Origin of the sequence: Algicella marina, from assembly GCF_009931615.1 — a bacterium.
Lineage (GTDB): Bacteria > Pseudomonadota > Alphaproteobacteria > Rhodobacterales > Rhodobacteraceae > Algicella > Algicella marina.
Window position 1 is genome coordinate 2,562,576 of the sequence record NZ_CP046620.1, and the last position, 56,795, is coordinate 2,619,370.

The 56,795-nt window shown below is 62.0% G+C and carries 53 protein-coding genes (2 of these 53 cut by a window edge); 39 read left to right on the forward strand and 14 right to left on the reverse strand.

All coding sequences use genetic code 11. The features are described from left to right. From GO499_RS12730 to GO499_RS12740, 3 genes are all read right to left on the reverse strand, one after another. Positions 1-158: the 5' portion of a multidrug effflux MFS transporter gene (locus tag GO499_RS12730; protein WP_161862531.1), read on the reverse strand. It extends 1,042 nt beyond the left edge of the window; the window shows 158 of its 1,200 coding nt (coding positions 1-158); its start codon is at positions 156-158; the stop codon falls past the left edge of the window. Positions 159-247: 89 nt separating this feature from the next. Continuing rightward, positions 248-892 (reverse strand): outer membrane protein, encoded by a 645-nt coding sequence (locus GO499_RS12735; protein ID WP_161862532.1) that lies wholly within the window; start codon positions 890-892, stop codon positions 248-250. Between the two features lie 257 nt (positions 893-1,149). After that, positions 1,150-1,938: a DUF547 domain-containing protein gene (locus GO499_RS12740; protein WP_161862533.1), complete on the reverse strand. Its 789-nt coding sequence runs from the start codon at positions 1,936-1,938 to the stop codon at positions 1,150-1,152. Between the two features lie 210 nt (positions 1,939-2,148). Between GO499_RS12740 and GO499_RS12745 the strand changes: the two genes are divergently transcribed. The 3 genes from GO499_RS12745 (at position 2,149) to GO499_RS12755 (ending at position 3,660) form a co-directional block, all read left to right on the forward strand. Next, entirely contained in the window at positions 2,149-2,667 is a 519-nt protein-coding gene (locus GO499_RS12745; protein WP_161862534.1) for a tellurite resistance TerB family protein, read from the forward strand. Positions 2,668-2,769: 102 nt separating this feature from the next. Beyond that, a complete protein-coding gene (locus tag GO499_RS12750) occupies positions 2,770-3,300 on the forward strand; it encodes a hypothetical protein (RefSeq protein WP_161862535.1) in 531 nt (176 codons plus the stop codon). 9 nt (positions 3,301-3,309) lie between these two features. Next, complete coding sequence (locus GO499_RS12755) at positions 3,310-3,660, forward strand: RidA family protein (RefSeq protein WP_161862536.1); 351 nt, start codon at positions 3,310-3,312, stop codon at positions 3,658-3,660. Positions 3,661-3,757: 97 nt separating this feature from the next. Here GO499_RS12755 and GO499_RS12760 read toward each other — a convergent pair whose 3' ends face one another. Both GO499_RS12760 and GO499_RS12765 read right to left on the reverse strand, forming a co-directional pair. Further along, a complete protein-coding gene (locus tag GO499_RS12760; RefSeq protein ID WP_161862537.1) occupies positions 3,758-5,401 on the reverse strand; it encodes a TadE/TadG family type IV pilus assembly protein in 1,644 nt (547 codons plus the stop codon). A 174-nt stretch (positions 5,402-5,575) separates the two neighbouring features. Continuing rightward, positions 5,576-6,043 (reverse strand): tRNA (cytidine(34)-2'-O)-methyltransferase, encoded by a 468-nt coding sequence (locus GO499_RS12765; RefSeq protein ID WP_161862538.1) that lies wholly within the window; start codon positions 6,041-6,043, stop codon positions 5,576-5,578. A 174-nt stretch (positions 6,044-6,217) separates the two neighbouring features. Here GO499_RS12765 and petA point away from each other — a divergent pair, with 174 nt between their 5' ends. The 4 genes from petA (at position 6,218) to GO499_RS12785 (ending at position 9,863) form a co-directional block, all read left to right on the forward strand. After that, positions 6,218-6,778 carry a ubiquinol-cytochrome c reductase iron-sulfur subunit gene (gene petA / locus GO499_RS12770; protein WP_161862539.1) on the forward strand — a complete coding sequence of 187 codons (561 nt, stop codon included), beginning with the start codon at positions 6,218-6,220 and terminating at the stop codon, positions 6,776-6,778. Positions 6,779-6,793: 15 nt separating this feature from the next. Next, positions 6,794-8,134 (forward strand): cytochrome b, encoded by a 1,341-nt coding sequence (locus tag GO499_RS12775; protein ID WP_161862540.1) that lies wholly within the window; start codon positions 6,794-6,796, stop codon positions 8,132-8,134. A gap of 20 nt (positions 8,135-8,154) precedes the next feature. Beyond that, positions 8,155-8,949: a cytochrome c1 gene (locus tag GO499_RS12780; protein ID WP_431309902.1), complete on the forward strand. Its 795-nt coding sequence runs from the start codon at positions 8,155-8,157 to the stop codon at positions 8,947-8,949. Positions 8,950-9,110: 161 nt separating this feature from the next. Continuing rightward, the gene (locus GO499_RS12785; RefSeq protein ID WP_161862542.1) at positions 9,111-9,863 is read left to right on the forward strand and encodes an SDR family oxidoreductase; all 753 of its coding nucleotides are present in this window, start codon (positions 9,111-9,113) and stop codon (positions 9,861-9,863) included. Positions 9,864-9,887: 24 nt separating this feature from the next. Here the strand turns inward: GO499_RS12785 and GO499_RS12790 are convergent, their stop codons facing one another. Next, positions 9,888-10,514 carry an SCO family protein gene (locus GO499_RS12790; protein ID WP_161862543.1) on the reverse strand — a complete coding sequence of 209 codons (627 nt, stop codon included), beginning with the start codon at positions 10,512-10,514 and terminating at the stop codon, positions 9,888-9,890. 116 nt (positions 10,515-10,630) lie between these two features. Here GO499_RS12790 and regB point away from each other — a divergent pair, with 116 nt between their 5' ends. From regB to GO499_RS12850, 12 genes are all read left to right on the forward strand, one after another. Beyond that, positions 10,631-12,055: a sensor histidine kinase RegB gene (regB, locus tag GO499_RS12795; RefSeq protein WP_161862544.1), complete on the forward strand. Its 1,425-nt coding sequence runs from the start codon at positions 10,631-10,633 to the stop codon at positions 12,053-12,055. Positions 12,056-12,117: 62 nt separating this feature from the next. After that, positions 12,118-14,316, forward strand: a complete 2,199-nt coding sequence (locus GO499_RS12800) for a PAS-domain containing protein (RefSeq protein WP_161862545.1) — start codon at positions 12,118-12,120, stop codon at positions 14,314-14,316. Between the two features lie 78 nt (positions 14,317-14,394). Continuing rightward, positions 14,395-15,864: a tRNA (adenosine(37)-N6)-threonylcarbamoyltransferase complex ATPase subunit type 1 TsaE gene (gene tsaE, locus GO499_RS12805; RefSeq protein ID WP_161862546.1), complete on the forward strand. Its 1,470-nt coding sequence runs from the start codon at positions 14,395-14,397 to the stop codon at positions 15,862-15,864. Continuing rightward, positions 15,861-16,547 (forward strand): nucleotidyltransferase family protein, encoded by a 687-nt coding sequence (locus tag GO499_RS12810; RefSeq protein ID WP_161862547.1) that lies wholly within the window; start codon positions 15,861-15,863, stop codon positions 16,545-16,547. The genes tsaE and GO499_RS12810 overlap by 4 nt, the downstream gene beginning before the upstream one ends. Further along, positions 16,544-19,492: a double-strand break repair protein AddB gene (gene addB / locus GO499_RS12815; protein ID WP_161862548.1), complete on the forward strand. Its 2,949-nt coding sequence runs from the start codon at positions 16,544-16,546 to the stop codon at positions 19,490-19,492. Before GO499_RS12810 ends, addB begins: the two co-directional genes overlap by 4 nt. Continuing rightward, positions 19,489-22,845 (forward strand): double-strand break repair helicase AddA, encoded by a 3,357-nt coding sequence (gene addA / locus GO499_RS12820; protein WP_161862549.1) that lies wholly within the window; start codon positions 19,489-19,491, stop codon positions 22,843-22,845. Before addB ends, addA begins: the two co-directional genes overlap by 4 nt. Before the next feature lie 65 nt (positions 22,846-22,910). Further along, entirely contained in the window at positions 22,911-23,231 is a 321-nt protein-coding gene (gene trxA / locus GO499_RS12825) for a thioredoxin (RefSeq protein WP_161862550.1), read from the forward strand. Positions 23,232-23,314: 83 nt separating this feature from the next. Then, on the forward strand, positions 23,315-23,737 hold the full coding sequence (locus GO499_RS12830; RefSeq protein ID WP_161862551.1) for a hypothetical protein: 423 nt from the start codon (positions 23,315-23,317) through the stop codon (positions 23,735-23,737). A gap of 152 nt (positions 23,738-23,889) precedes the next feature. After that, the gene (locus GO499_RS12835; RefSeq protein WP_161862552.1) at positions 23,890-24,159 is read left to right on the forward strand and encodes a DksA/TraR family C4-type zinc finger protein; all 270 of its coding nucleotides are present in this window, start codon (positions 23,890-23,892) and stop codon (positions 24,157-24,159) included. Between the two features lie 371 nt (positions 24,160-24,530). Then, on the forward strand, positions 24,531-25,424 hold the full coding sequence (locus tag GO499_RS12840; protein ID WP_161863972.1) for a cation diffusion facilitator family transporter: 894 nt from the start codon (positions 24,531-24,533) through the stop codon (positions 25,422-25,424). A 165-nt stretch (positions 25,425-25,589) separates the two neighbouring features. Further along, the gene (locus tag GO499_RS12845) at positions 25,590-26,048 is read left to right on the forward strand and encodes a universal stress protein (protein ID WP_161862553.1); all 459 of its coding nucleotides are present in this window, start codon (positions 25,590-25,592) and stop codon (positions 26,046-26,048) included. A gap of 3 nt (positions 26,049-26,051) precedes the next feature. Then, positions 26,052-26,924, forward strand: coding sequence for an alpha/beta fold hydrolase (locus GO499_RS12850; RefSeq protein ID WP_161862554.1), 873 nt, complete (start codon positions 26,052-26,054; stop codon positions 26,922-26,924). A 7-nt stretch (positions 26,925-26,931) separates the two neighbouring features. Here GO499_RS12850 and GO499_RS12855 read toward each other — a convergent pair whose 3' ends face one another. Next, positions 26,932-27,900 (reverse strand): lytic transglycosylase domain-containing protein, encoded by a 969-nt coding sequence (locus tag GO499_RS12855; protein ID WP_161862555.1) that lies wholly within the window; start codon positions 27,898-27,900, stop codon positions 26,932-26,934. Between the two features lie 138 nt (positions 27,901-28,038). Between GO499_RS12855 and GO499_RS12860 the strand changes: the two genes are divergently transcribed. Genes GO499_RS12860 through GO499_RS12885 form a run of 6 tightly spaced genes read left to right on the forward strand, consistent with a single transcriptional unit; the run spans position 28,039 to position 32,763 of the window. Beyond that, positions 28,039-28,599, forward strand: a complete 561-nt coding sequence (locus tag GO499_RS12860) for a NifU family protein (RefSeq protein ID WP_161862556.1) — start codon at positions 28,039-28,041, stop codon at positions 28,597-28,599. After that, positions 28,589-29,230, forward strand: coding sequence for a tRNA (adenosine(37)-N6)-threonylcarbamoyltransferase complex dimerization subunit type 1 TsaB (gene tsaB / locus GO499_RS12865; protein WP_161862557.1), 642 nt, complete (start codon positions 28,589-28,591; stop codon positions 29,228-29,230). The genes GO499_RS12860 and tsaB overlap by 11 nt, the downstream gene beginning before the upstream one ends. Next, entirely contained in the window at positions 29,220-29,636 is a 417-nt protein-coding gene (locus GO499_RS12870) for a GNAT family N-acetyltransferase (RefSeq protein WP_161862558.1), read from the forward strand. Before tsaB ends, GO499_RS12870 begins: the two co-directional genes overlap by 11 nt. 60 nt (positions 29,637-29,696) lie before the next feature. Next, positions 29,697-31,043: an MFS transporter gene (locus GO499_RS12875; protein ID WP_161862559.1), complete on the forward strand. Its 1,347-nt coding sequence runs from the start codon at positions 29,697-29,699 to the stop codon at positions 31,041-31,043. A gap of 32 nt (positions 31,044-31,075) precedes the next feature. Next, positions 31,076-31,900, forward strand: coding sequence for a penicillin-insensitive murein endopeptidase (gene mepA / locus GO499_RS12880; protein WP_284154996.1), 825 nt, complete (start codon positions 31,076-31,078; stop codon positions 31,898-31,900). Continuing rightward, positions 31,879-32,763, forward strand: coding sequence for an esterase-like activity of phytase family protein (locus GO499_RS12885; RefSeq protein WP_161862561.1), 885 nt, complete (start codon positions 31,879-31,881; stop codon positions 32,761-32,763). The genes mepA and GO499_RS12885 overlap by 22 nt, the downstream gene beginning before the upstream one ends. 7 nt (positions 32,764-32,770) lie before the next feature. On the opposite strand, the gene GO499_RS12890 is transcribed toward GO499_RS12885, so the two are convergent. Beyond that, positions 32,771-33,820, reverse strand: coding sequence for a helix-turn-helix domain-containing protein (locus GO499_RS12890; protein ID WP_161862562.1), 1,050 nt, complete (start codon positions 33,818-33,820; stop codon positions 32,771-32,773). A gap of 302 nt (positions 33,821-34,122) precedes the next feature. Then, on the reverse strand, positions 34,123-34,938 hold the full coding sequence (locus GO499_RS12895; RefSeq protein ID WP_161862563.1) for an LOG family protein: 816 nt from the start codon (positions 34,936-34,938) through the stop codon (positions 34,123-34,125). 128 nt (positions 34,939-35,066) lie between these two features. On the opposite strand from GO499_RS12895, the gene dapD reads away from it, so the two are divergent. From dapD to pncB, 7 genes are all read left to right on the forward strand, one after another. Continuing rightward, complete coding sequence (dapD, locus tag GO499_RS12900) at positions 35,067-35,894, forward strand: 2,3,4,5-tetrahydropyridine-2,6-dicarboxylate N-succinyltransferase (RefSeq protein WP_161862564.1); 828 nt, start codon at positions 35,067-35,069, stop codon at positions 35,892-35,894. Positions 35,895-36,094: 200 nt separating this feature from the next. Then, positions 36,095-37,123 carry a Hint domain-containing protein gene (locus GO499_RS12905; protein ID WP_161862565.1) on the forward strand — a complete coding sequence of 343 codons (1,029 nt, stop codon included), beginning with the start codon at positions 36,095-36,097 and terminating at the stop codon, positions 37,121-37,123. A gap of 192 nt (positions 37,124-37,315) precedes the next feature. Beyond that, entirely contained in the window at positions 37,316-37,963 is a 648-nt protein-coding gene (locus GO499_RS12910) for a DUF805 domain-containing protein (protein ID WP_161862566.1), read from the forward strand. 11 nt (positions 37,964-37,974) lie between these two features. Further along, positions 37,975-38,298, forward strand: a complete 324-nt coding sequence (locus GO499_RS12915; RefSeq protein ID WP_284154725.1) for a DUF8846 family protein — start codon at positions 37,975-37,977, stop codon at positions 38,296-38,298. 63 nt (positions 38,299-38,361) lie between these two features. After that, positions 38,362-38,955 (forward strand): bifunctional nicotinamidase/pyrazinamidase, encoded by a 594-nt coding sequence (pncA, locus tag GO499_RS12920; RefSeq protein WP_161862567.1) that lies wholly within the window; start codon positions 38,362-38,364, stop codon positions 38,953-38,955. After that, entirely contained in the window at positions 38,952-39,332 is a 381-nt protein-coding gene (locus GO499_RS12925; RefSeq protein ID WP_161862568.1) for a VOC family protein, read from the forward strand. The genes pncA and GO499_RS12925 overlap by 4 nt, the downstream gene beginning before the upstream one ends. Continuing rightward, positions 39,329-40,621 (forward strand): nicotinate phosphoribosyltransferase, encoded by a 1,293-nt coding sequence (gene pncB, locus GO499_RS12930; RefSeq protein ID WP_161862569.1) that lies wholly within the window; start codon positions 39,329-39,331, stop codon positions 40,619-40,621. Before GO499_RS12925 ends, pncB begins: the two co-directional genes overlap by 4 nt. A 19-nt stretch (positions 40,622-40,640) precedes the next feature. Here pncB and GO499_RS12935 read toward each other — a convergent pair whose 3' ends face one another. Beyond that, positions 40,641-43,394 (reverse strand): phosphoenolpyruvate carboxylase, encoded by a 2,754-nt coding sequence (locus GO499_RS12935; protein ID WP_161862570.1) that lies wholly within the window; start codon positions 43,392-43,394, stop codon positions 40,641-40,643. A gap of 240 nt (positions 43,395-43,634) precedes the next feature. On the opposite strand from GO499_RS12935, the gene GO499_RS12940 reads away from it, so the two are divergent. Continuing rightward, the gene (locus GO499_RS12940) at positions 43,635-44,786 is read left to right on the forward strand and encodes a lytic murein transglycosylase (RefSeq protein WP_161862571.1); all 1,152 of its coding nucleotides are present in this window, start codon (positions 43,635-43,637) and stop codon (positions 44,784-44,786) included. On the opposite strand, the gene GO499_RS12945 is transcribed toward GO499_RS12940, so the two are convergent. The 4 genes from GO499_RS12945 to GO499_RS12960 form a co-directional block, all read right to left on the reverse strand. Beyond that, positions 44,766-47,921: an efflux RND transporter permease subunit gene (locus GO499_RS12945; protein ID WP_161862572.1), complete on the reverse strand. Its 3,156-nt coding sequence runs from the start codon at positions 47,919-47,921 to the stop codon at positions 44,766-44,768. The genes GO499_RS12940 and GO499_RS12945 overlap by 21 nt on opposite strands. A 62-nt stretch (positions 47,922-47,983) precedes the next feature. Then, positions 47,984-49,087, reverse strand: coding sequence for an efflux RND transporter periplasmic adaptor subunit (locus tag GO499_RS12950; protein ID WP_348520777.1), 1,104 nt, complete (start codon positions 49,085-49,087; stop codon positions 47,984-47,986). A gap of 211 nt (positions 49,088-49,298) precedes the next feature. Further along, a complete protein-coding gene (locus GO499_RS12955) occupies positions 49,299-50,588 on the reverse strand; it encodes a multidrug effflux MFS transporter (protein ID WP_284154726.1) in 1,290 nt (429 codons plus the stop codon). Beyond that, positions 50,585-51,064 carry a MarR family winged helix-turn-helix transcriptional regulator gene (locus tag GO499_RS12960; RefSeq protein WP_161862574.1) on the reverse strand — a complete coding sequence of 160 codons (480 nt, stop codon included), beginning with the start codon at positions 51,062-51,064 and terminating at the stop codon, positions 50,585-50,587. The genes GO499_RS12955 and GO499_RS12960 overlap by 4 nt, the downstream gene beginning before the upstream one ends. 547 nt (positions 51,065-51,611) lie before the next feature. On the opposite strand from GO499_RS12960, the gene thiC reads away from it, so the two are divergent. The 6 genes in view from thiC to GO499_RS12990 are tightly spaced (at most 1 nt apart) and all read left to right on the forward strand, a layout consistent with a single transcriptional unit that may run on beyond the window. Beyond that, positions 51,612-53,423 (forward strand): phosphomethylpyrimidine synthase ThiC, encoded by a 1,812-nt coding sequence (thiC, locus tag GO499_RS12965; protein WP_161862575.1) that lies wholly within the window; start codon positions 51,612-51,614, stop codon positions 53,421-53,423. Next, positions 53,420-54,397 (forward strand): FAD-dependent oxidoreductase, encoded by a 978-nt coding sequence (locus GO499_RS12970; RefSeq protein WP_161862576.1) that lies wholly within the window; start codon positions 53,420-53,422, stop codon positions 54,395-54,397. The genes thiC and GO499_RS12970 overlap by 4 nt, the downstream gene beginning before the upstream one ends. Continuing rightward, the gene (thiS, locus tag GO499_RS12975) at positions 54,366-54,563 is read left to right on the forward strand and encodes a sulfur carrier protein ThiS (RefSeq protein ID WP_161862577.1); all 198 of its coding nucleotides are present in this window, start codon (positions 54,366-54,368) and stop codon (positions 54,561-54,563) included. Before GO499_RS12970 ends, thiS begins: the two co-directional genes overlap by 32 nt. Position 54,564: 1 nt before the next feature. Further along, complete coding sequence (locus tag GO499_RS12980) at positions 54,565-55,332, forward strand: thiazole synthase (protein ID WP_161862578.1); 768 nt, start codon at positions 54,565-54,567, stop codon at positions 55,330-55,332. Continuing rightward, positions 55,332-55,925: a thiamine phosphate synthase gene (locus GO499_RS12985; protein WP_161863975.1), complete on the forward strand. Its 594-nt coding sequence runs from the start codon at positions 55,332-55,334 to the stop codon at positions 55,923-55,925. Before GO499_RS12980 ends, GO499_RS12985 begins: the two co-directional genes overlap by 1 nt. Further along, positions 55,922-56,795, forward strand: the 5' portion of a protein-coding gene (locus GO499_RS12990) for a HesA/MoeB/ThiF family protein (protein ID WP_161862579.1). It continues 95 nt past the right edge of the window; the window shows 874 of its 969 coding nt (coding positions 1-874); the start codon lies at positions 55,922-55,924; the stop codon falls past the right edge of the window. The genes GO499_RS12985 and GO499_RS12990 overlap by 4 nt, the downstream gene beginning before the upstream one ends.

The following is a 56,795-nucleotide window of genomic DNA, read 5'->3' on the forward strand; positions in this document are numbered from 1 at the left end:
ACGAAATAGAAGGTGAGCGTCATCATCACCGTTGCTTCTTCCGCCCCGAGGCCCGCGCCAATGGCGGGTAGTGCCGGCAGGTACATGTCGATGGCGAAGGGGCCTACGGATGCGAGCAAGCCGATGATGAATGCTATGCGCAGCGATGAACGTGCCATGGAGGTATCCCGGAATCGAATGAAGTGACGCGAAGGATCCCCGCGTCACGCAGGTTGAAAGTGTTCAGAATGCCGGGAACGGCCAGGCTTCAGAAGGAGAAGCCGACACCGACGTTGACGGCGTTCGTCAGGATGTTCGTGTCGAGAGAGCCACCGCCCTCCAGATCGGCGTTGTTCACCGAGTAGGTGCCGCCGTATTCGCCGTAGACCGACCATCGCTCCGTCAGCGAGTAGCTCGCGCCGGCAAACCAGCGAACTGCGGGGCCGGTGAGCTGGTACTCATAGGTCTCGGCTCCGCCCGGCGTGGTGACCTCAACGTGCGGAACCGAAACGCCAAGACCGAGACCGGCGTGCGCGGACCAACGCTCTGACAGTTCAAACCGGCGGGAGGCGTTCACGGTGACGATGTTGATGCCGTCGGTAAACTCAAGCACCGAGAAGCCGCTGTCAGCCAACGTCTCATCATCGGCGTAGACCTTGGCATGAGTGAATTCCAGGCCGAAACCCCAGTTGTTGTCCTGCCAGCGGGTGACGCGAGCACCATAGTAGGGCGGTGCCTCGAAGGAATTGCCGTTCCAGCCGGCGGTGAAATCGAAGGGCGTGCCGGTTTCGTCAGTGCCTGAAACCTCGGAATGCGGCGATTCCTGCAGACCGGTGTAGAGATTGATCTCATACTCCGCCGCCGTCGCGGGCATTGCTGCCAACATCAGGATCGCGCCCAGCGCGTACCGCATCTTATCGTCCTCGACTCTTCTCGCGTCCGCTCCTCGGACGCCCGCTACAAAATGAACCGTTTACGTGGTTGTTTACAAGCGCCTGTTGCAGTGCAGCAGCGGCAACTTACCTTTTACAAACAGCAATCTGGGACTTTTTCAAGCCGAATCCAGAGCACGAAGCTGTTACTTCCGGCACATCGTGCCCAAACCGGCGCACTTCGGCGATTTCCTCGCCGACCGATGCAGAATTGGCACATCCGGCGGCGGCGAAAGCATCAGGCGTCGTTCAGGCTCCAATCATAACGGTAGGCGGCAATTTTATCCACCTTCTCTACGGCCGACAGGCGACCCGGCTCCAGGTATTTGCGGAAATGGGCGAGAACGCCGGCATCCGTGCCGCCGAAATCCTGTTTGTACCAATCGTAGAGCGAGGAGACGACCAGACGCCCATCCTGCAGTGTCATGCCGCGTGGATGGTTGATGTATGCCCAGGCGCCGGCCTGCAGCATCGAGCCAAGTCGGTCGGCGCTCCATGGTCGATCCGCGAGGTTGGGGCAGCCGAGCGAGGCGCAGTTGACGGCATAGTGAACACGGGCGTCACCCCAAACGGGGCGGAGGATGCCATGTTCGATATCGTCGAGCGAGAGGTCCTGCCCCGCCACGCGCAACCGCTTCTCCTGCCACGGCCCGGAAGTAAAGAGACCGCCGCCGATGTCGCGAATCGATTTGACCGGATAGGCCGCGAGTACCGTCTCAATTGTGGCAGCATTGTAGAGATTCACCCAAAAGGCGAATGCTGAGGCCGATGTCAGGCGGCTCGGATCAATTGAAGATAGCGCAACAATGTACGAAGCAACCTGAGATTGTTTTGCATCTCGGTATGCGAATCGGGCAATTCCGTCTTTTGATAATCGAACGTGGTCGCGCAGGACAGCTGCCCAGGCAGAATGATCCGGATCGGGTTCCGAACCGAATTTACGCCATCTTTCGTCGATAAGTCTTGCTGCAGGTGCGGAAAATGCGCGGGAATTGGCCGAAAACAGCAACAATCCCGTGATGCCCATACCTAAGTAGCGTCGAGTTATGGTTGAAATCTTGTAGCTCCGATTAAGTCGTTCATAGTATCTGTTTACCGAATATATCATCGAAGGCTTGTGAAATCCTTGTGATCGGAAGAGGATGATCGGCCGAAAGGTATTGAGGATTCACGTCCTATGGACTTGTTACTACCGCTGATACTACTTTTGGGCGCTGCATTTGTCTGGGCATACAGAATGCACACGCGCCCCGAAGAAGAAGGGCAGCTTGAAGCGCCGGATGATGTACGCTCCGCCGCCTGTTCTTTCGGTTACTGGAAAACCCGCAGCAAACATCCTCTGGATTGCATTGAAAGCCCGAGTATCGCCATGGCCACCGTTCTCTGCCGGGCGGTCGAGGGGCAGAACGGCCTGACTTCGCGGGAAATCGCCAAACTCAAAACTGCCCTCGCACGGGAGTTCGGGCTGGATGCGGAGAGCGTCGCCCGGCTTCTTACCCTTTCCCACTGGCTGGCCGCGCAGGGGTCCAGCCGCGCCGGCGCAATGTCACGCATGGCCCGCAATTTTGCAGCCCTGCCGATGACGGGCTTCCGCGCCCCGCTGATCCGGCTGTTCCACGAAGTGGCCACCGTGATCCCGGACGAAGACCAGGAACTGGCGGTTCAATCCATCAATCTGTTCCTGGCGGAGTTTGCCAAGGAACGCGGCGGCAAGAAAAAAATGTTCGTGTCCAATCTGGCATCCTGCACAGCCTGACAGCGACAAGCTCTGTTTACACACCTGCGCCAGAGGGTAAGTTCCTGATATATCCAGTCGGCACCGGCCCAGCCCGCCGTCGTTCAGGGAAGGAGTTGCCCAGTGCCTGTACTTGTCGCCTTGCTCGGTTTTCTTGCCGCCGCAGGATACTGGTATTTCCGCATCCGCGATGCCGGCGGCACCGCCCGCGATCTTGCCGATGCGGCCAATGACGTCCGGCTAGCCGCCCGCCGCTTCGGGTTCCGGAGCCGCGCCAACATCCATCCGATCGACTGTATCGAGGATGCTCGCATGGCCGCAGCCGGTATCACCGTCGCGGTGGCGGAGATGGACGGCGCACTGACACAAGCCGAGAAGGATACCGCCATCGTCCAGTTCCAGTCCGTCTTCGATGTCTCGAAATCGGACGCGGAGGAGTTGTTCACCTTCGGCCGCTGGATCGCCTCGCAGTCCGGCACGCGAGCCGAAGCCGTGCGAAGGCTGACGAAAAAACTGGTGTCGCTGGCCGGGGCCGAGGCCGGGCCGGATCTGATCAGGCTTGTCAAGGCCGTGGGAATGGCAGAAGGAAATATCTTGCACGACGACGCGGAGGATGCGCTGCAGACCATCCGCCGCTACTTTCCCAACGCCTGAGGAGATATCATGGCCGAGATCAAGCGCTTCCAGAGTTCTGCCCGCATGAGCCAGATCGTGCGTCACGGTGATACCGTCTACCTCGCCGGTCAGGTGGGTGACGGCACGTCCGTCGCCGAGCAGACCGCCTCGTGCCTCGACAAGGTCGACGCCCTGCTGGAGCAGGCCGGCTCCAGCCGCAAGCACATCCTGCAAGCCATCATCTGGCTGACCGACATGTCCGATTTCGCCGAGATGAACCAGGTGTGGGATGCGTGGGTGCCCGAGGGCCACCCCCCTGCCCGTGCCTGTGGTGAAGCGAGACTCGCGGCCGACAGCCTGAAGGTGGAAGTGATCGTGACGGCCGCCGTGGCGGAATAGCTGGCGCCCGTTCGACGGAAACGAAAAAGGGGCGGCGGACACAGTGTCCGCCGCCCCTTTTTTATATTCTCCGGCGCTGGAGAGCGGGGAGCCGCCCTTACCGGTCGTCGTCGTTCAGCGAGAGCTTCAGCAACGTCAGCCGGGTCTGGATGGCGTCAAACGCGTCCTTGGGGTCGTCGCCCGCGCCGATGTCGAAGAAATCGGTGGATGCATCCGTGGCGCAGTGGCGCATCACATCGCGCGCGGCGTTGCCGGCGGTATCGTTCGACAGTGCATAGGTGATGGTGAAGATGGTGAGGTTGCCACCGCCCGCGGATTCCTTCGCGGCATCGCAGATCATTTCGGTCAGGTTGTCGCCCTCGACATTGTTGACCACCGCCTCCGAGTCCTTCAGTCCATCGTTGTTGTCACCGAACCATGCGTTGTTCCAGCGCTCCAGCCGCTCGCGCTGTTCGCGGCGAAGGCGCCAGTCGCTGTAGCCGGGTGTGGGCGAGTAGTAGTCCGAATCGTTGATGATGCGGCGCTGCTGGGTGTTCCGACCATCGGTCATGATGATCAGGTACTTGTGCGCTGTGTTGTCCGTGTAGTCATGGGGCCAGCCGTCGTATTCAGACGGAAGCGCCACCGACGCGCGCGGATCGGTCGGGCCGTGAGAGTGATCGATCATATCGGTCACGAGGCCGCGGGACGACGTATCCAGAAGCGCCGCCGCCCATTTCACTCCGGAATAGGTGGCCGTGTAGTTCTCGGCCTTCATGCCATTGACCATGCTCACGACGTCACTGGCATTGGTGGCGTAGGGCATGATCCGGTTTTCGGCAACGGGGCAGCCATAGCGATGCTCGTTGTTGAAATAGTACTGACCCTGCCCGCGGGTGACTTCCGGGAAATGCTGCTGCTGCCGGTGCGAAACATCGCCCAGGCTTCCGCGGATCTCCACGCGGGAGAAATCCGGGTTGTTGCGGACAGTCGAGTTGCCGCCGGTGCCTTCGGTGTTGAACTGGAAGCAGTAGGAATAGTCGTGGACGAACAGGAAATCCTTTACCGGCTGCAGATTGAAGTGTTCCGCCATGAACGCATTGGCCGAGGAGTTGGATGTATACGGCACAACGGAAACGAGGGTCTGGCCGAGTTCCTGATCCTCGAACAGATCGGTCGTGAAACCTGTCACCGCATCCTGCATTGCCTGCATGCGGATCTTCTTGGCACCGCGGGGGTTGTTCGGATCCACCGGCACGTTTGAGGAAGACAGCATCGAGCCCGAAACGTCGAGGACCAGCGCGATTTCGATATCGAGACGGCGCTGCTCGGCGTAGCTGGCGGCCGGAATCTTCATCTCTCCGAAACCGGCGATTTTCAGAAAGAAGGTGTCCAGATCATAGGAGGCGGAGGCCTCGACCGCGGATTCGTAATCGGCGAGGCCATCCGGAATGCGGACATTTACGGCGGGAACGGCACGGTCGAACGTGCGTGCCTTCATGTAGCTGAGGATAAGTTCCTTCTTCTCCTGCTCAAGCTGCTCCTGGGACTTGCCCTCTTCCCGCTGTGCCAGCGTCTGAGACAGGGAGGTTGCCGCCAGAACGCCACGATCCAGTGCATTCTGAAGGTCCGCGCGCGCGGCTTCGTGGCGCATGAAGTCAACGCCCATGCCAGTCATCACGACCATCGTCAGGAACAGCAGGACAATCATCGGCATGATCGCCCCGTCTTCGTCGCGCAGAGTCTGTTTCAGTTTATCCATGTTTCACCACCTACCCGGGCTTACTTGTCAAAACGGCTCATGCAGCCGGACACCGCCCGTCGAGGTTGTTTAATCAGAACGATTGACCAAACTTCGACCGGAAGGTGTCGGAATCGTTCTAAATCAGGGCAGGTTAATGGCAGTCAAAACCCAGTAAGTCATTATTCAGTAAGCTTAATATTTGGTTTCGTGCTCGCCGGACACAAGCTGCCGCATGGCTTCCGCTACGGCAATTCCAGCGGTCACAGCGACGTTGAGAGAGCGGCCGCCACCGGGCATCGGCACCCGCACACGCGCATCCGCAGCGGCGTGCACCTCCGGCGGCACGCCCGCGCTTTCGCGCCCCATCATCAGGGTATCACCCGCCTGAAAGGAGAAATCCCAAAGGTCGCTATCTGCCGCCGTCGTCATCAGCACCAATCGTCCCGGCGTCCTGCCTGCGCGGAACGCATCCCACGAATCGTGATGAACCACCTCTGCGATATCGGCATAGTCCATCGCGCTGCGGCGAAGGGCCTTGACCGAGAACGGAAAGCCGCAGGGGCTGATCACGTCCACCGGCACACCGAAACAGGCACCGATGCGGATCATGGAGCCGAGGTTCTGGGCGATATCGGGCTGAAAGGCGCAGAGGCGTAACATTCTCTCAACTCTCTCCAAATACCCCGCGTGCCGGGCCACCTGCGGCGCAAAGTCCGCTGGACCAGAGGCGACTTGTCCTCTAGGAAACCGCTGAAAGCGGTGTAACATCACCGCGAGGTGCGGTCTGCGCCGAAGTCACCACGCCCGAAGCGGCAGAACAAGGAGAAACGCCCAATGGCAAATATGGAAGAAGACCACGGCACCCGCCGCGACTTTCTCTATGTCGCCACCGGTGCCGCCGGGGCAATTACGGCAGGAGCGGCTGTCTGGCCACTCGTAACCCAGATGGCTCCGAGTGCCGACGTTCAGGCGCTGTCTTCCATACAGGTTGATGTCGGCGGGCTGGAGCCGGGAAGCCAGATTACCGAACTGTGGCTCGGCAAGCCGGTTTTCATCCGCCGCCGTACGCCGGAGGAGATCGAGGAGGCCCGTTCGGTCGACGTGTCCTCGCTGCCCGACGGACTCGCCCGCAATGCCAACGACCCGTCCACCGCCGATGCCGCGGACGAGAACCGCACGCTTGACGAAGCCGGTGAATGGCTGGTGATGATCGGTGTCTGCACCCATCTCGGCTGCGTGCCGCTGGGCGATGCCGGTGATTTCGGCGGCTGGTTCTGCCCCTGCCACGGCTCCCACTACGACACTGCCGGACGCATTCGCCGCGGCCCCGCACCCGAAAACCTGCCAGTGCCGGTCGCGGAGTTCATCTCCGACACCGTAATCAAGCTCGGCTAAGGGAGGAAAAGACAGATGAGTGGCATTCCCCACGATCATTACGAGCCCAAGTCCGACGCCGAGAAGTGGCTGGACCGGCGCTTGCCAATCGTCGGCATCCTGCATTCGACGCTGACGATCCCGACACCGAAAAACCTGAACTGGATGTGGATCTGGGGCATTGTCCTGACGTTCTGCCTCGCGCTCCAGATCATCACCGGCATCACCCTTGTGATGCACTACACGCCGGACACCACGCTGGCCTTCGCCTCCATCGAGCACATCATGCGCGATGTGAACGGCGGCTGGGCACTGCGTTATGTCCACATGAACGGCGCCTCGCTGTTCTTTGTCGCCGTTTACATGCACATCTTCCGCGGCCTCTTCTACGGCTCCTACAAGGAACCGCGCGAGGTCACGTGGATCATCGGTATGCTCATCTACCTGCTGATGATGGCCACTGCCTTCATGGGCTATGTGCTGCCCTGGGGGCAGATGTCATTCTGGGGCGCCACCGTGATCACCGGCCTGTTCGGCGCAATTCCGGGCGTTGGCCCGACCCTTCAGGAATGGCTGCTCGGCGGACCGGCCGTGGGGAACTACACGCTGACGCGCTTCTTCTCGCTGCATTACCTGCTGCCGTTCGTGATCGCCGGCCTTGTCGTCGTGCATATCTGGGCCTTCCACACCACGGGCAACAACAACCCGACGGGTGTGGAGGTGCGGCGCACATCGAAGAAGGACGCGGAGGCGGACACGCTGCCGTTCTGGCCATACTTCGTCATCAAGGACCTGTTCGCGCTGGTGCTGATCCTCGCGGTATTCGCCGCGATCGTCGCCTTCATGCCAAACTACCTTGGCCACCCGGACAACTACATCGAGGCCAATGCACTGGCGACGCCGGCGCACATCGTGCCCGAATGGTACTTCCTGCCGTTCTACGCGATCCTGCGCGCCTTCACGGCCGATGTCTGGATCGTGCAGTTCGCCAGCTTCATCACCGGCGGGATCGTCGATGCGAAGTTCTTCGGTGTGCTGGCCATGTTCGGCGCCATTGCCGTCATGGCGCTGGCACCGTGGCTCGACACATCCAGCGTCCGCTCCGGGCGGTACCGGCCGCAGTTCAAGATCTGGTTCTGGATCCTGTGCTTCGACTTCATCCTGCTGATGTGGTGCGGCGCGATGCCGGCCGAGGAGCCCTACGCCTCGATTTCCCTCCTCGCCTCCGCCTACTGGTTTGGCTATTTCCTCGTGATCCTGCCGATCCTCGGCGTGATCGAGAAGCCGCTGGCACGGCCGGAAACGATCGAAGAGGACTTCAAGGCCCACTACGGCGGCACGGACGGCAGCGACGCCACTGCCACCCCGGCCGAGTAAGACAGGAACGGAACAGAATGATGAAACGCACAACGCTCTTGTCCGCCCTCCTCGGTATCGGCCTTCTGGCCGGTGCCCCGGCTGCTCTCGCCGCCGGCGGCGAGGAACAGCACATCACCGATTATTCCTTCAGCTTCGAAGGGCCGTTCGGCTCCTACGACCAGGATCAGCTTCAGCGCGGCCTTCAGGTCTACACCGAGATCTGCTCCGGCTGCCACGGGCTGCGCTATGTACCGTTCCGCGCGCTCGAGGATCTGGGCTATACCGATGCCGAGGTTCGTGCCTACGCCGCGAACTTCTTCGTGCCCGATACCGGGCCGGATGCGCAGCCGGGTGACGAACGTGAAGCCGGGCCCACGGACTATTTTCCGAAATCCGGGGTGGCCAACGCACCGGACCTCAGCCTGATGGCCAAGGCCCGCGCCGGTTTCCACGGCCCGCTCGGCACCGGCCTGTCGCAGCTGTTCAATGGCATGGGTGGCGCGGAATACATCGCCTCGCTCAACACCGGTTTCACCGGTGAGGAAAAGGAAGAAGCGGGCACCCTGCTCTACGAGAACACTGCCTATGGCGGTTACCTCGGCATGGGACAGCAGCTTTACGGTGACGACGTGGAATATGCCGACGGCACACCTGCAACGATCGAACAGGAAGCGATGGACGTCGCCGCATTCCTGATGTGGGCCGCGGAGCCGAAGCTGGAAGCACGCAAGTCGACCGGCATCTGGGTGGTGCTCTGGCTGGCGCTGGTCACGGTCGGCCTGTACCTCACCAACAAGAAGCTGTGGGCGCCGCACAAGGGCAAGCACAAGTAAGCCTGTTTGCCGCACGGCATCGGCAACGAACGGAAGGCGGCCCACGGGCCGCCTTTTTCATTTGCGGTACCGGGGCGCGAATCCGCACCACCGCCACATATTGCCGCCTTGAAAGCTCCGCCGGAAACACCCATCCTTGCACCTGACGAGGAGGAGCCCCCATGCCAACAGCCCAGACCGTTATCATCACCGGAGCAAGCCGGGGCATTGGCGAGGCCACGGCCCGCGCCTTTGCCGCAGAGGGCGCCAATGTCGTGCTCGCCGCCCGATCCGGGCAGGCGATCGCGACCATCGCCGAGGAAATCAACGCCACCGGCGGCCACGCCGTTGCGCAGACGGTCGACGTGGCGGACTGGGCATCGGTCGAGGGTCTTGTGAAGCTGGCGAAATCCCGTTTCGGCCGTCTCGATGTCATGGTCAACAACGCTGGCGTCATCGACCCGATCGGCCCGCTGGCGAAATCGGATCCGGAAGCCTGGGCGGCGGCGGCGGATGTGAACTACAAGGGCACCTTCTACGGAATACGGGCGGCGATGCCGCTGATGGAACGGCAGGGCAAGGGCGTGATCGTCAACATCTCGTCCGGTGCCGCCACCAGCCCGCTGGAGGGCTGGAGCCAGTATTGCAGCGCCAAGGCGGCCGCGGCGATGCTGACCCGCTGCGCCGACCGCGAGGCGAAGGGCGACGTACGCGTCGTCGGGCTTTCGCCCGGTACGGTGGCGACCGACATGCAGGTGAAGATCCGCGCCTCCGGCATCAACCCGGTCAGCCAGCTGGACCCTTCCGCCCACATTCCGCCCGACTGGCCCGCGCGCGCAATCATGTGGCTGGCCAGCGAAGATGCCACAGAATTCGCTGGCAGCGATGTCAGCCTGCGTGACGAGGCCATCAGGGCGCGTATCGGTCTGGCCTGACGCGTGCCGGTCTGTTCGCGGCGGCTAAACGCCGCCAGTCAGATCCGCATAACAGGCGACAGTTTCGGCGATTTCCTCCGCTGTGGCATCACGTTCGAAGAAATCGAGAAACCCTTCGTCGGGTGCCATCAGGTAGGTGAAGGTCAGGTGGTCCATCAGGTAATCCTCACCGGCCCCACGTTTGGCGTAATACACCTTGTAGGCTTTCGCTGCCGCGTCGACCTCCGCTTCGCTGCCGGTCAGGCCGATCATGCGGGGGTGCATCCAGCCGGTGTAGTCCGCCAGCACCTCCGGCGTATCCCGCTGCGGATCAACGGTAATCATCACTGGCACGGCGTCGATGCCCTGCTCCTCCAACAGCGAGACCGCCTCGGCATTGCGCACCGTGTCCACCGGACAGACATCGGGGCAGTAGGTATAGCCGAAATAGATCAGCGTCGGTCCGGTGATGACTTCCTTTTCCGTCACCCGCACGCCGTCCTGCCGGGTGAGTTCGAACGGCCCGCCGATCGTCTCCGCACCGGCAACGACGGTACCGCCGCCGCAACCGGCCAGCCTGTCCCCGCCGCGCCCGATCAGCACATAGGCAGCCGTCGCCGCCAGCATCAGGGTGGTGATGGCCAGGGCCAGCAGTGCGTAGATCCGGGTCATGTGCATCTCCTTCGCCGTCTTCGATGCCGCGCTTTGCTGCAAAGTGCAACAGCAGGTGCCTCACGCTTGCGTGCGCCGGCGCTGGCACGGCGCCGGGCGCTCTGCTAGAGGAAGGCATGACAGCGGTTCAGCCAGCATTGATGCCGATCCGTGCCCGGCGGGACTGGGTGCGCCTGCGCACGTTAATCTACCTGCGCTGGCTGGCAGTGCTGGGCCAGACCATCGCCATCGTTGTTGCCACCCAGTTCCTCGCCATCGACCTGCGGCTCGACTTCGTCTTCCTGCTGATCGCCGGTTCCGCGCTGTTCAACATCGGTTCCACCGTCATCCACCCGGAAAACAAGCGCCTCAATCATCGCGACGCAACGCTGGTGCTGCTCGTCGATCTCGCGCAGCTGGGGGCGCTGCTCTACCTTTCCGGCGGGCTGGCCAACCCGTTTGCCGTCATGGTGCTGGTGCAGACGATCATCAGTGCCACGGTGCTGACGCTGAGTTCGACGCTGCTGCTCGGCGCAGTAACTTTGGCCATGATCACGCTGCTCGGGCTGTTCAACATTCCACTGCACACCGCCGATGGCGTGCTGCTGGCCATTCCGCCGATCATCATTCTCGGCAATGCCGTCGCCTTGTCGATCTCGGTTGTCTTTCTCTCCGTCTATGCCCGGCGGGTGACGATGGAGAGCAACTCGATGTCCGAGGCTCTGACTGCCACGCAGCTGGCGCTGGAGCGTGAACAGAAACTGACAGCGCTGGGTGGCGTGGTGGCGGCGGCGGCACATGAACTGGGCACGCCACTGGCGACCATCAAGCTGGCCTCCGCCGAACTGGCGGAGGAACTGGAGGATTTTCCGGAACTGCGCGACGATGCGATCCTGATCCGAACCCAGGCCGACCGCTGCCGTGACATTCTTGCCTCCATGGGCAAGGTCGGCAAGGAAGACACCCTGGTGCGCTTCGCTCCGCTGAGCGCTGTGGTCGGCGAGGCTGCGGCCCCCCACATGAACCGGGGCATTACCGTCTATCTGCGGGTACAGGGTATCTGGCAGGACGGGCCGGAGGCGGAGGCGACCCCCGACGAACCCGACATTTCCCGCAGCCCGGAAGTAATTCACGGCCTGCGCAACCTCGTGCAGAACGCCGTCGACTTTGCCTACAGTTCCGTCTGGATCGACATGGGCTGGACAGAGGAGAAATTGCAGGTGCGCGTCGGAGACGACGGTCGTGGTTACCCCGCGGACCTTATCGGACGCATCGGCGACCCATTCGTCCGCCGGCGCAGCGCCGCCAAGCGTCAGCAGCGCCGACCAGGCTATCAGGGAATGGGTCTCGGCCTGTTCATCGCCAAGACATTGCTGGAACGCACTGGCGCCACCCTGACCTTTGTCAACGGGCTGCCCGATGACGGGGGACAGGTCGAACCCCAGAGCGCCGAACCCTCGGGTGCGATCGTCGAGGCAGTGTGGCAACGCGGCGTCCTCGACGTGCCGCGCGATGTCTCCCGCGGGCCGCTGGAAGCCAACACCGCGCTGACGAATTCCTGAAAAAGTTTAACCTTTGGTTAACAAAGAAGGGCGATAACCCGGGTAAATAAGGGGTTAACGTCATGTTGGCGCTGTCGCCACTCTTCGTGTCCGGCCAGTGGGTTTCAACGGCCCTTTTAACTCTGGGCGAAACCCTGCCCCGTGGTATGTGGCTGCTGGCATGTCTCGCGCTGCTTTGCCTCAATCTTCTCTGGCTCCTGTCCCTTTTGCGCGTCCGCCGGAAAGCTTCCCAACTGGAGGAAATGCTGAAGGACGCCAATCCCGGGAGCACCGTATTCCGGCTTTGCGACACGCATGCGGAGGTGCTGAACAACATCGGTTCCGACAACGCCGACGTCTGGCCACATTCCCTGCTGCCGGTGCTTTCCCGCAAGGATTTCGAGGCGCTTTTCGAAAACGGGTCGGAGGTGATCGGCGGCGCACTGTCCGCCCTGATCGACAATGGTACAAGCTTCAAGCGCCTTGCCTGCCTTTCTGATGGAACGCCGGTGCAGATTTCGGGCCAGCCTGTCGGCCTGACCGTGGAAATCGAAGTCGTTCGTCCAACGCCGCAAACCGAAGAGGTGTTCGCCGCTGCGTCGCGTGCGTCGCGACTTCAGCTGGAGTTGGACGAACTGCAGCGGCACGCGGAGGCGATGCCGCTGGCACTGGCGGAATTCGATTCGGAGGGCGAGCGGATCTGGCACAACGAGGCGTTCACGGCCTACGCCGACAGCCGGCCGCTGACCCACGATATCCCCGAAATTCTGGCGCATCCGCCGGCCCGGCCCATCGCATGGCCGGGGCAGACCAAGGATTTCGACTGGTTCCGCACCTGTGCCCTTCCCGGCAAGAGCGGGACAACGCATCTCGCCCTGATCCCGGCAGAGGAGGAGATACGGGCCCGCGAGGCGCTGCAGAACCTGATGAACACGCTGGCCGATACATTCGCCCATCTCAACATCGGCCTTGCCGTGTTCGGCCAGAAGCAATCGCTGACGATGTTCAACCCGGCATTGGCCATCCTGTTCGATCTCGACCCGGTCGCCCTTGCCAAGCAACCTAGTCTCCGCGCCTTTCTCGACGGCTTGCGCCATCACCGCCGCCTGCCGGAAATGCGAAGTTTCACCGAATGGCGCGATGCGCTGCTGAACCTCGGGCAGAAGGGCAATCCGTCCAGTTATCAGGAAGACTGGACGCTTCCCTCCGGCAAGGTCATCAGTGTCATCGTGCGCCACCATCCGGGTGGCGCTCTCGTTTTCATGTTCGAGGACATTTCCGTCCAGATCATGCTGGAGCGGCGCTACCGGCAGGAGATCGAGATCAGTCAGACCACACTGGATTGCCTGCAGGACGGTGTCGTCGTCTTCAACACGGCCGGCGCGCTGATTTTTTCCAACACCGCTTTCGACCAGATGTGGAACATGCGCAGCATGGGCTCGCTCAACGCGCCGATACTCAAGGACCTTGTCGGCCACATGTCAGCGCTCAGTGATTGTACGCCGATCTGGAACCGCTTGCGAAACTTCGTGCAGAGCGCCCACAGCCGCAGCAGTTGGACGGCGGATATCCCGATGAAGAACGGCATGTTGCTGGAAGCGCGATTCACCACCCTGCCTGACGGTTCCGCCATGGGAATCTTCCACAAGCTGCGCGACCGGGAGGAGTCGTACTCGGCCCGCTCCGGCGGACATGCCACCGCCAACAGCGTCGCCGCCTATCTGGAGGATCGTTTCGGCAACAGCGCCGTGTCGCTGAAACCGACGACAGTGCTGCCCGAGGGCCTGCCGGACGATCTGGCACTGGTAGCGATGCTCTCGCGGATCGAAATGGCGGAGGGACTGCCTGGACTGGATCGCAATGCCTCGACCATCGACAAGATCGAAGCGCTGTTGACCGGCATGGGCTACGAGGTAGACCGCACCGCGTGGCCTCATCTCAGCATTTACGAACACTGGAACGTCACGCTGCGCCAGATCGTCTGGAGTCTCGCCCTCACCGCCGCGGGCAGTGCCGTTCCCGGCAGTGTCGTCAAATTGAGTGGCACGCTGGAGGAAAACCAGATCAAGCTCCACTTCGCCATCACCGCGGCGGAGCCGATCGTCGCCGAACACGCCCGGTTCTCGGGCCGCACTCTTCTGCAGAAGCTGGTTGCCGATCTCGGCGGCAATCTGATCATCGATACTGCCGGGGCGGTCGATGACGTGCAGTTCTCGTTCACGCTGCCCATCTTCACTCCACGCGCCGATCGAAGACCCAACAGCCTGAAAGTGGTTTCCTGAACGGCGGTATCTTCGCCCCTTGCGGAGCGCCGCGGGGGGTTGCACTCTCCGGGCACCTGCAATTGCCAAAGGCCCGCCGTGCTTACCGCGCCCATCTTCACGCTTTCATCCGACAGTGAAACCTCCGCCCTTGGCGCCCGTCTGGCCGGTGTGCTGCAACCGGGCGATACCCTGCTGCTCGAAGGCCCCGTGGGTGCCGGCAAGAGTGTGCTGGCCCGCGCTGTCATCCAGACGCGGCAGGCGCTGCATGGCGAGGCGGAGGAAGTGCCGTCGCCCAGTTTTACCCTTGTTCAGACTTATGAGGCCGGGCCGGATAGCCTGATCCATGCCGATCTCTACCGCCTCACCGGCCCTGATGACGTGATCGAACTGGGGCTGGAGGAGGCCGCCGACGACACGATCCTGCTGATCGAATGGCCTGACCGGTGGGGCGAGGATACGCCGCCGCGACATCTGCGCCTGCGGCTGGAGCCGGACGCCGCAGATGCCAATGTGCGCCACATGTCCGCCACCGCCAGCGGCACTGGGTGGGAGCCGGTTCTGGCCGCGCTGCCCCCGCGTGAGGCGCAGCGTGAAACCTTCATTTCCACGACTGACTGGCGCGGTGCCACCCTCGCCGACCTTGCGGGCGATGCCTCCAATCGCCGGTATTTTCGCCTGCCTGGGGCACCGCCCGCCGTGCTGATGGATGCGCCGCCCGAAAAGGGCGAGGATACCCGGCCGTTCATCGCCGTCACCGCACTGCTGCGCAGCGCTGGCCTGTCCGCCCCGGCCATTCACGCCCTGGCGCCGGAACAAGGCTTTCTGTTGCTGGAAGACCTTGGCGACGCGCTGTTCGCCCGCGTGCTGGAGCGTGAGCCGGCACTGGAGATGGATCTCTACAAGGCGGCGACCGACCTTTTGCAAACCGTTCGCAGCCTGCCGACCGGTGCGCTGCCGCCCTATGACACCGCCACCTATCTGCGCGAGGCGCGGCTGCTGACGGACTGGTACATTCCCGCGGCCGATGCGCCACTGCCCGCCCCGGTGATCGCCGAATTCGAGGCGCTGATCACGGATGCCACCAACACCATCACCCCTGCCGGGCCGGTACCGGTGTTGCGCGACTACCATGCCGAGAACCTGCTTTGGCTGCCGGAGCGACAGGGTGATGCCCGTGTCGGGCTGCTCGACTACCAAGATGCCCTCGCCGGTCATCCGGCCTACGATCTCGTCTCGCTGCTGGAGGATGCGCGCCGCGATACCTCCGCCGATCTGCGCGCAAAAATGCTGGCACGGGCCATCGCCAATTCCGGCGACGATGCCGAACAATTCACCCGTGCCTATGCCACCCTCGGCGCCCAGCGCAACATCAAGATCGTCGGCATATTCGCCCGCCTCTGCCGTCGGGACGGAAAGCCGGCCTACCTGTCGCTGATGCCGCGCGTCTGGGATCACCTCATGCGCGATCTTGAGCACCCGGCGCTCACCGGGCTGAAGGCCTGGGTGCTGGCCCATGCGCCACCGCCGACGCAGGCAGTTCAGGCGCGGATCGCGGGGCAAGCATGACCCTGCCCGCCATGATCTTCGCCGCCGGCAAGGGAACGCGCATGCGCCCGCTGACGGAACGCACGCCGAAGCCGCTGGTGACCGTTGGCAACACCACGCTGCTCGACCACGCACTGGAACAGGTGCGGCGGGCCGGCCTGCCGCGGGCGGTGATCAACACCCATTATCTTGCCGATCAGATCGCGGCCCATGCAGCATCGATCAGCAACCCGGAAATCGCCATCTCCTTCGAGCCGGACCTGCTGGAAACCGGTGGTGGCATCAGGGCCGCCGCGCATCTGCTGGGGACGCAGCCGATCATGACACTGAACGCCGACACCGTCTGGCAGGGCGAAAGTCCGGCGGCGGTTTTGCGGGCCGCATGGCAGGCGGACCGCATGAAGGCGCTCCTGCTCCTGATTCCGCGCGACCGCGCAGAGGGGCACACCGGCCCCGGCGATTTCGATCTTGATGCCGATGGCAGGCTGCGGCGGCGGCGGGGTGAAACGGCCGGTTACATCTACGCCGGCGCCCAGATCCTGCACCCGCAGCCGGTCTATGATCACGATGAACATGCCTTTTCACTCAACGTCATCTGGGACGAGATGATCGCTGCGGGCAGCCTCTACGGCACCCCTTATCCCGGCAACTGGTGCGATGTCGGCCGCCCCGAAAACATCCCGCTGGCCGAGAGGCTGCTGTGACGGTGTTCCCGCCCTCTCTCTCGCCCCGTGTTTTCGCGCTGCCGCCGGGAGCCGATTTCTCCGTGGCGTTATTGCAAGGGCTCGAGGCACGGATGCAGGGGCAGTCGGCGATCAGCTGGGCGCGGACGGAGATCTACCTCAACACCCAGCGGGCCAGCCGCAGGCTGGAAACCCTGCTGCAACATGGCCCAGTACGGTTGCAGCCGAAAATCACCACACTCGATCGAATCGGCCAGGATCTGCCGGCATACCCGCCGCTGCGCCGCCGCCTCGAACTTGCAAAGCCTGTCCGCAAGCTGCTGGAAGTCGCCGACAACGCGGGTGCCCGTATTCAGGCTTTCGATCTGGCTGAGAGCCTGATGACCCTGTCGGGCGAAATGCAGGAACGCGGCATCGCGTGGGAGAGCCTGTCCGGTGTGTCGTCGGAGCATCTTTCCCATCACTGGCAACGCAGCCTGAAGTTCCTCGAACTGATCCGGGAATTGCTGGAAAGCGGTGAAGACAGCGCTGGCCGCCGCCGCGCCGGGCTGCTGGCCCAGGCTGCCCGCTGGACAGCGGCACCGCCGGAGCATCCCGTCATCATCGCCGGGTCCACCGGCTCGCGCGGCGCGGTGCCGGAGTTCATGGCCGCCGCCGCCGCACTGCCGAACGGTGCCGTGATTCTGCCGGTACTGGACCCGTATCTGCCGCTGACGGTCTGGCAGCACCTTCAGGCTTCCATCCGCGCCATCGACCACCCGCAATGGGGACTGGCGCGGCTGACGGCTGAACTGGGCATCAGTCCCGGTGACATTCCCGACTGGGTGCCGGCACAGGCGCCATGCGAGGCGCGCAACCGTCTGGCCTCTCTGGCGCTGCGGCCGGCGCCCGTCACCGATCAGTGGGTGACAGAGGGCCCGGCCCTGACACCGGCTCTGGCCGAAGCGACAGCCGGCCTCGCCCTTGTCGAGGCGCCATCGCTCCGCGCCGAGGCCGAAGCCATCGCCCTGCTGTTCCGTCGCTCGCTCTCGGAGGGTGTTCCCGTGGCGCTGGTCACACCGGACAGGACGCTGGCCCGACGTGTCACCGCCGAAATGGACCGTTGGGGCCTCGCCCCCGACGACAGTGCCGGACGACCGCTGTCACTGACACCACCGGGCGTTTTCCTGCGCCGTTGCCTGCGCCTGACGGGTTGGGACACGCCCGCCGCCACCTTGCTCGGTCTGCTAAAACATCCCCTCACGGCCTCCGGGCCGGAAGTGCGCGGACCGCACATGCGCAAGACGCGAGCGTTGGAACTGGAACGATTGCGCCGGACCGACCGGCCCTTCACCGCCGAGGCAGTGGCGGCATGGGCTGCCGACAAGGGCGCTGACTGGGCGGAATGGGCCGACTGGCTTGCAGCCGTGCTGGCCCAATCACCGGCCACCGGCGACCATCCGCCTGCCGAGCGGTTGGAGGCACATCTGGCAATGGCCGAAACCCTCGCCGCCGGTCCGGGCCAATCCGGTTCCGGCGAGTTGTGGGAGAAGGAGGCGGGAGAAGCCGCCAGCCGGGCGTGCGACGCGCTGCGCGAGGCTGCCCCCTACGGAGACCCGCTGGACCTTGCCGAATACCGCACCCTGCTGACGTCTGTGCTGGCCGCCGAGGACGTGCCAGATGCGCCCTTTGAGCCGCATCCGGGCATCGCGATCTGGGGCACGCTGGAGGCCCGCACCCAATCGGCGCCGCGCGTCGTGCTTGGCGGGTTGAACGAAGGTATCTGGCCACGTCTGCCGAAGCCGGACCCATGGCTGAACCGTGATCTGCGCGCCCGCATCGGCCTGCCACCGGCCGAGCGCCAGATTGGCCTGTCCGCCCACGATTTCCAGCAGGGTTTCGGCGCGGCGGAGGTTTACCTTACCCGTGCCACCCGCGATGCAGAGGCGGAAACCGTCGCCTCGCGCTGGCTGCTGCGGCTCGATAATCTGTTATCCGGCCTCGGCAAACAGGGCGAGGCCGCGCTCGACCATATGCGCGGCCGTGGCCAAGCACTCCTGACCGAGGCGGCGGCGCTCAATGCCCGCCCGCAAGCGGCACCGGCACCGCGCCCGGCGCCCGTGCCGCCGCTGGCCGTCCGGCCCGACAGGCTGGCCGCCACCCGCATCGAGAAGCTAATCCGCGATCCCTACGCGATCTACGCACGCTACATCCTTGGTCTCCGCCCGCTGGATCCGCTGGGGCGGGAGCCGGACGCCCGCGAACGCGGCAATGCCGCCCACCTCGTCTTCGAACGTTTCATCGCGGCCACAAAGGCGGGCTTGCCTTCAGATGCCGCCGATCTCTTTCGCGCCACGGTCACCGAGACGCTGGAGGAATGCGTGCCGTGGCCTGCGACCCGCGCGCTGTGGCAGGCGCGGCTGACCTCTCTCACGGACTGGTTTCTGGAAACGGAGGCCGAGCGCCGCGCACGTGCCACGCCGGCATTGTTCGAGGCCAAGGGGTCTACTCCTGTGTCTGGCCCGCCCGCGCCCTTCACACTGGAGGCCCGGGCCGACCGGATCGACATCGGTGCGGAAGGCGTGGCGATCTACGACTACAAGGGCAGTATACCCTCCGGCGGGCAGATGCTCGCCTTTCAGCAGCAGTTGCAACTGGAAGCGATCATCGCCGCCGCCGGCGGTTTTGACAACTTGCCGGCCGCGCGCGCCATCCACCTGGAGATGATCGGCCTCTCAGGTGGCGGACGGCTGGCGCAACTGCCGCCGAAAGCGAAGAAGGGTGAGACACAGCGCACGCTGGCCGAGACGATTGAGATGGCACACCGGGATCTCGTTCGGCTGATCACGGCCTATCAGACGGAAGGAACCGCTTACCCGGCCCGCCTGCGCCCGGACTCCCTTTCCTATGAGGGCGACTACGACCATCTCTCGCGGTTGGGCGAGTGGACCGACGGGGAAGATTATACGCCGGAGCCGGTATCATGATCGACCCGAACCACCCCGCCACCCTGGCGCAAACCCGCGCCGCCCGCCCGACCCGTTCAACCTGGGTGTCGGCCAATGCCGGCTCCGGCAAGACCCGCGTGCTGACCGACCGCGTGGCCCGGCTGCTGTTCTCCGGCACCGACCCGATGCAGATCCTCTGCCTCACCTATACCAAGGCAGCGGCGGCGGAGATGCAGAACCGCCTGTTCCGCCGCCTCGGCGAGTGGGCGATGATGCCCGATGAACCGCTGGCGGAGGAGCTGGTGCGGCTCGGTGAGACACAGGCAGCCAGCGAGGAGACGCTGCGCAATGCGCGAACACTGTTCGCAGCCGCTCTGGAAACGCCGGGTGGGCTGAAGATCCAGACGATCCATGCCTTCTGTGACAGGCTGCTGCGCCGATTTCCGCTGGAGGCCGGTGTTTCCCCCGGCTTCGAGATGCTGGAAGAACGGCAGCAGGCGCAACTGACGGCACAGATCCTCGACGAAATGTCCGACGGCCCGGAATTCGCGGCCTACGCCCCCTGGCTGGAGGCCGAACCGGACAGGCATGTCGAGGCGATCCTGCGCTACCGCGATGCCTTCGCCACCATCCCGGACGAAGCGGCGCTGCTGCGCGAATTCGGCCTCAATGCCATCCTCGGCCCGGAGGAAGTGCTGGCGCGGCTCATGGGCAGCGTCGCCGACAATGACCTTGCGGACCTCGTCGTCACTTTCGAGACAGCAGGCGGCACCATCGAGAAACGCAACGCGCCGTTGCTGAGACAGATCCTTGCCGGCGGCCTGTCAGCGGAACGGGCACTGGAGGCGCTGCTGGGGATCATCCTCACCGCCAAGGGCGAGCCGCGCAAATCCGGCTTTCCAACCAAGGGCGTCGCCGACACCATGCCCGGTGCGACGGATATCTGTGACACGCTGACCGAGGCGGCGCTGGAAGCCCGCGAAACCCTGCTGGCCGGGGCCACAGCCCGCCGAACGCTGGCGCTCCGCCGGTTCGGTCACGCCTTCCTCGGCCGCTACAATGCCGCCAAGGCCGCCCGTGCCCTGCTCGATTTCGACGACCTGATTCTGCGGGCGCAGGCCCTCCTGCACGACAGCCCCTCCGCCGCCTGGGTGCAGTACAAGATGGACAACGGCATCGACCATGTGCTGGTCGACGAGGCGCAGGATACCAGCCCGGCACAATGGCAGGTCATCAAGGCGCTGACCGAGGATTTCTTCGCCGGTCTCTCGGCCCGCGACACGCCCCGTACCGTCTTCGTCGTCGGCGATGAGAAACAGTCGATCTATTCCTTTCAGGGGGCGGACCCGGCGGCGTTCGGCGAAATGCGCGCGCATTACCGTAACGTCATCGCCGCCGCCACAGAACCAATGGAGGTGTGCCAGCTTCTCCATTCCTTCCGCTCCGCCCCGCCGGTGCTTCAGGTCGTGGACGAAGTCTTCCGCCAAAGCCCGGTTCACGGGCTCGGCCAGCAGATCAGCCACGCCGCCTTCAATTCCGGCATGCCGGGTCGTGTCGAACTCTGGCCTTTCATCGAGCCGCCGGAAAAATCCGAAGAGCCGCCCTGGGATGACCCGGTGGACATGCCGCCGAAGGACGATCCGGCCATCCAGCTTGCCGCGCGCATCGCCGACTGGGCGCAGGACCTGCTGGCCGCTGGCCACCGGCTGCCGGGCGGTGACCGGCCGATCCAACCGCGGGACATCCTGATCCTCGTCCGCTCCCGCGGCACGATCTTCCACGCCGTCAACGCCGCACTGCAACGGGCTGGCGTGCCGGTTTCGGGCGCGGACCGGGTGCAGTTGACAAAATCCCTCGCCGTCCGCGATCTGCTTTCGCTGCTGCGGTTCCTCGCGACCGAGGCCGATGACCTCGCCCTCGCCGAATACCTCCGTTCCCCTCTTGGCGGCCTGTCGGAGGCGCAACTTTACCGCCTTGCCCAGCCCCGTGACGGCTCGCTCTGGGCCGCACTGCGCGCGGCGCCGGATCATGCCGATGTCGCCGCGAGGTTGACCTCCCTGCGCAATCAGGCCGATTTCCTCCGCCCGTATGAGTTGCTGCAACGCGCCCTTGCCAGCCAGTCCGGCCGGGCGCAGCTGACGGCACGACTGGGTGCGGAGGCGGAAGATGCCATCGACGCCCTGCTGGACCTCGCCCTGCAATACGACACTGTGGAGGCCCCGACGCTGACAGGATTCCTCGCGTGGGTCGAGGCGACGGACGCAGAGGTAAAGCGTCAGCTGGACAGCCGCAGCAACCAGATCCGGGTCATGACGATCCACGGCGCCAAGGGGCTGGAGGCGCCGATCGTGCTGATGCCCCAGACCCACTCCCCCCGCGAGGGCAATACCACGCCCCGCGTCACCGCCGCCGGTGATGCCATCTTTCCGCATGTCAGCGTCGCCGAACGGCCCGAGGCGCTCGCCCCGGTGGAGGAGGCCCGCAAGGCCCGCGCGCTGGAGGAGAGCTGGCGGCTGCTCTACGTCGGCCTGACCCGTGCCAGAAGTTGGCTGATCGTCTGCGGCGGCGGCGACCGTGGCAAGGATGCCGACACCGTCTGGTATCAGGCCGTCGAAGGCGCGATGCAGACGCTGGGACAGGAAGAAGACGACGGCATTCTCGCCCTGCAGAGCCCGGAATGGGTGCTTGAACCGATGGGCGCAGCGCCCGATCCGCAACCGGCACCGGTGCGTCTGCCGCCTTGGGCGCGGGAGCGGGGGCCGAAAGTGCCGGATGCCGAGGAAATTCTTACCCCGTCCAGCGGCGGCGACGGTGCCCATGCCCTGCCCGGCCCCGATGGCGACGATCCGGACGCGGCCAAGGCCCGTGGCACGGCGCTGCACACGCTGCTGGAACGCCTCGTGCAGGCCGAACCGCTGGCGGAGGCGGATGCCCTCGCCCTGCTTGCCGCCAGCCCGTTGGCGCCCGATACCCTGCCGGCCCTTGTGGCCGAGGCCAACGCCACGCGTCTGGCGCCGGACCTGCAGTGGCTCTGGCAGGCCGAAGCCCTCACCGAAGTCGCGGTGTCCGGCCGCGTCGCCAGCCTCGGCGGCCAGGTGCTGAATGGCCGGATCGACCGGCTGTTGCTGCCGCAGGCGAGCGGCGGCGATGTCTGGGCCATCGACTTCAAGTCCAACCGGACCGTCCCGGCCACCGCCGCGCACATCCCCCAGGGGCTCGTCCGCCAGATGGCGCTTTATCAGGCAGCGCTGGCGGAAATCTTCCCGGGCCACCGCATCCGCACCGCTCTACTCTGGACAGCAACCCAGAGCCTGATGGAAATTCCACACAACATCGTGACGGACTGGTTGCAAAGACACCAAGGTGTTGACCAGCCCGCCCCGGCTACCTAGGTTCACGTTCACCCCTGAAACAGGCACACCACCAAAATGGCCACCGACGCCCCGAGGAGACACCCATGGCAACCGTACCCGTAACCGACGCAACCTTCGAAGAAGAAGTCGTGAAAGCTGACGTACCCGTCGTCGTCGATTTCTGGGCGGAGTGGTGCGGCCCGTGCAAGCAGATCGGTCCGGCGCTGGAGGAACTCTCCGAGGAATACGGCGACAAGCTGAAGATCGTGAAGGTCAACGTCGACGAAAACCCGACGTCGCCGATGCAGCTCGGCGTGCGCGGCATCCCGGCCCTGTTTCTGTTCAAGGATGGTCAGGTCGTCTCCAACAAGACCGGCGCGGCCCCCAAGGCCAACCTGCAGTCCTGGATCGATGAAGCCATCTGAGGGCAGCCTCTCAACGCTTGACGAAGCCCGCCCTTCCGGCGGGCTTTTTCTTTGGCCCGCACCGTTGATCGTCACAACACGCCATGGCACCGTGGAACTTCATTTCGCGCAGCCGCCTGTTTGTGAAAACTCTCCTTGCCACCTCCCTCGCCGCCATCCTTCCTGCTACCACCGCCATCGCGGATACGGCTGCCACGATGCAACGGACGGCAGAGATCGCCGCCGCGTCGACGCAGAACGCCGCACACCTGAGCGGCATGTCGAGAATGCTACGGCACAGGCGGAACGGCTTAGTGGACCGTCTTCTTCGGAACTTCTTCCAAGTTGTACCGGGCAGCAGGCTTACACAGTTACGGATCGACTTTGGCGAACAGATGCATGCGGCGCAGGCTCGCTCCCGGTTCCTGATGAATATCCTGCTCTCCGGCCTCAATGGTGACGGTCGCATCACGACCGAAGAAGGAGACGCCATTCTCGCGCAGACCCGAACGCGAACCCAGGCTTAGACCGCAGCTTCAGCATCTTTTTGGAGTAAACCGGCGAATGCCCCAGCCCCGGCAGGCGTTGCCACTGGTCGGCGCATTGGCAAGCTGCCCTACGCATCCTATCTTCAGAGACGCGGGTTGCAATTACCCGACTAAGGAGCGCGAGGATCAGAATGGCAGGTGGATGGGCGCGGGACGGTGCCGTAAATGAACAGATCGAGGCATCGATCGCCGACGAGTTGCAGCGCCTGAAACAGCGCCGCGCGGCCAGCGGCGAGAGTTTCACCCATTGTGCGGAGTGCGAGGAGGAAATCCCCGAGGCGCGGCGCAAGGCCATTCCCGGCGTCAAGCTTTGCATCGAGTGCGCATCCGAGCGGGACGCCCGCCCAGCGGCCCACAGCGGCATCAATCGCCGCGGCTCCAAGGATAGCCAGTTGAAGTGACGCCTCAGGCGAGGACGGAGACCTGCGCAGCCCCGGTTCCCACGGACACACGGGCCGCAGCCACATGGCGCCGCGTGACCTCATAGACTGAAATGGAGTGGCCTCCAGTGGTGCCGCCACGTAGCTCTCATCAGCCCCGACAGTGCGTGTGCTGACACTGGCGTAAATCTCGCCCAGTTCGATGGCCGTTTTCATCTCCCGGATCATTTCACGCCGCAGGCCGGCGATTTCCAACGCATCCGCCGCTTCTGCGCAGCCTCGTGCGACGACATTTTGCCCTGAAGATCGTTGGCAGAGGGTTGAGAGCGCCGGTTGAAGCCGACGGCGCGGCTCTGGTAGAACCGAACGAACTGCAACCGGGGGCGCCGCCTGTGACACCTGCACTGAAGATCGCCCTCGGCAGCCTCGTTATCGGTGTGGTGGTCCTTGGTCTGAAAACGCTGGCCTGGTACGTCACCGGTTCCGTCGCCCTTTTCTCCGACGCTCTGGAAAGCATTGTCAACGTCGCCACGGCCATCGCTGCGCTGTTCGCCGTGCGGATCGCCGCCGTACCCGCCGATGAACGGCACCCATACGGCCACCACAAGGCCGAGTTCTTCTCCGCTGTGCTCGAAGGCGTGCTGATCGTCGTCGCGGCGCTGATCATCCTGCACGAAGCATGGGGCGCGGTGCTGGCCCCCCGCGCCCTCGATGCCCCGCTCTCCGGTCTGTTGATCAATGCCTTCGCGACACTGATCAACTTCGCGTGGTGCCGCATCCTGCTTTCACGCGGCCGCGCCCTGAAATCGCCGGCGCTGGTGGCGGACGGACACCACCTGTTTGCAGATGTCCTCACCTCCGCCGGGGTCGCGATCGGCATCCTGCTGGCGCTGACCACCGGCTGGTGGCTGCTCGACCCGCTGATGGCGGTGATCGTCGCGCTGAACATTCTCTGGTCCGGGTGGAAGATCATCCGTGCCTCGCTCAGCGGACTTCTGGACGAAGCCGTGCCGGAGGAGGTTCTGGCGCGGATCCAGGCTGTGATCGCAACAGAGGCGAGCGGCGCGGTGCAGGCGCACGACCTGCGTACCCGCCACGCCGGGGCCGTGACCTTCATCGACTTTCACCTGATTGTCCCCGGCGAGAAGACTGTCGCCGAAGCGCATGATATCTGCGACACGGTGGAAGCCGCTCTGATGGCAGCGGTGCCGGATGCCAACATCACCATCCACGTGGAGCCGGAGCACAAGGCCAAGCGGGCGGCGATCGACATTCCGGAGGGATGACTGGACACCGGCTTTCGGCAGTTGCGGCGGCGCAATTCCCGACTGGAACGGTCGCAATACCGAAACCATATCAAATCCATACCAGACCCATATCGGCCAGAACCTGCTTGCGCCGCCCCGCCGCATCCCACACACTTGCATCAAAACCGCCGCTGGGAGGCTGCAATGCGAAAGTTCCTTGTCGTCCTCGACGAGAGTCCGGAATGCCTGAACGCGATGCGTTTCGCCGCCATCCGCGCCTCCAAAACCGGCGGCGGTGTGGAGTTGCTGGCGATCATCGCGCCCGAGGAATTCCAGCACTGGATCGGCGTCGGCGAAGTGATGCGAGCCGAGGCGCGGGAAAAGATCGAGGCCCATTTCCAGGTGTTCAAGGAACGGATGGAGAAGGTCGAAGGCGTGTCGCCGACCCTAGCAATCCGCGAGGGCGAGAAGGTCAAGGAGATCATCGACCACATCAGGGACGACCGTGATATCGGCGTACTCGTCCTCGGTGCGGGGGCCCGAGGCGACGGGCCGGGACCACTGATTTCCGAACTGGTAGGACGGCGTTCCGGCGACATGCCCGTGCCGATCACGGTGGTGCCCGGAAGCTTGACGAAAGAAGACATCATCGCGGTCAGCTGACGGATGTTCGAGGGATTTCAAGAACTTGAGGTTGACGATGCGGGGCAGCGCACCAGCGTTCTGATCGGCGGCTCCGGGCCGCCGCTGTTGCTTTTGCACGGGTTTCCACAGACCCGCGCCGCCTGGCATCGGGTGGCGCCGCTGCTATCCGGCAGTTACACGCTGATTATCCCCGACCTGCCCGGCTATGGCCGCAGCACCTGTCCGCCGCCGGACCCGCGGCATATCGGGCAATCGAAACGGCACATGGCCGGGGTGTTGTGCCGGCTGATGGATCATCTCGGCCACGACAGTTTCCACCTTGCCGGTCATGATCGCGGCGGGCGAGTTGCGTATCGGCTTGCGCTCGACCATTCCCGGCGGGTGCGCAGCCTGACATTGCTTGACATCATGACGACCCTCGACACCTGGGAGGCAATGGACTGGCAGGCGGCGCTTGCCGCCTATCACTGGCCGTTCCTCGCCCAGCCCGCCCCTTTGCCGGAACGCATGATCGGCGCCGACCCGTCAGCCTACCTGCACCACCTGTTGGCCAGATGGCAGGGCCGCGAAGCCTCCCTCGATGCCAGCGCAATCGCCGACTACGAGACCTCCATCCGCAATCCGGCAACCATTGAGGCGATGGCGGAGGATTACCGGGCCGGCGCGACGGTGGATGTCGAGATCGACCGGGCGAGCCGGGAAGAACGTGCCGGAATTTCCTGCCCGCTGCTGATCCTGCGTGGCAGCCAATATGCGGCGCGACCGTTTCTGCAGGCGTGGCGGCGCTGGGCGCCAGATGCCCGGGAAGTATGCTTCGATTGCGGCCACTTCATCGCAGAAGAAATGCCGGAGGAAACCGCTGCCGCATTGCGCGATCACTGCGCATCCTGCTGACTTCGCTTCAGTTTCTCAGGACCATGCAACCGCCGCCAGCCGCCCTGAGGCGATTGCACATCGCATCAGCATCACTCCGGCTCTGCCTGCCGATTTGGGCAGTGAACCGACTCCGGGTGCCGAATCCCGGTAGCCTCAGCGGTGCGTAGATCACCGATTCCGGGCCGAGCACTTCCGGAAATCTGTCCTTCAGACGAGCCGTCACCGCCTCGACAATCCCCTCGCTCTCGTGTGCAGCGAGAATGACGGCCCAAGGGGCCGGGATATCCGGTCGGTCGAATTCCCGCATCATCCGCGAGCCGACCCTCGCTTCACAGGCACGGCGGAAATCCTGCTCCTTTGCCAGCGCCAGGGTCACCTCTTCCGGCGGGTGGTCCCGCCATGCGAGTCCGGAATAACCGGTGATCGCGTAAACGTAGTTACGCGTCTCACGCGGCAGTGTCCGTTCGCCGGCGACGAACCCCGCAACCCGACCCTCGCCCGCGTTGTAGGCGGCGGCGGCAAGGCCGACATTACCGAAAACCTTTTCAAGATCCGCGAGGTATGCCGCCGACGCGGCAAGCGACTCCGCCGGGTTGAACGGATCATGAAGTCCACGACGCGCTGCGGTGTCCGGGATGAATTGGGCAATGCCCTGCGCACCGGCGTGGCTGACAGCACCCGGGTCGAACAGGCTTTCCTTCCAGACCAGACGCGTCATGAAATTGGGATCGAGACCGTTGCGCCGGGAAACATGCTCCACCACCCGGCATACATCGGGCACGAAGGTGGCGCGTGAGATACATGTGCCCGGTCCATCGGCGCACCAGTGCCTGACAATGCCGAGGCCCTCGGGGCGCGGCATCGGGCGGATATCGGCCATCAGGGCCGGCTCCCCAACCTCTGCCCCCACTCTTGGCGTCGGGCGTATCGTGTCGGCGGCCGCAGTGGAAACACCACTCAGCAGAAGCCAGATCAGGACGATACGAAGTTGCATATGATTCCCCGCACTCACCGGCGGCAGTCTACTCCGGGACGGGTGGAGGGCAAAATCCGCAGTTTAGAAAGATTCCAAATTGCTTGACTTATTTGCCTTTGAGGCCCATCTTCCGGCTACAGAAACGGAGCGAAATCCATGTTCATCCAGACAGAATCCACCCCGAACCCAGCGACGCTCAAATTCCTGCCAGGTCAAACAGTAATGTCAGCCGGCACGGCCGATTTTCCGAGCGCCGAGGCGGCCGGCACGTCGCCGCTCGCCGGGCGGATTTTTGGTGTCGAGGGCGTCGCAGGCGTCTTTTTCGGCCCAGATTTCGTGACGGTGACGAAGACGGAAGACACTGACTGGGCCCACATCAAGCCAGCGATCCTCGGCGCGATCATGGAGCATTTCCAGTCCGGCCAGCCGGTGATGGAAGGTGACAGCGGTGCTGTTGGCCACGCGGAACATGACGGCCCGGATTCGGAAATCGTTGGTCAGATCAAGGAGTTGCTGGATACACGTGTCCGCCCTGCCGTGGCACAGGATGGTGGCGATATCACCTTCCACGGATTTGAGCGCGGCGTCGTCTACCTGCATATGCAGGGCGCCTGTGCAGGCTGCCCTTCCTCGACCATGACGCTGAAAATGGGCATCGAAAACCTGCTGCGCCACTACATCCCGGAGGTGACGGAGGTTCGGCCAGTTGCCGCCTGAACCCCTGATCCTTGCTTTTGACACTTCGGCCGCGCACTGCGCGGTCGCTTTGTGTCAGGGCACCACGGTTCTGGCCCAGGCATCCGAAGAAATGACAAAGGGTCAGGCCGAAAGGCTGATGCCGATGATTCAGGAGACACTGGCAGAAGCGGACTGCAGCTTTGCCGATCTCGCCGCCATCGGCTGTGGTATCGGGCCCGGCAATTTCACCGGCATCCGCATTTCGGTTTCCGCCGCGCGCGCCTTCGGCTTCTCGCTGAATATTCCGGCCATCGGTGTCTCCAGCCTTGAAGCTCTGGCCCATGACCTGCCCCGCCCGTGCCTCGCACTCGTCGATGCCAAGCGTGATCATGTATATGCTCAGGGCTTTGGGACCGAGCCGGAAGCACCGAAGCGTCTCGCCTTCGAAGATCTGCCGGAACTGCCTTCCGACATCCATATCGTCGGCCACCGCAGTGGCGATCTGGCTGGGCGTCACCACGATCGTACGGCTCCCTCGGCAAGCACCATCGCGGCAATCGCGGCCACTCGGCTGGGCCGCGCCCATCCGCCGCCGGCACCGCTCTATCTTCGGGACGCCGATGCCGCCCTACCCTCCACGGCACCACCAAGAATTCTGGATGAAACCTGAAGCCCTTGCCACTTTGCACGCGCAGTCGTTTTCGACCACGCCGCGTCCGTGGAATCCCGATGAGTTCCGCGACATGCTCGCCAGCGATGGCGTTGAGTTGCTGACGGAGGCCGAAGCCTTCGCCGTTGTCCGTCACGCGGGACCGGAGTTCGAGCTTCTGACACTGGCTGTGCCACCCGCTCAGCGCCGGCAGGGCCTGGCCGCCCGACTGCTGGCGAAGCTGGAAGCCCTGGCCTGCGAGCGTGGTGCATCGGACATCTTCCTTGAAGTCGCCGAAACCAACACCGCCGCGCGCGCGCTCTATGCCGGAGCGGGCTATCTTCAGACGGGACGACGCGAGGCCTACTTCCGCGATGCGAACGGCCGGCCGGTGGCTGCGCTCGTCCTTTGCAAACCCCTCACTTGACGTTGCGCTTGCGCTGATACCGGCAACCAGTCTTAATCCCGCCAGTGCAGGGGGATGAGAATGTCCGAAACAACAGTATCCAAGCGAGGCGTCCGAAGCTGGATGCTGTTCGACTGGGCCAACCAGCCGTTTTACACGCTGATCATCACCTTCATTTTCGCCCCCTATTTTGCAGCAGAAGTGACGGGCGACGCCGTACAAGGGCAGGCCTTGTGGGCCCGGATAACTGCCATCGGCGGCCTGACGGTGGCCATACTTGCCCCCATCCTTGGCGCAGTCGCGGATCAATCCGGCCCGAGGAAGCCGTGGATCGCCGTTTTTTCAGTGCTGTTCGTCTTCGGGTGCTGCGGCCTCTGGCTGGCCGCGCCCGGAACCGAAAACCTGTGGCTGGTACTGGCGCTGTTTCTCATTGCATTCATCGGTTCGGAGTTCATGCTGATCTTCACCAACGCCATGTTGCCGGACCTTGGCCCCCGCGAAGAAATTGGCAGGATTTCCGGTTCCGGATGGGCGCTGGGCTATGTCGGCGGCGTGCTGGTGCTGATCCTCGTTTTGTTGCTGCTGTCACCCAGCCCGGGCAAGGAGACGACGCTCCTTGGTATCAACCCGATCCTCGGACTGGACCCGCAGGCGGGCGAGCCGGCCCGTGCGACGGGACCGCTGACAGCCTTGTGGTTTGCGGTCTTCGCGGTGCCGCTGTTTCTGTACACGCCGGACGCACCCCGCCGAGCCCAGGTTTCAGGGGCTGTGACGAAAGGCTTGCGGCAGCTTGGCCGCACGCTGGTGGCTCTGCCTGCCAAGGGTACACTGCTGATCTACCTTCTGGCCTCGATGATCTACCGCGACGCTCTGGCCGCGCTCTACATTTTCGGCGGGATTTTCGCCAAGGGGATACTCGGTTGGGGCCTGTTCGAACTGGGTGTATTCGGCATCATCGCCGCGGCCACCGGTGCGGTCGGCGCTTGGATCGGCGGACGGGCGGACAGGTCCTTCGGACCGAAACCGGTGATTTTTGTTTCCATCATAATCCTGATGGCGGTGGCCGCCACGACACTGCTGACCACACGCAGCCACATATTCGGGCTGCCAGTGACCGAGGGCAGCGGCCTGCCGGATACTATCTTCTTTTTCTGCGGTGCCATGATCGGGGCTGCGGGCGGAGCACTTCAGGCAAGTTCCCGTACGATGCTGGTGCATCAGGCAGAAGCTCACGTTCCGATGACGGAGGCGTTCGGACTCTACGCTCTGTCCGGCAAGGCCACCGCGTTTATCGGGCCGGCCGCAATCGGCATTGCCACCACGCTGAGTGGTAGTCAGCGGCTCGGAATCACGCCGGTAATCGGCCTTTTCGCGTTGGGGTTGTTTCTGCTACTCTGGGTCAAAACAAGAGCAGAGGTAACAGCATGATCAGAACACTGGCCACCCTCGCGCTCGCAGGGATGCTCGCGATGCCGGCCGTGGCACAAACCCCCGCGAAGCAGCTTTTCGGTGCGAAAGCGACACCTTCGGAGCATAGTTCCGCGCCCTTCGGAAGCTACAGCAAAGGCTGCCTCGCAGGTGCGGAGCAATTGCCGGAATCGGGGCCGACATGGCAGGCGATGCGGCTGTCGCGCAACCGCAACTGGGGACACCCCGATACCATTGCCTTCATCAAGCGACTGTCGATCGCGGCAACGAAGGTGGGTTGGGCAGGGCTTTACGTAGGGGATATCTCGCAGCCGCGCGGCGGTCCCATGCTATCCGGGCATGCCAGCCACCAGATGGGCCTCGACGCCGATATCTGGATGTACCCCCCTTCGCGTCTCGACCTGACGCGGGCGGAGCGGGAAAACCTTTCCTCCATCAACGTCCGCGCCGCCAACCAGAAGCAGGTCAACAGCAACTGGACCTACGCTCATCACCGGGTTTTGCGGGCGGCTGCCCGCGACCCGGCCATCGCCCGCATCTTCGTGACTGCTCCGGTAAAACTGCAGATGTGCAAGGAAGAGACAGGCAACCGGGCCTACCTGAGAAAGATCCGCCCGTGGTGGGGCCACAATTATCATTTCCATGTGCGGCTGAACTGTCCTCGCGGTGCCGCCGGCTGCCAGGAGCAGGATCCGATCCCGCCGGGCGACGGCTGCGGGGAGGCGATCTGGTGGGTGACAGATGCGCTTAATCCGCCGAAGCCGGACCCGAATGCTCCGAAGCCGACCCCAAAACCGCCGAAACGTGAAATCACCCTCGCCGATCTTCCGCAGCAATGCTCCGCTGTCTTGCGCTGATCGCGCTGCTTGTCGCTCCGGCAACGGGCTGGAGCGACATGGTGGCCAGCACATCGCGGCTGAAGTGGGTGGAACCTTATGACGGTTTCGGCAGCTTTTCCGGTATCGTTGTCAGCCCTGACGGCAAAGACTACACGACCGTGTCAGACAAGGGCTTCTATGCCACTGGCAGCCTGACACGGCGGAATGGCAAGCTGACCGAAGTGTTACTGGAAGAAAACGGGCCGCTGCTCGGCGTCAACGGGGAAGCGTTGGGCGGACAGGACATTGATGCGGAGGGCCTGACCCGCCTTCCCGATGGTCGCCTCGTCGTTTCATTCGAAGCCAACCACCGAATCCGCATCTATCGTAACATCGGTGGGCCGGCGGAAACTTTCCCGTCGCATCCCGCGTTTGCGAAACTGCAAAACAATTCCGGTATGGAAGCATTGTTCTCCGACGGCTCAGGTCGGATCTATGCCATCCCGGAACGCTCAGGCGCGCTCGACCGTCCTTTCCCCGTCTTCCGTTTCGCGAAAGGTTGGACAACACCGTTTACCCTCCGCCGGGACCCACCCCACCTCGTAGCTGGCGCGGATATCGGCCCCGACGGCCGGCTCTATGTGCTGGAACGGGATGTTGGGGCACTGGGTTTCTACACGCGTATCCGTCGCTTCGACATTACCGCACGTGGCCTTGCCAACGAGCAACTCGTGATCTCGTCGCGCATGGGCGAATTCGATAACCTGGAAGGCCTGTCGATCTGGCGGGACGCGAGAGGTGCGATCCGTATTCTCTGTATTTCAGACGACAACCAGAAATTCTTTCAGCGCACCGAGTTTGTGGAGTTCACTCTGAAAGCTGCGTTTTCCGACGCAAGCTGAAGCCGTTTCATCCAGACGTGCGCTGCAATTTCACTTCTTCCAGTACCTCCCGAAGTGCCCTCTGGCGAAATTCCGTCGGACTTACACCGGTCCGCGCCTTGAAGGCACGGTTGAACGGTGTCAGCGAGTTGTAGCCGAGCGCGAAGGCGTGGGTGATGATCTGCTCTCGCGAACGTTCAGGATCGGCGAGACGTCGTTCCGCCTCCGCTACCCGGTAGGCATTGAGGAAATCGGCGAAATTACGGTAGCCGAGGCATTGGTTGATCAGTCGCCGCAACCGGTGTTCTGGCATGTGCAGCCTTTCCGCGAACTTGCCAATCGTCAGCCCTGCCTCGAGTAGCGCACCCTGTTCCGCCAGCCGCGTTATCCGCGCGAGATCCAGAGCGTCGGCTGGCGTGGTGGGCTCCACCGTTTGTGTGTTTGCCTGATTGTTTCGGATGACCAGGCCGCGCTCGATCCGCGTCAGCCAGAGCGCGAAGACGAAGGAGTAGACAGTCATCAGCAGGGCTTCGGACATGTGTACGGCCAGGTCCTCGCCCCGAAGCACCCGCAGCGTATAATCGGCGATCAGAACCAAAACGAAAAGCGGGATGGCGATGCTGACGGCCACCCGAAATCGTCGTCTGGCATCGACAAGGTCACTGCCAAGGTCGCGGAGGGCCAGAGTTGCCACATGGGCCATCAGCCCGAAGGTGATGATGTGGTAGCCGTGCATCGCTTCCGGCACGCCCCGGCCGTACAGATGTGCAAGCGCCAGCAGTAGCGGAGCCGGCAGCACATGGACGTGCCGCAATATAAAGTCATCGTCGAACAGCGCCAGCGCGAACCACCAGAAGAAGACCATCTTTATACAGGTGACATAGGCCAGCAATCCAGCCACCGGGCCGAGAGCCTCAGCGATGAGGCCGACTTCCAGCAAGGCGTGCACTGCCACCGCGAGTGCAAACAGCGCGCCGTAGCGGGCCACGGGATGCCGCCAGCCGGCCAGCAGAAAGTGAAGGCCGGCCAGAAGGCAGAGCGACGCGGTGGCCCCCTGTAGCGCGTCGATGCCGGTCATGGTGTTCTCCATCGAAAACTTCCGACAGCATATGCGCGAAGCTTTCCGGCGCTAACCGTTTTCGAAATACATTGGGCAGATCCGAAAAAACCATGCCTTTGCGCGAAGTTGCGCAGCCGCCGCCGAGGCCAGGCGACAGACTGCGTGGATCAACAGAAAGGCAGAGCATGACCCATTCGTACCTACTCGCCTTCGCAGCCGCCCTGTTTCTGGCAGCCTGCGATGAGCCGGCCATTTCCCGTTCTCAAGATGGCTCGTCCTGGCCCGGAGTGGTCAACCCGGCCCCGGCCTATCCGTAACGCTCAGACAGTCGGCCACTCGCTGATAATCTGCACCGCCTCTTCCGCCGTTTCCACAAAGCGGAAGAGACGAATATCTTCATCCGAAATCGTACCCGCAGCGGCGAGTGCATCCCAGTTGATGATCGAGCGCCAGAATGCCTTGCCGAACAGCAGGATCGGCAAGGGTTTCATCCGCTGGGTCTGCACAAGCGTCAGCGTCTCGAACAACTCGTCCAGCGTTCCGAAGCCGCCGGGAAAGACGGTTATTGCCTTGGCCCGCATGAGGAAGTGCATCTTCCGAATGGCGAAGTAGTGGAAGTTGAAGGCCAGTTCAGGTGTCGCATATTCGTTCGGCGCCTGCTCGTGGGGAAGGACGATGTTGAGCGAGATGGACCGCCCTCCAGCAAGTTCCGCTCCCTTGCAGCCGGCCTCCATCACGCCCGGCCCGCCGCCGGTGATGACGACATCCTCCTTGCCGTCCTGCAGGAGGGAACGCATCGTCATCAATCGGGCGAACTCTTCCGCTTCGCCGTAGAAATGCGAAAGTTCGGCAAGAACCGGTGTTCGCGCCGTCGCCTTTTTTTCCGGTGCGGGAATGCGCGCGCCGCCGAACATGACGATAGTGGAGCGGATTCCCTCCTCCTCCAACTTCATTTCGCATTTCAGCAGTTCCAGTTGCAGCCGAACCGGGCGCAACTCGTCACGGCACAGGAAGTCGTCATCCGCGAAGGCCAGCCGATAGGTGGGGGACAACGTCTGCGGCGTTTCCGGCACCCCTTGCGACTGTCGGATATCTTCTTCCGCTTTCGGAAAACGCTGCTTCGGGACGTCACTCATTGCTGACCTCATGCAAATTCACGAGGCACAGTCAGACCACATTAGACACGCATGCGGCAAGGCCGCAGTTGCGTAAGTCGGCACCTTCGCCTATCCCTCGCGGCAATCATTGCCGAGGGATATGCATCATGGACACCGCCGCACTTGAATCCGCCATCGAATCCGCATGGGACGCCCGTGACGGCATCACACCTGCCACGACCGGTGAGACCCGCGAGGCGATTGAGGACACGCTGAACGCACTCGATTCCGGTGCTCTGCGCGTGGCGGAACGTCGGGAAAACGGCGACTGGCATGTCAACCAGTGGGCCAAGAAAGCGGTGTTGCTGGGCTTCCGTATCAAGGACATGGAGCCGCAGTCCGGCGGCCCTCAGGGCGGTGGATGGTGGGACAAGGTGGACAGCAAGTTCGCCGGCTGGGGTGACAACCAGTGGAAAGCAGCGAGGTTCCGCGCCGTGCCCAACACTGTCGTGCGCAAATCCGCCTACATCGCGCCCGGCGTGGTCCTCATGCCCTCCTTCGTCAATCTCGGCGCCTATGTGGACAGCGGCACGATGGTCGATACCTGGGCCACCGTGGGATCATGCGCCCAGATCGGCAAAGATGTGCACCTTTCGGGCGGCGTCGGCATCGGCGGCGTACTGGAACCGATGCAGGCAGGCCCCACGATCATTGAAGACAACTGCTTCATCGGCGCCCGTTCCGAAGTGGTCGAGGGTTGCATCGTTCGCGAGGGCTCCGTCCTCGGCATGGGGGTTTTCATCGGCAAGTCCACCAAGATTGTAAACCGCGAGACGGGCGAGGTCAGCTACGGCGAAGTACCCCCTTATTCCGTCGTCGTTTCCGGCTCCCTGCCATCCAAGAACGGCGTAAATCTCTATTGTGCCGTGATCGTCAAACAGGTGGACGAAGGTACCCGGTCCAAGACCTCGATCAACGATCTGCTGCGGGACTGAGTCCGCGGTTCCTCATTTCTTCAGCCTGCGTATCCCGTCCTTACAGTCCTGCGCTCCTTAACTGGAGCGCAGGTTAGGGTTTTAGCGCCAAGGAAAGTGACGCAACGTCAAAACAAATTCCTGAAGCTGCATCTAATTTCTGCCATCTTTGACTCTGAATAACTAACTTCAATTTAGTATTAACGAGTGAGAGAGACGGGATGCCTACGGTATTTTTCGTTGACGCTGCTTATATCACCAGCGCTGCCCTCGGCTCGCCTAGTCAGGGCGACGGCAGCCAGCACAATGGCGGTTCAATAACTTTCGATCCTGACAGCGTTCTGAGCCATTTCGAAGGTTCGGATGATGACAACCTGTTTCAGGACAGCGACAGCAATCAGTTGATCAGTGATTCAGGCACCAGCGGTTTCACCGTCGGGCAGGACTTCGAGGCGGAATACACGGTCGTCGTTCAGGACGCTTTGGGCCAGCAATACACCCTGTACGGGCTTTCCGTCGGAACGGGGTTCAGTAATGTCGTCGGTTTCGCTTTCCTTGGGGCACCGCCACCGTTCGGCGAAGAATTGAGTGTCGTTTCCACCTCTGAGGGACCGAGCGGAACGGGATCGCCGGAATATGACGATCTTGGCACCACGATCTGTTTTACCCCCGGAACCTGGATCGAGACAGGCGGTTTGGCCCGTCCGATCGAAACCCTTACTTCTGGCGACATGGTGGCCACTCTCGACCACGGCCTCGCGCCGATCGCGTGGGCGGGTGCCACACACCTTTCCGGCGAGGAATTGCAGCAGCGGCCGCACCTTGCGCCGGTGCTGGTAAAGGCCAACAGCATCGGCCCGGGCCTGCCGGCCCGCGATCTTGTCGTTTCTCCACACCATCGCCTCCTCGTCGCGGGATGGCAGGCGCAGACGCTGTTCGGCGAACGCGAAGTGCTGTGTAGTGCAATCACGCTCGCCAATAGCGATACGATCCGGCAGATCACACCCAAGGCGGGCGTGACCTATCATCATATCTGTTTCGACGCGCACCAGATCGTCACCAGCAACGGCCTGCCGAGCGAAAGCCTAATGCCAAGTTCACCCGTTCTCGACACGATGGCAGCACCAGCTCGCGACGAATTGCTTGAACTGTTCCCGGAACTCCGCACATCGGCAACCGGACGTTTTGCGTCGACGGTGCGCCGCACGCTTTCCGCCCTGGAAACGGCCAGCCTCTGCGGCGCGGCCTGAAAAGTATTCCGCCGCACCTGCTGCCCGCTCCCCCCACGGGCACAGGCATTCCCCCCGGCGGCGGGGCCCCTGATACCTGCCGGTGGCAGGTATCAGGGGGTAATTGCACGACCGCAATGCGCCCGGCAGTGTGGTCATGCCCTTGATCCCGCGGGCCTGCCACTCTAGCGTCCCGGCAAAAGGGGCAGATTGATGCTGGATCTACTTACTTTCTCCGGTCGTCTCGGACGCTCCGGCTGGTTCGCGAACCTGATCCTGATCGGGGTGATCCTGTGGGTCTACACGTTCCCCCGCGCGGAAATCGTGCTGGCCCGCCCCGGACCTCTCGACCTTGAGGACGAAACCACGATACAGGCCTTGCTGGGTGTGATCGTGCCGCTCTACATCCTTTTGTCATCCGCCGTCCGCCGATTGCGTGATGGCGGCAGTCCCCTGCCGTTTCTCGAACTGATCATCGGTAGCCTGATCCCCGGTATCGGCCAACTCTGGCTCGCTATTCGGCTGTTTCTCTGGGGATCGTCACGGGAAAAACGATCCGAGCCGGCCGAGGCGCAGCGAGAAGCCTTGCAGGTCTGGAAGAAAATGCGTGACGAGGTCGCGAGCGTGGCGACCAAACCCAGCAAGGAAGAAGCCTACAAAGCGCGCCGTTCGGCATCGCAGGCAAAGCACGTGCAGCGGCACGAGGATATCAATGCCCGAGCAGAAGCCCGCCGCCAGCAAATCAACAAGGGGCGGAAGGATACCGGATCCGACCCGGTCACCCGCCTGCATTCCTCCGGCGAAACTGTCCGCCGACTGGGCCGCCGTCGCACGATGCGTGTCCGCCAAATCGGCTTCTGAAAGGTAATCCAGTGGTCAAGAAGACATCGCGCCAACAGGTGTACACCCTTCTCGTGGAAGTCGGTCGCAAGGATGGCGATGGCCTTCCCGAGGGCAGCACCGGCGCGGCGATCCTGTGCTACGCCAGCGGTGTGGATGAAGCAGAGGCAGTGCGCGAGACCACTGCGGTGCTGAAGGCCGCCGACATGGCCCCGCTGGAAATCGAGGGGTATGGAACGCGGGAAGACCAGATCGGCGAAGGCATGGAGATTGGAGCGGAGGAAGAGGCGCTGATGCAGCGGGCGTTGGATGAGAACGCAGTCATCGTCGTGCAGATCACACCCTTCGAGGACTGACCCGCCCTTGACCACGCCAAGTCAAACCCGGAAACTGAACCGCCGAACCTAAGGAAAAGAGCGATGTCTTCAGCCCTTCTCGTCATTGACGTGCAGAACGACTTTTGCCCCGGCGGGGCCCTGGCCGTGGCGGATGGCGACTCCATCGTGCCGATCATCAATGCGATGATGCCGGAGTTTGACAGCATCATCTATACGCAAGACTGGCACCCGGCCGACCATTCCTCCTTCGCGGCCAATCACGACGGCGCTACACCCTTTTCGGTAACGGAAATGCCCTACGGCCCGCAAGTTCTGTGGCCGACGCATTGCGCTCAGGGGACAGTCGGCGCTGCGTTTCACGATGAGTTGGATCTCAAGGGAGATCTGATCATCCGCAAGGGCTTCCGGACTGACATCGACAGCTACTCCGCCTTTTTCGAGAACGATCACGAGACAGCCACCGGCCTTACAGGATACCTGCGCACCCGCGGCATCGGCAGCGTTACCCTGGCCGGGTTGGCGCTTGATTTCTGCGTGGCCTATTCCGCCGTGGACGCCGCCCGCGAGGGTTTCCGCGTAACAGTGATGAGCGAGGCCTGCCGAGCCATCGATCTCGACGGGTCTCTGACCAAGGCGATGGACGACATGGCCGCCGCCGGGGTGACGATCCTATGACGCAACTCGGGTTCGCATCGCCATTCTTCATCTCAGCCAATCTTGATGCAGCTATTGCGTTCTATCGAGACCGTCTCGGCTTTTCCGTCACGTTTGCCGAGCCGCAACCCGCTCCGTTCTTCGCCATCGTCAATCGTGGCGGGGCGCGGTTCATGTTGAAAGAGCTTGGGCCAGATGTGCGGCCTGCACCAAATCACGTTCGCCACGCCGATGCCCGCTGGGACGCTTTCGTCTTCACTCAGGAACCCGACGAGCTAGCGGAGGAATACGGTGTTGCGGCCGGGCATACTCAGGATGGCCTGCACGGGTTCGAAATCGTCGATACTGATGGCTACAAGCTGTTCTTCGGCTGCCCTGCCCCGGAGGCCAACACATGATTGACCTAGCCAAACGGGTGCATGACCATACCTGGAAAATCGATCCGATCGTCCGTTCGCTCCTCGACACGGATTTCTACAAGCTGCTGATGGCCCAGACTGTGGAGAAACGCCATCGCGACGTCACGGTCACCTTCTCTTTGATCAACCGGTCCAAGGACATTCCCCTTGCCGAACTCATTGACGAAGGCGAGTTGCGCGAACAGCTAGACCATATCCGCACACTGACCCTGACGCGGGGAGAGGTGACATGGCTGCGCGGCAACACTTTCTACGGCATCCAGCGGATGTTCACGCCGGCCTTCATAGACTGGTTCGAAGGTTTCCAGATGCCACCTTATCATCTTGAACGCATCGGCGATCAATATGAGCTGACATTCGAGGGCCCTTGGCCCGACGTAATGATGTGGGAAGTGCCGGCCCTCGCAGTGCTGATGGAACTGCGCTCCCGCGCGGTGCTGCGCCACATGGGTAAGCTGGAACTGCAGGTACTCTATGCCCGTGCCATGACCCGCGTATGGGAGAAGATCGAGGCTTTGCGACAATTGCCGGATCTGCGCATCGCAGACTTCGGCACCCGTCGCCGCCATTCCTTCCTCTGGCAGGATTGGTGCAACGCCGCGATGATCGAAGGACTGGGAGAACGCTTTCTCGGGACCTCCAACTGTCTTATCGCCCTGCGACGGGAGGTAGAGGCAATAGGAACCAATGCCCATGAGCTACCGATGGTATATGCTGCCCTCTCCGGCAACAACCACGAGCTTGCTGCCTCACCTTACCGCGTTCTGGAGGACTGGCATCAGGATTACGACGGCAATCTGCGAGTAATGCTGCCCGACACTTTCGGGACCAAGACTTTCCTCGAACGTGCGCCGGACTGGCTTCGGGAATGGACGGGCATCCGCATCGATTCCGGCGATCCAGCGACAGGCGCCGAATACGCGATCAACTGGTGGAAATCCAAGGGCGAGGATCCGCGCGAGAAGCTGATAATCTTTTCCGACGGTCTGGATGTCGACAAGATCACCGAGCTTTATAATCAGTTCTACGGCAGGGTGAAGCTGGGATTTGGCTGGGGAACATTGCTCACCAACGATTTCCGCGACCTGACGGAGGAAAACGCTCTCGCCCCGTTCAGCCTCGTCTGCAAGGCAATCCGCGCAAATGGCCAGCCGACGGTGAAGCTGTCGGACAACGAGGCCAAGGCAATGGGTCCGGACGACGAAATTGCCCGCTACAAGCGCGTGTTCGACCTCAAGAAGCAGACGGCGGACATGCCAATTGTCTAGGGCCGTTGGACGGCCATGATCATCCCGTTCCGCCCAGACCCGACGCTATGGCGTTGACGGACAGCAAAACAGTGGGCAGCAGGGCTTCTGCATTCGTGTTTTTTCCGTCATCACGCAGTGCCCGCCATTTCTTGAGCAACCTGATCTGCTGATTGTGCAAGGGCTCAAGCGCCTGGTTGCGCAGGTCAATGGCACGTTGGATCTCCGGGCGTGCGATGCGGGGCGCGGCGCCATAGAAAATCGTCAGAATTTCTTCTGTTCGTTCAAATTCCTGATCGATAGTGCCGAGGATCCGATCCCGAAGCTCGATATCTTCGATCAGGTTGGCGTAGCGCTCCATTATCGGTGCGGAAGAGGTGGCCCAGGCCGTCGCCGCGTTGGAAACAAGGTAGTGGATAGGTGACCAGCGATGCTCTTCCGACTTCGCGCGCACCAGCGACTCGAAGATCGCGCCATCACTGTCGCGCAGGCTGGCAAAAGCCGTGCCCATGCCGAACCAACCTGGCAGGCCAAAGCGCGACTGGTTCCAGGCGAACACCCACGGGATTGCCCGCAGATCATCCATCGAACGCTTGCCGGAGCGGCGTGATGGCCGAGATCCGATGCGGTTCTGCTCGATGGCGTCGATCGGAGTAGCCCGGTCAAAGAAGGTCAGGAAACCGTCTGCATTGATCAGGTCCTCGTAAGCCCTTCGCCCCCGCTGTGCCAGTACCTCCATTGCCGCGATCAGATCCGGAGGATCGTTCCGTTGTTCCAGTGTCGATCCCAGTACCCCGGCCAGCAACAGTTCGAACTGATGGGCCGCCGTAATGCGGTTGGCGTACTTTTGCGAGATACTCTCTCCCTGTTCTGTCATCCGCATGCCGCCCTGAACGGTTCCCGGCGGTAACGCCCGCAGGAACCGATGTGTTGGCCCGGAGCCGCGGCCGATACTGCCACCGCGACCATGGAAGAAGCAGGCACGCACGCCCTTTTTGCGGCAAAGTTCCGCAATCGCGATCTGAGCACGATAAAGGGTCCAGATGCTCGCCAGAAAGCCGCCATCCTTGCCGCTGTCGCTGTAACCGATCATCACCTGCTGAATGGGCATGTCATCGCCATTCCTTTCGGCCTGTTTCTCCAGCGAGCGGCGGACGATAGGTTCGTCCAGGAACCTGTCGAGGATCTCAGGACCGTTTTCCAGATCTTCGATCGTCTCCAGAAGTGGCGCAACGGGAACCGGGCACCAATTGCCTTCCGGCCCGGTACGCAGCAGTCCGGCCTCGCGAGCAAACAGGAAAACTGTGAACAGGTCTTCCGATGTACGGGTCATACTGACAATGAGAGATCCGAGGCCATCGGTGCCGTACGTCCGAGAGTGATCGGCAAAGACCCGCAGGGCGCCGACGACCTTGTCCGCTTCTTCACCATGACCACTGCCGCCGGTAGTGAAAGGGCGGAAAGTGTCCAACTCCCGTTTGATGAGCGCAGCACGGCGCGGCCCCTCCCAATCCGGGAAACTGTCGCCATCCTTTTCACCCGTCGCCGAGAGCAACTGGCCAAGGGCCCGGTCATGGAAACTGCTGTTTTGCCGGATATCAATGGCAGCAAGGTGGAAGCCCATTGTCGTAATCCGGCGAAGGACGGGGTCGACGATGGTTTCGCACATCCGCTCCGCACCTACATCGCAAAGGCTGGATCGGAGAAGCTGCAGATCGTCCACAAGTTCGCTGACGGCACCATAGCACTGTTCGGCAGGTCGGCCGGTGTCATCCGGCATGGATGCCAGCATGAGGTTCACTGCCTGCCGCCAGGGCTCACTGATGTTGCGGGCAATCGCTGTTTCTCCGGAGTGGCCGAGACGGGCCGTGCGGGCCGCGACAAAATCGGTCAGCGTTTCCGGCACGGTTTGCAGACGTTCCGACAGACTGAGGGCAATGCCGAGTTCCGTCAGCGCTCCGCGTGCCTGTTCCAGCGCCTTGGACCGGAACATTGCCAGCGTCTCGGCCGTCGTGTCAGCCTCAACGAAGGGATGGCCATCACGGTCTCCTCCCACCCAATTTCCGAAAGTAAGTTTCGGGAGATTGTGCTGCAGCAGTTTCTCGCTGAAGCCAGCGCGGGCCCAGGCGGATTTCAATCGGAAATCAACCCAGGGCAATGTGGCCGGGAAGACTTCGGTCAAGTAATACATGATTGCCCGACGCTCGGCCGAAACAGTCGGCTTGTCGATGAAGATATCACCGGTGCGCCAGAGCTTCTCGATGCAGGAACGCGCCTGCGCCTCCAGCGCGGCTCGCTCCGACGCCGACCACATTGAGTTTTCGAGGTCCACGACCACCCGATAAAGAGCGCGATAATGTTCGAGGATCGTCTGGCGTTTCGCCTCCGTCGGATGCGCGGTCAACACTGGTTCCACGTGAACCTGTGACAGCGTTTCTGCGATGTTGCTGTCACTCTTGCCTGCCGCCTTCAGACGCTCAAAGTGCTGGTCCCATGACCCGGGGTCGGCGGCCAGAGTACCACTGTTCTCCGCGGCCCGACGCCTTTGAGCTACCGCATTTTCCTCTGCCTGCGCCATAAGCTGAAACGCAATCGAATAGGCCTGAGAAACCCGTTCGGAGCTATAATCCTCGGCTGTGGCAGCTTCGCCGCCCTCGCCGGCCCAGAGGCTGCGCCACGGCAAGCGTTGTGCGACGTCATCCTCACCCAGATCCCTCAGCACCGTTTCGAAGCTTCGCATGAGAAAGCCGAAGGTCCGCTGAAAATGCTGTTCCTGAACCTCTGCACTATGCATTTGACGTGGCCCCTCAATTACTATCGATGTCGTGTGTCCACCACACGGTCAGCCGTCGCACCTGCCTTGCAGCCCGTGGCACCAAGGACGGAGTCAGCATGGCTCGAATTGACCTGACGAAGCTAGACATACCTAGTGCCTAAGACGGAGGTTCAGGGCGATTGCCGTCGGTTTGCACAGCGCTCCTTTAAGATCACCGCGAATGCGCTAGGATGACAGCAAACAACAGGGATCGGGCAGATGATATTTTCACGGCGACATTTCGGGCTTGGTATTTCAAGCGTGATGCTGACAGCGTGCGGAGGCGGCGGGAGAAACATAGCTACGAGACGACCATCGACGGCGACCGGCCTGCCACCGGAGATGCGACCAACAGCCAATGCCGGTTACGATGCATGGGTAGCCGCCTTCCGGCCACGCGCCCGCAGTCAGGGTATCAGCGACACAACGTTGAACGCAGGCTTCCGCAATGCCGGGTTTTTGCCGGGCGTGATCGACCGGGATCGCAACCAGACGGAATTCAAGCGCACTTTGGAGGATTATCTGTCCATCGCCGCCTCGGACGAGCGCGTTGCCAAGGGGCGAGCGGCATTCGCGCGGCATCGTGGGACGTTAACTGCACTCGAAAGCCGTTACGGCGTGGATGCCGAAATTATTGCGGCTATCTGGGGGCTAGAAAGTTTCTTCGGAGAGCGGCGCGGCGACATCCCCGTCATTTCCGCCACTTCCACGCTTGCCTACGAAGGACGGCGCGGTGCGTTCTTTGAGCAGCAACTCATTGCGGCGCTGCGAATCCTGCAAAGCGGTGACATCTCGGCAGAAAGGATGGTCGGAAGCTGGGCTGGTGCGATGGGGCATACGCAATTCATCCCAACTTCTTACCAGCAGTTCGCCGTCGACTTCACCGGTGATGGCCGGCGCGACATCTGGTCCGAAGACCCCAGTGATGCATTGGCGTCCACTGCCGCCTACCTTGCCCGCAACGGTTGGACACGCGGCGTACGCTGGGGCGGAGAGGTCGTGTCCGGCAGCGGCACAGGCACCGTTATCCAGCCGCAGCCAGGCGGGCCACGGTTTGCAGTCACCGGCAACTTCCGGGCAATAAAGCGCTACAACAACTCAGATTCCTACGCCATTGGCGTAGGCCACCTCGCTGACAGGATCAGTGGTGCCGGCCCGTTACGGGGCAGTTTCCCGCCGGATGAATTCGGGCTGACGAAGGACGACCGCATTGCCCTTCAGCGTGGTCTGACAGCCCGTGGCTTCGATACCGGCGGGGCTGATGGCGTGATCGGGCCGAACACCCGCACCGCCATCAGTGCCTATCAAGCCAGCCGTGGGATGGCAGCCACCGGGGAACCCTCTTTGACGCTATTGCGCAGCATGGGCTGAAACTTCGTCTCGGGCCGTATCTGACTTGGCGCCAGGTTCCTCGCTCCGTCGGCCAAACATGCGGGCAATGACGACGAAGAACAATGGCACGAAAAGAACACCCAGCACGGTGGCGGAAATCGTGCCGCCCAGCACCCCTGAGCCAATGGCCGTACGGCCGCCCGAACCCGCCCCGGTGCTCAGTACGAGTGGAAGAACACCCAGCGAGAAGGCCATCGACGTCATTATGATGGGACGGAACCGCTGGCGGGCGGCATCCGTGGCCGCATCGAATACGGAAAGACCAGCCTCCCGACGCTCCCGTGCGAACTCGACGATCAGGATCGCGTTCTTTCCCGTCAGGCCGATAACGGTCAACAAGCCGACCTGGAAGAACACGCCATTCTCGAATCCTCCCAGCCATGCACCGACGAGTGCGCCCAACACACCGATGGGCATGGCCAGCATGACTGCGAAGGGTATTGACCAGCTTTCATAGAGTGCTGCCAGCGACAAAAACACGGCAGCCAGAGATAATGCGTAAAGCAGCGGCGCCTGATTGCCGGATTCCTGTTCTTCCAGCGAGAGGCCCGTCCATGCGACCTGAAAGCCTGGAGGCAACTGAGCCGCCAGCCGCTCGACCTCCGCGATCGCTTCCCCTGTACTGACACCGGGTGCGGGCGAGCCCTGAATCTGCATTGCCGGCACACCATCATACCGGTTCACGCCTTGCGGTCCGAACCGCCAATTTCCCTCCGCGAAGTTCGAAAAGGGGACGAGACCGCCGCTGGCGTTGCGTACACGCCACTTTTGGATATCCGAAGGCGTGGAACGTGAGGCAGGGTCACCCTGCACGTACACGCGTTTGATCCGCCCCCGGTCAATGAAATCATTCACGTACCGTCCGGCCCAGGCGATTGTCAGCAGATTGCCAACATCGGTGGCGGACACGCCCATCGCACCGGCCTTGCGCCAGTCGATATCAAGGTTGAACTGGGCTGCATCTTCCAGTCCGCTCGGCCTTGCCGATGCGATCAGAGGGCTTTGGGCCGCCATTCCCAGCAACTGATTTCGCGCCGCGAGCAATTCCTCATGTGTCTGGCCATTGCGTGCCTGCAGGTAGAAGTCGAAACCGGACACGTTGCCAAGTTCGATCACCGATGGCGGAACAATGGGGAAGACCATCGCGTCGCGTATCTGGCTGAGGCCCCCGAAAGCCCTGCCCGCAAGCGCCTGCACGCTCTGACCGGGTTCCGTGCGTTCTTCCCAGTCCTTCAGCCGCACGAAGACCAGCCCCATATTCTGGCCCTGACCGGCGAAACTGAAACCGACCACGCCAAACACCGCTTCAACGACATCACTTTCATTATCGAGGTAATAGTCCTCGACCTGCTTCACCGCTTCCAACGTTCGGTCCGCAGTGGCGCCCGTTGGTGCCTGCACCAGTGTGAAGAGAATGCCCTGATCCTCCGCAGGCAGAAAGCCCTGCGGTGTACGCTGGAACAGCATCACCATTCCCGCGATGATTGCGACGAAGACGATCCCTAAGCGCAACGGCCGCCGCACGATCCAGCCGACGCTGCCGCCATAGCCGCGAGTCAGCCCATCGAAGCCGCGGTTGAACAGACCGAAGAGTCCACGCTTTCGACCGTGCGTTGGCGTCTTTAGCAGGGTGGCGCAGAGAGCCGGTGTCAGCGTCAGGGCAACCAGTACGGAAAGGCCCATAGCCGAGATGATTGTTATCGAGAACTGCTGATAAATCACGCCAGTCGAGCCGCCGAAGAAGGCCATGGGCACGAACACCGCCGACAGCACCACGGCGATGCCTATCAGAGCGCCGGTGATCTGGTCCATCGACTTGCGCGTCGCCTCCAGCGGGCTCAGGCCTTCCTGTTCCATGATTCTCTCGACGTTCTCGACAACGACGATTGCGTCATCGACGAGCAGGCCGATGGCCAGCACCATCGCCAGCATTGTCAAAGTGTTGATCGAAAATCCGGCTGCGGCCAGTACGCCGAACGTGCCTAACAACACCACCGGCACAGCCAGTGTGGGAATAAGTGTCGCCCGCAGGTTCTGGAGAAAGAGGAACATCACGAAGAACACCAGCACGATCGCTTCGACCAGCGTCTTCACCACTTCTTCAATGGAGATGGCAACGAAGGGAGTGGTGTCATAGGGGATTTCGTACTGCACACCCTGGGGGAAAAACTCCGCGTACTCGTCCAGCATGGATTTGACGGCAGAGGCAGTATCCAGTGCGTTCGCACCAGGCGCCAGACTGATCGCCATGCCTGATGCGGGTGATCGGTCATAACGGGAGATTGTGGCGTAACTTTCCGCGCCAACTTCAACCTTTGCGACATCGTTTAGCAAAACCAGTCCACCGTCCGTCTCGGCCCGGAGGACGATCTGTCGGAAATCCTCCGGAGAGGTCAGCAATGATTGCGCGGTGATCGTGGCGTTGAGTTGCTGGCCATCGACGGCCGGCCGTGTACCAAAGGCGCCGGCGGATATCTGCGCGTTTTCCTCCGCCACCGCCGCAACCACGTCGGCCGGGGTCAATTCGAAAGCCGCGAGCTTGGACGGATCGAGCCAGATGCGCATCGCATATTGCCCGCCGAAGACCTGAACGTTGCCGACACCGTCGATCCGGCTGATCTCATTCACGAGGTTGCTAATCAGGTAGTCAGAAAGATCGGTTGCATCATAGCTGCCGTCCTCTGAGATCAGAGAGACGACCATCAGGAACCCGGAAGAGGATTTCTGTACTGTGACGCCCTGACGCTGCACGGCTTCCGGCAGCAGAGCTGTTGCCTGGCTCAACTTGTTCTGAACCTGAACCTGCGCGATATCCGGGTCGGTGCCAGTCTCGAAGGTCAGCGTTATGGAAGCCGAGCCGGAGGATGTGGAACTGGACGAGATGTAGCGAAGGCCGTCCAACCCGGTCATCTGTTGTTCGATCACCTGCGTCACGGTATTGGCCACGGTCTCTGCCGACGCTCCCGGATAGGTGGCCCGTACGCTCACCGTCGGCGGGGCGATCTGCGGGTACTGGGCCACCGGCAAGGACAGGATCGAAAGAAGGCCAATGCCCATTATCAGGATTGAGACAACCCAGGCAAAGATTGGACGGTCAATGAAAAAGCGTGCCATGCGGAGTCACTCCAATCGTGCGGGCTTGGTCGAACTGCTAATCAGGTTTCGGAGCTGGAGCCTTAGTCGGCAACCGGCTGTTCTTGCTGGGCATCGGAGGCAGCTGACTGAGCCCGTTCCTCCGGCGCGACCGTCGCACCTGGGGCTGTCTTCTGAACACCTTCCACGATGATACGGTCGCCACTTTCCAAGCCTTCGGTGACGATCCAGTTGGCACCATAGTCACGTGCAACTTCCAGCGTCCGGGCCTCGACGACGTTGTCGCCGTTGACAACCATCGCGGTCGGCAGGCCACGCCGATCACGGCTGATCGCTTCTTGAGGCACGAGGAATGCATCGGTGGCAATGCCGGTCGGCATTTCAACCTGAACATACATTCCCGGCAGCAACAGCTTGTCGGGGTTTGCAAACTCCATCCGCAAGACGACGACGCCAGTCTGCTCATCAACATCTGGTTCCGCCGCAGTCAAGGTGCCTGTCTGGTCAAAAATACTGCCGTCAGCCAGTGTCAGTTCGACCTCAAGATCAGCCTTACTCAATCTGTTTGCCGTATTGCCGCGTTTCCACGCAAGCAATTCCGCCGCCGACTGCGTGACATCCACGTAGACAGGGTCAATGTTACGGATCACGGCCAGAGGTTCCGCCTGGCTGGCAGTAACCAATGCACCTCGGCTGGTCAGCGCCCGACCGATCTCTCCAGACAAGCGGGCGCGGATCTGCGTGCGGTCCAATTCCAGTTCGGCCGACTTCAGCTGTGCCTCCGCCAGTTGCAGGCTGGCTTCGGCTCCGTCACGCTCCGCCATTGCGGCATCATAACTCTGGTCGCTGGAGACACTGCGCGAAAGCAATTCTTCCTGCCTGCGAGCCTCCTTCGCCGCTGCATCGAAGCTGGCCTGCGCAATGGCCACTGTGGCTCGCGCCTGCGCTACCGAGGCCTCATAGCTGGCCGGATCAATGGTAAAGAGAACATCGCCCGCTTCGACGTAACCACCTTCGGTGAACAACCGCTCGGTGATTATACCCGCAACCTGTGGGCGCACCTCTGCCTCGGCCGAGGAAACTACACGGCCGGGCAGTGTGGAGGTCAGGGTGACGTTCTGCGGCTGAACGGTTACCACCGTCACGGCGGCCGGAGGCTGACCCTGTTGCTGGGCATCAACCGGCATGGCTATGCCTATCGCTACCATTACTAATGATACAAAGCGAAAGCGTTTTGAAAATCGATGCATAGGTTTCTTCCCGTCTTGAAGATTTTGCACCGAGAAAGGCGCAACTGGTTAGCTAGGGTTTGGCAGATCGCTTTAGAAGAGTGCGGTAACAGATTTTTGCTGCAACGCAACATCGTGAAGGCCACATGCCAATAATCTGAACATTATGCTATCCGGCATTGCTTTGCTCCGCACTTGGCAACATGGATTGGCCGACAGGTGGACCGCTGACGACATCGTGCCTTGGTTCCACTTCGCCAACGTGTGGGGTCCGGCGATATGCAGCATAGGAGATGCACGCAACAACGCCCATAAGCGGGATGAGGATACCCATGGCAATGACTGCATCGCCGAACAATGCGCCCAGGGATCCGACAACGAGACCCGAACCCATTTGCAAGAAGCCCATCATCGATGCGGCCGCCCCTGCATCCCGACCGAAGGGTGCAAGACCCGCCGTTGACATGGCCGGCATCACAAAGGCAATTCCGAAGGCATAGATCGCAACCGGAACCATTACGTGGAGAAAACTTGGCGGCCAGAAAAGCAACGTTGTGGTGCCGATGCTGCCAGCCGCGATAAATAGCAGGCCCACTGGCACCAGCCTGTAAGCCCCGAATCGCGACATCAGCCCCCGCACGACCAGCGAGCCCGCAAAGAAACAGCCAGATTGCATGAGCATCCCGAGACCGAATTGTCCGGGGGTCAGTCCGACCCTGTCCATTAGGATGAACGGCAGGAACGTCGCCTGCGCATAGAGTGCGCCAATTGCACCGGCCATCACCATCGATGTGGACACGAAATGCCGGTGGCCCAGCAGCATCACATAGACTTTGCCCAAGGCCTTCAGGTTCAATCTGCGCCTGTCCGGAACCACGGTCTCGCGCATCGCAATAATGGTGACGCCGATAACGACCAGACCAAACAGCACCATGACGACAAATATCGATCGCCAGCCGAAGAACACCAGCATGAATCCGCCCAGGGTAGGGGCAAAGGCTGGGCCTAGCGCCAGGATGATACCGATGAGGTTCATGATCCGGGATGAACGCTCATCCGTGAAGAGGTCACGCACCAGGGCGCGAGAAATGGCGATGCCGGCGGAGGCACCGACGCCCTGCGCAAAACGTGCAAACATCAGCACATGCACGGTGGGTGAAGCCAGTGCAACGATACTCGCGATGCAATAGATCGTCATAAACGCGATCGTCACGCGGCGCCGTCCCAGCGCGTCGGAGAGCGGACCGGCAATCAACTGCGCGACAGCGAACCCACCGAAATAGAGTGTAAGTGTCAATTTTATTACGGATTCCGAAGAGCCGAATGCACGGGCAAGCTCCGGCATGGCTGGTGTATACAGCGCCATGGAAACCGGCCCGATTGCCGTCAGCAACGCGCCGATAAGGCTCACCCGCCGCTCGCTCATCAGCGGCGCTGCACTGCTCGTTCGATTGCTCATTTCCCGTCCTTTGCCTCGTTCGGCTGGGCCTGGCAACGCATCGTATCCAGGTTCTTCCGTACCTTGCGGGCGGTCTCGCGGAACCGTTCCCATTCTTCCTTCGGAATTCCTTTAGCCGCGCCTGCGTCGATCTGGTTGCCTATGACAGCAATGTCGGTCAGAACCGCATCGGCCGCGGGCAGAAGTTCCAGCACTTTCGCCCGCCGGTCGTCGGACGCCACCTCGCGCACGACCAGTCCCGCGTTCTCCAGACGGTCTATCAGTACGCTCAGGCTCATCGGAGCGATGCCGAGTTCTGCAGCCAGTTGATGCTGACGCAACGCCGGAAAACGTGCCAGCATGAAAAGCACACGTGCTTCCGCTGCCGTGACAGATATATCCGCCCGGTCGAAACTGCGTTCAAAGATAAATCGGAACCTGCGGCCGACTTCCGCAAACAGCAGGCCGACAGAATCCTGATCCAGCTTCCGATCCATTCGGCAGCACCATCCATATAGTAAGTTAGACTTAATATATGCGCCATATACGAGGCCTGGCACGGTCGTCAACTCGCGAAACGGTGAGGATCTCGGACGACTTCCATTGGAAAGAGTGGCGGATCTCGCTCGCAACTTACTGATTAGTCAATATTTTTATCCACTCTCGAGATGTTCGAAAGGCGTTTTGGGATTGTTTCGCAGCCGCAAACAGACAATTGATGCGCCGCAACAATTAACGATGCACAGCGTTTCGCGCCTATAGAGAGCATTCAAGTAAACTCAGCGAACCTCCCTTGCCTGACAAATATTTTTCACCTAGCCTGAGCAAACGCAGGGGAGTCCCGCCAAGGGGACTGAGAGGCAGACAGGGCAATAGCCCGGTGACGCGACCCTTTGAACCTGACCCAGTTGATACTGGCGTAGGAAGCTAGGGTTCTACCGGCACAATGCCGCAACGAATCCGACAGGCAGACCGTTGCTGCCGATGCGTCCTCTCCACACTCATCTGGTGTCTTTTTGAGACTTGAGCTTGAGGAGCGCCAACATGAACTTTCCCAATCCGAAGATAACCACGGGCGAATTGCCCGCTTCCCGCAAGATTTACGTGCAGGGGAGCATTTATCCTGAAATCCGCGTTCCGATGCGCGAGATCAGGACACACCCTTCCGCCGGAGAACTTCCCCTGCCCGTCTATGACAGTTCCGGCCCCTATACGGACCCGGATGTCGAAAACGACATCTCCAAAGGTCTCGCACCATTGCGTCGCGACTGGATCGAAGCGCGAGGCGATGTCGAAAGCTACGAAGGCCGATCCGTCCGGCCTGAGGACAACGGCTTTGTGAAAGGTGAGCGCCTTGTACCGGAATTTCCGCTTCGGCCGCGTCCGATGAGGGCGCGCGGCGACAGGGCCGTGACCCAACTGGCGTATGCCCGTGCCGGCATCATAACGCCGGAAATGGAGTTCGTAGCGATTCGCGAGAACCAGTTGCATGAGGCGGCCGACACCTCGCGCGACGGCAACGACTGGGGCGCAAGCGTTCCCGACCGCGTAACGCCGGAGTTCGTCCGGAGTGAGGTGGCTGCAGGCCGTGCGATCATTCCGGCCAATATCAACCATCCGGAAAGCGAACCGATGATCATCGGTCGCAATTTTCTGGTGAAGATCAATGCCAATATGGGCACCTCTGCCGTCACATCATCGATGGAAGAGGAGGTGGACAAGCTGGTCTGGGCCACACGTTGGGGGGCGGATACAGTGATGGACCTGTCCACAGGACGAAACATCCACAACACCCGCGAATGGATCATCCGCAACAGTCCAGTGCCCATCGGCACAGTGCCGATCTACCAGGCCTTGGAGAAGGTGGGAGGCGTGGCAGAGGATCTGACGTGGGAGGTGTTCCGCGACACGCTGATCGAACAGGCAGAACAGGGCGTGGATTACTTTACCATCCACGCCGGCGTCCGCCTCCACATGGTGCCAATGACAGTCAATCGTGTCACCGGTATCGTCAGCCGCGGCGGCTCGATCATGGCGAAGTGGTGCCTGCACCATCACAAGGAAAGTTTCCTCTACACACATTTCGCGGAAATCTGCGACATCTGTCGTGCCTATGACGTGAGCTTCTCTTTGGGTGACGGACTGCGCCCCGGATCCATTGCCGATGCCAACGACCAAGCCCAGTTCGCGGAACTCGAAACACTTGGCGAACTCACAAAGATTGCCTGGGCAAAAGATTGTCAGGTGATGATTGAGGGGCCCGGCCATGTCGCGATGCACAAGATCAAGGAGAACATGGACAAGCAATTGGAATGCTGCCACGAGGCACCGTTCTACACACTAGGTCCCCTAACCACCGACATCGCACCCGGTTATGACCATATCACCTCCGGCATCGGTGCGGCCATGATCGGCTGGTACGGTTGTGCAATGCTCTGCTACGTCACCCCGAAGGAACACCTCGGTCTGCCAGACAGGGACGATGTGAAGACCGGCGTGATAACCTACAAGATCGCCGCCCATGCGGCGGACCTGGCCAAAGGCCTTCCAGGGGCGCAGCGTCGGGACGATGCCCTCAGTCGAGCCCGGTTTGAGTTCAGGTGGGAAGATCAGTTCAATCTCTCGCTCGATCCCGAAACCGCCCGTGATTTTCATGATCAGACACTGCCGAAAGAGGCTCACAAGGTGGCCCATTTCTGCTCAATGTGCGGACCCAAGTTCTGTTCAATGCGCATCTCGCATGACATCCGCGCCGAGGCTCAGAAAGAAGGGATGGAAGCAATGGCGGCGCGATTCCGGGAGGCAGGCGAAATCTACCTTCCAGCGGAAGACGCCTCCGCTGACCGCACGGAATGAGCCGCGCGATCCACATTGCCGGTGCGGGGCTTTCGGGCCTTGCATGCGGCTACGAACTGGCCAGGCATGGCCGAAAGGTTGTGATCCACGAGCGGACTGATGCCCCCGGTGCCGGAAGTGTCGCTCGTTTCGCCGGCGGCATGCTGGCTCCATGGTGCGAGCGCGAAAGCGCCGAAGATGCTGTCGTCAAACTTGGCACAAGGGCGGCCGACTGGTGGGCAGACATCACTACCGTGACACGTCGTGGCACGCTCGTGTTGGCGGCACCGCGCGATCAGACCGAACTGAGACGTTTTGCCCGTCGCACACGGATGCACCGCAGTCTTACAGGTGAGGAAATCGCGGAGCTGGAGCCGGATCTTGCCGGCCGGTTCGCGCAGGGATTGTTTTTTGCAGAAGAGGCGCATCTCGATCCACGCCGCGCTCTCTCTGATCTCGCCGACGCTTTAATGGGTTTGGGCGGTGAAATTGTTTTCGGCAGCGAAGCGCCGACGGACGTCGACATCAACTGCACCGCCCTCGCCTCCGGTCTGCCCGGGCTGCGCCCGGTGCGCGGCGAGATGGCCATTCTCGATTGTCCCGGGGTGAACATTACCCGTGTAGTTCGCCTGCTGCACCCGCGCATCCCACTGTATATGGTTCCTCGAGGCAAAGGCATCTACATGATCGGTGCCACGATGATCGAGAGCGGATCGACCCGTCCGGCCACGCTGAGATCCCTGTCGGAGATGTTTTCCGCCGCTTTTACAATTCACCCTGGCCTTGCCGAGGCAGCCGTTATCGAAACCGGTGCCGGCCTGAGGCCGGCTTTTTCCGACAACCTGCCTCGCATAGTCCGTCAGGGTCGTACCCTGCACCTCAACGGTCTCTACCGTCACGGCTTCCTTCTCGCCCCCGCCATGGCGGCTCGAATGGCCGACAACTTTCTTTCGGAGAAAAATCATGAAGATCACGGTGAACGGCGAACCGCATGACGTCACGGCTTCGGTTCTGATCGACGTTCTCGATGAATTGGGCTTCCGCAACCAGGCCATCGCCACTGCCCTGAATGGCGGGTTCGTACCCAAGCAGGATCGCGGAGCCGCACGGCTTAAAGCGGGTGATCAACTCGAAATTCTCGCACCCATGCAGGGAGGTTGAGATGGAAGTCTACGGCACAGAACTTGCCTCACGCCTCTTTCTGGGAACTGCCCAGTACCCCTCTCCAACTGTTCTGGAAAACGCAATCAAGGCAAGCGGCTCCGATCTTGTCACCGTATCACTACGCCGTGAAACCGCCGAAGGCAGCGGCGCGCATTTCTGGCAATCCATTCAGTCATCGGGTGTGCGCGTCCTTCCCAATACAGCAGGCTGCCACAGTGTCGGCGAAGCCGTTACAACTGCCAAATTGGCCCGGGATTTGTTTGGAACGTCCTGGATCAAGTTGGAAGTCATCGGCCACGCCGACACCCTGCAGCCGGATGTCTTCGGTCTCGTCGAAGCTGCCCGCATCCTTGTTCAGGAAGGCTTTCAGGTTTTTCCCTACACCACCGAAGATCTGATCGTCGGCGAGAAACTGGTCGAAGCCGGCTGCGAGGTGCTTATGCCATGGGGAGCGCCGATCGGTTCCGGTCAAGGGCTGCGCAATTCGGACGCACTCCGTGCCATGCGGGCTCACTTTCCCGGCCTTCCGTTGGTCGTCGATGCGGGAATTGGCCGCCCCTCGCACGCGGCTCAGGCGATGGAGCTAGGTATGGATGCCGTTCTGCTGAACACGGCAGTGGCAAAGGCGGGCGATCCGGCGGCGATGGCCCGGGCGATGGCATTAGCCGTCGAAGCCGGCCGCACCGCGTACAAGGCGGACCCGATGGAAAGCCGCGACATGGCGATACCATCCACCCCGACACTTGGGATGGCAGTACTGACATGATGGAACGGTTCTATCTCATTGTCGGCGACGTTGGCCGACTGGAGCTGCTGGTGCCAATGGGGGTAAGACTTGTGCAACTGCGGATCAAGGACCGCCCCGAGACCGACGTTCGCTATCAGATCGCCAGGGCACGCGATGTGTGCGCAGTCCATGGTGCCCAACTCGTCGTCAATGACTACTGGCAAATCGCGATCGATCTGCACTGCGATTACGTCCACTTGGGCCAGGAAGACATGGATAACGCCGATTTCCCGGCCCTGCGTCGGGCAGGCATTCGCTTTGGCCTGTCGACCCATGACGAGGCGGAGCTGGATCGGGCGCTTGAGCAGGACCCGGCCTATGTCGCACTCGGCCCTGTCTATCCCACACTGCTAAAGAAGATGAAGTGGGGGGCTCAAGGCCTGGATCGCGTGGCCGAATGGAAACGTCGCGTGGGCAAAACGCCGCTGGTCGCGATTGGCGGGCTGACGCCGGAAAGAGCATCTGCCGTCTTTACGGCTGGAGCGGACAGTGTCGCAGTCGTCACTGATATCCAACAGGCCAGTGACCCCGGAAAACGGATCGACGAATGGTTGAAGGTTTGCGAGTCATGAGCCGCTATGCCCGCCAGATGAAGCTGCCTGAAGTGGGCAGTGAAGGCCAGGCCAGGCTCTGTCGGTCGCATGTCGCCGTCGTAGGCGCCGGCGGCCTTGGTTGTCCTGTATTGCAATACCTCGCCGGTGCCGGTGTCGGACAGATAACGCTGCTGGATCCCGACATCGTGGAAGAGAGCAATCTGCACCGCCAGCCACTCTACCGGATGGACGACATCGGCCGAGCCAAGGCAGACGTGGCTGCTGATTTCGTACGCTCCACCAACCCCGACGTGATGATAACGGCTCTTGCGCAACCTCTCGGTCCCACGGCGGCGCCGCAGCTTGCCACCGATGCGGATGTCGTCATCGATGCCGCAGACAGCTTCGCGGTAACGTATATCCTGTCCGATGCCTGCAGGGCCACGGGCACGCCACTCGTATCAGCCAGCGTTTTGGGGCAGTCCGGTTATGTCGGCGGCTTTTGTGGCGATGCTCCCTCGGTGCGAGCCTTATTCCCCGAATTGCCGGCTAAAGCCGGAAACTGCAGCACCGACGGTGTGTTGGGCCCAGTCGTGGGAACGATCGGTGCGTTGCAGGCACAAATGACAATTCACATACTGCTGGGCCTGAAAAGCACGGTGCTTGGCCGCATCGTAACACTTGACCTCGCCGGCTATCGCTTTGGGGGGTTCACCTTTCGTGGGACGCCAGAGCCGGAAAACAGTATTCCGTTTATCGCAGCCGCGATGCTAACGGCGGAGGATTTGGTCATCGAGCTCCGCTCAGCGACCGAAGCCCCGGAACCGTTCAGCCCCACTGCCATCCGCATTGCGCCCGAGACCGTGGTCGATCTACCCCCGTCAGCTTCCCGGCGAACTGTTCTGTGCT

What these genes read in the sequence shown, in the direction of transcription:
- GO499_RS12735 (WP_161862532.1), bottom strand. Translation starts at nt 892, where the DNA reads ATGCGGTACGCGCTGGGCGCGATCCTGATGTTGGCAGCAATGCCCGCG.
- GO499_RS12740 (WP_161862533.1), bottom strand. Translation starts at nt 1,938, where the DNA reads ATGGGCATCACGGGATTGTTGCTGTTTTCGGCCAATTCCCGCGCATTT.
- GO499_RS12745 (WP_161862534.1), top strand. Translation starts at nt 2,149, where the DNA reads ATGCACACGCGCCCCGAAGAAGAAGGGCAGCTTGAAGCGCCGGATGAT.
- GO499_RS12755 (WP_161862536.1), top strand. Translation starts at nt 3,310, where the DNA reads ATGGCCGAGATCAAGCGCTTCCAGAGTTCTGCCCGCATGAGCCAGATC.
- GO499_RS12760 (WP_161862537.1), bottom strand. Translation starts at nt 5,401, where the DNA reads ATGGATAAACTGAAACAGACTCTGCGCGACGAAGACGGGGCGATCATG.
- GO499_RS12765 (WP_161862538.1), bottom strand. Translation starts at nt 6,043, where the DNA reads ATGTTACGCCTCTGCGCCTTTCAGCCCGATATCGCCCAGAACCTCGGC.
- petA (WP_161862539.1), top strand. Translation starts at nt 6,218, where the DNA reads ATGGCAAATATGGAAGAAGACCACGGCACCCGCCGCGACTTTCTCTAT.
- GO499_RS12775 (WP_161862540.1), top strand. Translation starts at nt 6,794, where the DNA reads ATGAGTGGCATTCCCCACGATCATTACGAGCCCAAGTCCGACGCCGAG.
- GO499_RS12780 (WP_431309902.1), top strand. Translation starts at nt 8,155, where the DNA reads ATGAAACGCACAACGCTCTTGTCCGCCCTCCTCGGTATCGGCCTTCTG.
- GO499_RS12785 (WP_161862542.1), top strand. Translation starts at nt 9,111, where the DNA reads ATGCCAACAGCCCAGACCGTTATCATCACCGGAGCAAGCCGGGGCATT.
- GO499_RS12790 (WP_161862543.1), bottom strand. Translation starts at nt 10,514, where the DNA reads ATGACCCGGATCTACGCACTGCTGGCCCTGGCCATCACCACCCTGATG.
- regB (WP_161862544.1), top strand. Translation starts at nt 10,631, where the DNA reads ATGACAGCGGTTCAGCCAGCATTGATGCCGATCCGTGCCCGGCGGGAC.
- GO499_RS12800 (WP_161862545.1), top strand. Translation starts at nt 12,118, where the DNA reads ATGTTGGCGCTGTCGCCACTCTTCGTGTCCGGCCAGTGGGTTTCAACG.
- GO499_RS12810 (WP_161862547.1), top strand. Translation starts at nt 15,861, where the DNA reads ATGACCCTGCCCGCCATGATCTTCGCCGCCGGCAAGGGAACGCGCATG.
- addA (WP_161862549.1), top strand. Translation starts at nt 19,489, where the DNA reads ATGATCGACCCGAACCACCCCGCCACCCTGGCGCAAACCCGCGCCGCC.
- trxA (WP_161862550.1), top strand. Translation starts at nt 22,911, where the DNA reads ATGGCAACCGTACCCGTAACCGACGCAACCTTCGAAGAAGAAGTCGTG.
- GO499_RS12830 (WP_161862551.1), top strand. Translation starts at nt 23,315, where the DNA reads ATGGCACCGTGGAACTTCATTTCGCGCAGCCGCCTGTTTGTGAAAACT.
- GO499_RS12835 (WP_161862552.1), top strand. Translation starts at nt 23,890, where the DNA reads ATGGCAGGTGGATGGGCGCGGGACGGTGCCGTAAATGAACAGATCGAG.
- GO499_RS12845 (WP_161862553.1), top strand. Translation starts at nt 25,590, where the DNA reads ATGCGAAAGTTCCTTGTCGTCCTCGACGAGAGTCCGGAATGCCTGAAC.
- GO499_RS12850 (WP_161862554.1), top strand. Translation starts at nt 26,052, where the DNA reads ATGTTCGAGGGATTTCAAGAACTTGAGGTTGACGATGCGGGGCAGCGC.
- GO499_RS12855 (WP_161862555.1), bottom strand. Translation starts at nt 27,900, where the DNA reads ATGCAACTTCGTATCGTCCTGATCTGGCTTCTGCTGAGTGGTGTTTCC.
- GO499_RS12860 (WP_161862556.1), top strand. Translation starts at nt 28,039, where the DNA reads ATGTTCATCCAGACAGAATCCACCCCGAACCCAGCGACGCTCAAATTC.
- GO499_RS12870 (WP_161862558.1), top strand. Translation starts at nt 29,220, where the DNA reads ATGAAACCTGAAGCCCTTGCCACTTTGCACGCGCAGTCGTTTTCGACC.
- GO499_RS12875 (WP_161862559.1), top strand. Translation starts at nt 29,697, where the DNA reads ATGTCCGAAACAACAGTATCCAAGCGAGGCGTCCGAAGCTGGATGCTG.
- mepA (WP_284154996.1), top strand. Translation starts at nt 31,076, where the DNA reads ATGCTCGCGATGCCGGCCGTGGCACAAACCCCCGCGAAGCAGCTTTTC.
- GO499_RS12885 (WP_161862561.1), top strand. Translation starts at nt 31,879, where the DNA reads ATGCTCCGCTGTCTTGCGCTGATCGCGCTGCTTGTCGCTCCGGCAACG.
- GO499_RS12890 (WP_161862562.1), bottom strand. Translation starts at nt 33,820, where the DNA reads ATGACCGGCATCGACGCGCTACAGGGGGCCACCGCGTCGCTCTGCCTT.
- GO499_RS12895 (WP_161862563.1), bottom strand. Translation starts at nt 34,938, where the DNA reads ATGAGTGACGTCCCGAAGCAGCGTTTTCCGAAAGCGGAAGAAGATATC.
- dapD (WP_161862564.1), top strand. Translation starts at nt 35,067, where the DNA reads ATGGACACCGCCGCACTTGAATCCGCCATCGAATCCGCATGGGACGCC.
- GO499_RS12905 (WP_161862565.1), top strand. Translation starts at nt 36,095, where the DNA reads ATGCCTACGGTATTTTTCGTTGACGCTGCTTATATCACCAGCGCTGCC.
- GO499_RS12910 (WP_161862566.1), top strand. Translation starts at nt 37,316, where the DNA reads ATGCTGGATCTACTTACTTTCTCCGGTCGTCTCGGACGCTCCGGCTGG.
- pncA (WP_161862567.1), top strand. Translation starts at nt 38,362, where the DNA reads ATGTCTTCAGCCCTTCTCGTCATTGACGTGCAGAACGACTTTTGCCCC.
- GO499_RS12925 (WP_161862568.1), top strand. Translation starts at nt 38,952, where the DNA reads ATGACGCAACTCGGGTTCGCATCGCCATTCTTCATCTCAGCCAATCTT.
- pncB (WP_161862569.1), top strand. Translation starts at nt 39,329, where the DNA reads ATGATTGACCTAGCCAAACGGGTGCATGACCATACCTGGAAAATCGAT.
- GO499_RS12935 (WP_161862570.1), bottom strand. Translation starts at nt 43,394, where the DNA reads ATGCATAGTGCAGAGGTTCAGGAACAGCATTTTCAGCGGACCTTCGGC.
- GO499_RS12940 (WP_161862571.1), top strand. Translation starts at nt 43,635, where the DNA reads ATGATATTTTCACGGCGACATTTCGGGCTTGGTATTTCAAGCGTGATG.
- GO499_RS12945 (WP_161862572.1), bottom strand. Translation starts at nt 47,921, where the DNA reads ATGGCACGCTTTTTCATTGACCGTCCAATCTTTGCCTGGGTTGTCTCA.
- GO499_RS12950 (WP_348520777.1), bottom strand. Translation starts at nt 49,087, where the DNA reads ATGCCGGTTGATGCCCAGCAACAGGGTCAGCCTCCGGCCGCCGTGACG.
- GO499_RS12955 (WP_284154726.1), bottom strand. Translation starts at nt 50,588, where the DNA reads ATGAGCAATCGAACGAGCAGTGCAGCGCCGCTGATGAGCGAGCGGCGG.
- GO499_RS12960 (WP_161862574.1), bottom strand. Translation starts at nt 51,064, where the DNA reads ATGGATCGGAAGCTGGATCAGGATTCTGTCGGCCTGCTGTTTGCGGAA.
- thiC (WP_161862575.1), top strand. Translation starts at nt 51,612, where the DNA reads ATGAACTTTCCCAATCCGAAGATAACCACGGGCGAATTGCCCGCTTCC.
- GO499_RS12970 (WP_161862576.1), top strand. Translation starts at nt 53,420, where the DNA reads ATGAGCCGCGCGATCCACATTGCCGGTGCGGGGCTTTCGGGCCTTGCA.
- thiS (WP_161862577.1), top strand. Translation starts at nt 54,366, where the DNA reads ATGAAGATCACGGTGAACGGCGAACCGCATGACGTCACGGCTTCGGTT.
- GO499_RS12980 (WP_161862578.1), top strand. Translation starts at nt 54,565, where the DNA reads ATGGAAGTCTACGGCACAGAACTTGCCTCACGCCTCTTTCTGGGAACT.
- GO499_RS12985 (WP_161863975.1), top strand. Translation starts at nt 55,332, where the DNA reads ATGGAACGGTTCTATCTCATTGTCGGCGACGTTGGCCGACTGGAGCTG.